This window comes from Pectobacterium polonicum (genome assembly GCF_005497185.1).
GTDB classification, from domain to species: Bacteria; Pseudomonadota; Gammaproteobacteria; order Enterobacterales; family Enterobacteriaceae; genus Pectobacterium; species Pectobacterium polonicum.
Genome location: NZ_RJTN01000029.1, coordinates 1 through 46,353, shown reverse-complemented (window position 1 = coordinate 46,353; position 46,353 = coordinate 1). Strand labels below are relative to the sequence as shown.

The 46,353-nt window shown below is 51.8% G+C and carries 35 protein-coding genes, 2 tRNA genes, 2 rRNA genes, 1 pseudogene and 1 riboswitch; of the genes and pseudogenes, 22 read left to right on the top strand and 18 right to left on the bottom strand.

Translation table 11 applies throughout. The features are described from left to right. The 7 genes from EDI29_RS20675 to aceK all read left to right on the top strand — a co-directional run. A 23S ribosomal RNA gene (locus EDI29_RS20675) occupies positions 1–1,731 on the top strand; the annotation flags it as partial. A gap of 133 nt (positions 1,732–1,864) precedes the next feature. Then, a 5S ribosomal RNA gene (rrf, locus tag EDI29_RS20670) occupies positions 1,865–1,980 on the top strand. A 122-nt stretch (positions 1,981–2,102) separates the two neighbouring features. Next, positions 2,103–2,474 (top strand): YjaA family stress response protein, encoded by a 372-nt coding sequence (locus EDI29_RS20665; RefSeq protein ID WP_137742388.1) that lies wholly within the window; start codon positions 2,103–2,105, stop codon positions 2,472–2,474. 137 nt (positions 2,475–2,611) lie between these two features. Beyond that, positions 2,612–3,541 (top strand): homoserine O-acetyltransferase MetA, encoded by a 930-nt coding sequence (gene metA, locus EDI29_RS20660; protein WP_107171168.1) that lies wholly within the window; start codon positions 2,612–2,614, stop codon positions 3,539–3,541. 285 nt (positions 3,542–3,826) lie between these two features. Then, positions 3,827–5,425, top strand: coding sequence for a malate synthase A (gene aceB / locus EDI29_RS20655; RefSeq protein WP_137742387.1), 1,599 nt, complete (start codon positions 3,827–3,829; stop codon positions 5,423–5,425). Between the two features lie 31 nt (positions 5,426–5,456). Then, positions 5,457–6,764 (top strand): isocitrate lyase, encoded by a 1,308-nt coding sequence (gene aceA / locus EDI29_RS20650; protein ID WP_137742386.1) that lies wholly within the window; start codon positions 5,457–5,459, stop codon positions 6,762–6,764. Positions 6,765–6,812: 48 nt separating this feature from the next. Continuing rightward, the gene (gene aceK, locus EDI29_RS20645; protein WP_137742390.1) at positions 6,813–8,582 is read left to right on the top strand and encodes a bifunctional isocitrate dehydrogenase kinase/phosphatase; all 1,770 of its coding nucleotides are present in this window, start codon (positions 6,813–6,815) and stop codon (positions 8,580–8,582) included. Here aceK and EDI29_RS20640 read toward each other — a convergent pair. The 4 genes from EDI29_RS20640 to iclR all read right to left on the bottom strand — a co-directional run bounded on the left by EDI29_RS20640 (position 8,575) and on the right by iclR (position 11,755). After that, the gene (locus tag EDI29_RS20640) at positions 8,575–9,504 is read right to left on the bottom strand and encodes a phosphatidate cytidylyltransferase (RefSeq protein WP_137742385.1); all 930 of its coding nucleotides are present in this window, start codon (positions 9,502–9,504) and stop codon (positions 8,575–8,577) included. The two genes, aceK and EDI29_RS20640, sit on opposite strands and share 8 nt — an antisense overlap. Further along, positions 9,504–10,163, bottom strand: a complete 660-nt coding sequence (locus EDI29_RS20635; RefSeq protein ID WP_137742384.1) for a lysophospholipid acyltransferase family protein — start codon at positions 10,161–10,163, stop codon at positions 9,504–9,506. Before EDI29_RS20635 ends, EDI29_RS20640 begins: the two co-directional genes overlap by 1 nt. A gap of 4 nt (positions 10,164–10,167) precedes the next feature. Then, on the bottom strand, positions 10,168–10,824 hold the full coding sequence (locus EDI29_RS20630; RefSeq protein ID WP_137742383.1) for a CDP-alcohol phosphatidyltransferase family protein: 657 nt from the start codon (positions 10,822–10,824) through the stop codon (positions 10,168–10,170). Between the two features lie 97 nt (positions 10,825–10,921). After that, positions 10,922–11,755: a glyoxylate bypass operon transcriptional repressor IclR gene (iclR, locus tag EDI29_RS20625; RefSeq protein WP_137742382.1), complete on the bottom strand. Its 834-nt coding sequence runs from the start codon at positions 11,753–11,755 to the stop codon at positions 10,922–10,924. A 316-nt stretch (positions 11,756–12,071) separates the two neighbouring features. Here iclR and metH point away from each other — a divergent pair, with 316 nt between their 5' ends. Beyond that, positions 12,072–15,755 carry a methionine synthase gene (gene metH / locus EDI29_RS20620; protein ID WP_137742381.1) on the top strand — a complete coding sequence of 1,228 codons (3,684 nt, stop codon included), beginning with the start codon at positions 12,072–12,074 and terminating at the stop codon, positions 15,753–15,755. Between the two features lie 364 nt (positions 15,756–16,119). Here metH and EDI29_RS20615 read toward each other — a convergent pair whose 3' ends face one another. Beyond that, positions 16,120–16,638 carry a hypothetical protein gene (locus EDI29_RS20615; RefSeq protein WP_137742380.1) on the bottom strand — a complete coding sequence of 173 codons (519 nt, stop codon included), beginning with the start codon at positions 16,636–16,638 and terminating at the stop codon, positions 16,120–16,122. 432 nt (positions 16,639–17,070) lie between these two features. Between EDI29_RS20615 and EDI29_RS20610 the strand changes: the two are divergent. Continuing rightward, a pseudogene (locus EDI29_RS20610) lies at positions 17,071–17,268 on the top strand (vitamin B12 dependent-methionine synthase activation domain-containing protein); the annotation flags it as partial. A 137-nt stretch (positions 17,269–17,405) separates the two neighbouring features. Here the strand turns inward: EDI29_RS20610 and EDI29_RS22830 are convergent. After that, positions 17,406–17,582 (bottom strand): hypothetical protein, encoded by a 177-nt coding sequence (locus EDI29_RS22830; protein ID WP_167494544.1) that lies wholly within the window; start codon positions 17,580–17,582, stop codon positions 17,406–17,408. Positions 17,583–17,812: 230 nt separating this feature from the next. On the opposite strand from EDI29_RS22830, the gene EDI29_RS20600 reads away from it, so the two are divergent. From EDI29_RS20600 to EDI29_RS20590, 3 genes are all read left to right on the top strand, one after another. Beyond that, positions 17,813–18,769, top strand: coding sequence for a helix-turn-helix transcriptional regulator (locus EDI29_RS20600; RefSeq protein WP_137742378.1), 957 nt, complete (start codon positions 17,813–17,815; stop codon positions 18,767–18,769). A gap of 193 nt (positions 18,770–18,962) precedes the next feature. Further along, positions 18,963–21,059: a ferrioxamine B receptor FoxA gene (gene foxA / locus EDI29_RS20595; protein WP_137742377.1), complete on the top strand. Its 2,097-nt coding sequence runs from the start codon at positions 18,963–18,965 to the stop codon at positions 21,057–21,059. A 639-nt stretch (positions 21,060–21,698) separates the two neighbouring features. Then, positions 21,699–22,544, top strand: a complete 846-nt coding sequence (locus tag EDI29_RS20590) for an intradiol ring-cleavage dioxygenase (RefSeq protein WP_137742376.1) — start codon at positions 21,699–21,701, stop codon at positions 22,542–22,544. A gap of 181 nt (positions 22,545–22,725) precedes the next feature. Here EDI29_RS20590 and EDI29_RS20585 read toward each other — a convergent pair whose 3' ends face one another. Then, positions 22,726–24,180, bottom strand: a complete 1,455-nt coding sequence (locus EDI29_RS20585; RefSeq protein ID WP_137742375.1) for a DASS family sodium-coupled anion symporter — start codon at positions 24,178–24,180, stop codon at positions 22,726–22,728. Between the two features lie 306 nt (positions 24,181–24,486). On the opposite strand from EDI29_RS20585, the gene EDI29_RS20580 reads away from it, so the two are divergent. Next, the gene (locus tag EDI29_RS20580; RefSeq protein ID WP_137742374.1) at positions 24,487–26,133 is read left to right on the top strand and encodes a Na/Pi cotransporter family protein; all 1,647 of its coding nucleotides are present in this window, start codon (positions 24,487–24,489) and stop codon (positions 26,131–26,133) included. A gap of 424 nt (positions 26,134–26,557) precedes the next feature. On the opposite strand, the gene lysC is transcribed toward EDI29_RS20580, so the two are convergent. Continuing rightward, positions 26,558–27,934: a lysine-sensitive aspartokinase 3 gene (gene lysC, locus EDI29_RS20575; protein WP_137742373.1), complete on the bottom strand. Its 1,377-nt coding sequence runs from the start codon at positions 27,932–27,934 to the stop codon at positions 26,558–26,560. A gap of 115 nt (positions 27,935–28,049) precedes the next feature. Then, a riboswitch (Lysine riboswitch) is annotated at positions 28,050–28,242 on the bottom strand. 201 nt (positions 28,243–28,443) lie between these two features. Here lysC and pgi point away from each other — a divergent pair. Next, positions 28,444–30,093 (top strand): glucose-6-phosphate isomerase, encoded by a 1,650-nt coding sequence (gene pgi / locus EDI29_RS20570; RefSeq protein ID WP_137742372.1) that lies wholly within the window; start codon positions 28,444–28,446, stop codon positions 30,091–30,093. 42 nt (positions 30,094–30,135) lie between these two features. Continuing rightward, positions 30,136–30,480: a DUF4156 domain-containing protein gene (locus EDI29_RS20565; protein WP_137742371.1), complete on the top strand. Its 345-nt coding sequence runs from the start codon at positions 30,136–30,138 to the stop codon at positions 30,478–30,480. 49 nt (positions 30,481–30,529) lie between these two features. On the opposite strand, the gene epmB is transcribed toward EDI29_RS20565, so the two are convergent. Beyond that, positions 30,530–31,576, bottom strand: coding sequence for an EF-P beta-lysylation protein EpmB (gene epmB / locus EDI29_RS20560; RefSeq protein WP_137742370.1), 1,047 nt, complete (start codon positions 31,574–31,576; stop codon positions 30,530–30,532). Positions 31,577–31,617: 41 nt separating this feature from the next. Here epmB and efp point away from each other — a divergent pair, with 41 nt between their 5' ends. The 3 genes from efp to EDI29_RS20545 all read left to right on the top strand — a co-directional run bounded on the left by efp (position 31,618) and on the right by EDI29_RS20545 (position 32,959). Beyond that, complete coding sequence (gene efp, locus EDI29_RS20555; protein WP_129707145.1) at positions 31,618–32,184, top strand: elongation factor P; 567 nt, start codon at positions 31,618–31,620, stop codon at positions 32,182–32,184. A 178-nt stretch (positions 32,185–32,362) separates the two neighbouring features. Next, entirely contained in the window at positions 32,363–32,494 is a 132-nt protein-coding gene (locus EDI29_RS20550) for an entericidin A/B family lipoprotein (protein ID WP_015841890.1), read from the top strand. Positions 32,495–32,605: 111 nt separating this feature from the next. Next, positions 32,606–32,959, top strand: a complete 354-nt coding sequence (locus tag EDI29_RS20545) for a DMT family protein (RefSeq protein WP_137742369.1) — start codon at positions 32,606–32,608, stop codon at positions 32,957–32,959. A 161-nt stretch (positions 32,960–33,120) separates the two neighbouring features. Here EDI29_RS20545 and EDI29_RS20540 read toward each other — a convergent pair whose 3' ends face one another. From EDI29_RS20540 to frdA, 5 genes are all read right to left on the bottom strand, one after another. Further along, complete coding sequence (locus EDI29_RS20540; protein ID WP_137742368.1) at positions 33,121–33,720, bottom strand: lipocalin family protein; 600 nt, start codon at positions 33,718–33,720, stop codon at positions 33,121–33,123. Between the two features lie 122 nt (positions 33,721–33,842). Continuing rightward, a complete protein-coding gene (gene frdD, locus EDI29_RS20535; protein WP_014701584.1) occupies positions 33,843–34,199 on the bottom strand; it encodes a fumarate reductase subunit FrdD in 357 nt (118 codons plus the stop codon). A gap of 14 nt (positions 34,200–34,213) precedes the next feature. Next, positions 34,214–34,609 (bottom strand): fumarate reductase subunit FrdC, encoded by a 396-nt coding sequence (frdC, locus tag EDI29_RS20530; RefSeq protein WP_137742389.1) that lies wholly within the window; start codon positions 34,607–34,609, stop codon positions 34,214–34,216. 13 nt (positions 34,610–34,622) lie between these two features. After that, on the bottom strand, positions 34,623–35,360 hold the full coding sequence (locus EDI29_RS20525) for a succinate dehydrogenase/fumarate reductase iron-sulfur subunit (RefSeq protein WP_137742367.1): 738 nt from the start codon (positions 35,358–35,360) through the stop codon (positions 34,623–34,625). Continuing rightward, positions 35,353–37,149 carry a fumarate reductase (quinol) flavoprotein subunit gene (gene frdA, locus EDI29_RS20520; RefSeq protein WP_137742366.1) on the bottom strand — a complete coding sequence of 599 codons (1,797 nt, stop codon included), beginning with the start codon at positions 37,147–37,149 and terminating at the stop codon, positions 35,353–35,355. Before frdA ends, EDI29_RS20525 begins: the two co-directional genes overlap by 8 nt. A 474-nt stretch (positions 37,150–37,623) precedes the next feature. On the opposite strand from frdA, the gene epmA reads away from it, so the two are divergent. Then, the gene (gene epmA, locus EDI29_RS20515) at positions 37,624–38,601 is read left to right on the top strand and encodes an elongation factor P--(R)-beta-lysine ligase (protein WP_137742365.1); all 978 of its coding nucleotides are present in this window, start codon (positions 37,624–37,626) and stop codon (positions 38,599–38,601) included. Between the two features lie 51 nt (positions 38,602–38,652). Here epmA and mscM read toward each other — a convergent pair whose 3' ends face one another. From mscM to rsgA, 3 genes are all read right to left on the bottom strand, one after another. After that, entirely contained in the window at positions 38,653–41,976 is a 3,324-nt protein-coding gene (gene mscM, locus EDI29_RS20510) for a miniconductance mechanosensitive channel MscM (protein WP_137742364.1), read from the bottom strand. A 54-nt stretch (positions 41,977–42,030) separates the two neighbouring features. Continuing rightward, complete coding sequence (gene asd, locus EDI29_RS20505) at positions 42,031–42,987, bottom strand: archaetidylserine decarboxylase (RefSeq protein ID WP_137742363.1); 957 nt, start codon at positions 42,985–42,987, stop codon at positions 42,031–42,033. Between the two features lie 144 nt (positions 42,988–43,131). After that, positions 43,132–44,181 carry a small ribosomal subunit biogenesis GTPase RsgA gene (gene rsgA / locus EDI29_RS20500; protein WP_137742362.1) on the bottom strand — a complete coding sequence of 350 codons (1,050 nt, stop codon included), beginning with the start codon at positions 44,179–44,181 and terminating at the stop codon, positions 43,132–43,134. A 183-nt stretch (positions 44,182–44,364) separates the two neighbouring features. On the opposite strand from rsgA, the gene orn reads away from it, so the two are divergent. From orn to EDI29_RS20485, 3 genes are all read left to right on the top strand, one after another. Next, a complete protein-coding gene (gene orn / locus EDI29_RS20495; RefSeq protein ID WP_137742361.1) occupies positions 44,365–44,907 on the top strand; it encodes an oligoribonuclease in 543 nt (180 codons plus the stop codon). A gap of 193 nt (positions 44,908–45,100) precedes the next feature. Beyond that, positions 45,101–45,176, top strand: a tRNA-Gly gene (locus EDI29_RS20490). A 76-nt stretch (positions 45,177–45,252) separates the two neighbouring features. After that, positions 45,253–45,328: transfer RNA gene (locus EDI29_RS20485), tRNA-Gly, on the top strand. Positions 45,329–45,883: 555 nt separating this feature from the next. Here EDI29_RS20485 and EDI29_RS20480 read toward each other — a convergent pair. Then, on the bottom strand, positions 45,884–46,353 hold a 470-nt coding region (locus EDI29_RS20480), incomplete at its 5' end, for an MFS transporter (protein WP_206664372.1).

Here is a 46,353-nt window from a genome sequence, read left to right as displayed (position 1 = left end):
GTTGTTGGGTAGGGGAGCGTTCTGTAAGCCGTTGAAGGTGGCCTGTGAGGGTTGCTGGAGGTATCAGAAGTGCGAATGCTGACATAAGTAACGATAATGCGGGTGAAAAACCCGCACGCCGGAAGACCAAGGGTTCCTGTCCAACGTTAATCGGGGCAGGGTGAGTCGACCCCTAAGGCGAGGCTGAAAAGCGTAGTCGATGGGAAACAGGTTAATATTCCTGTACTCGGTGTTACTGCGAAGGGGGGACGGAGAAAGCTAGGTTATCCGGGCGACGGTTGTCCCGGTTTAAGCGTGAAGGTGGGTGACTTAGGTAAATCCGGGTCATCGTTAACACTGAGGCGTGATGACGAGTCACTACGGTGATGAAGTAACCAATGCTACGCTTCCAGGAAAAGCCTCTAAGCTCCAGGTAACATCAAATCGTACCCCAAACCGACACAGGTGGTCAGGTAGAGAATACTCAGGCGCTTGAGAGAACTCGGGTGAAGGAACTAGGCAAAATGGTGCCGTAACTTCGGGAGAAGGCACGCTGGCGCGTAGGTGAAGTCCCTTGCGGATGGAGCTGAAGCCAGTCGCAGATACCAGCTGGCTGCAACTGTTTAATAAAAACACAGCACTGTGCAAACACGAAAGTGGACGTATACGGTGTGACGCCTGCCCGGTGCCGGAAGGTTAATTGATGGGGTCAGCCGCAAGGCGAAGCTCTTGATCGAAGCCCCGGTAAACGGCGGCCGTAACTATAACGGTCCTAAGGTAGCGAAATTCCTTGTCGGGTAAGTTCCGACCTGCACGAATGGCGTAATGATGGCCAGGCTGTCTCCACCCGAGACTCAGTGAAATTGAACTCGCTGTGAAGATGCAGTGTACCCGCGGCAAGACGGAAAGACCCCGTGAACCTTTACTATAGCTTGACACTGAACCTTGAGCCTTGATGTGTAGGATAGGTGGGAGGCTTTGAAGCGTGGACGCCAGTCTGCGTGGAGCCAACCTTGAAATACCACCCTTTAATGTTTGATGTTCTAACGTAGGCCCGTAATCCGGGTTGCGGACAGTGTCTGGTGGGTAGTTTGACTGGGGCGGTCTCCTCCCAAAGCGTAACGGAGGAGCACGAAGGTTAGCTAATCCTGGTCGGACATCAGGAGGTTAGTGCAAAGGCATAAGCTAGCTTGACTGCGAGAGTGACAGCTCGAGCAGGTGCGAAAGCAGGTCTTAGTGATCCGGTGGTTCTGAATGGAAGGGCCATCGCTCAACGGATAAAAGGTACTCCGGGGATAACAGGCTGATACCGCCCAAGAGTTCATATCGACGGCGGTGTTTGGCACCTCGATGTCGGCTCATCACATCCTGGGGCTGAAGTAGGTCCCAAGGGTATGGCTGTTCGCCATTTAAAGTGGTACGCGAGCTGGGTTTAGAACGTCGTGAGACAGTTCGGTCCCTATCTGCCGTGGGCGTTGGAAGATTGAGAGGGGTTGCTCCTAGTACGAGAGGACCGGAGTGAACGCACCACTGGTGTACGGGTTGTGATGCCAATTGCATTGCCCGGTAGCTAAGTGCGGAAGAGATAACCGCTGAAAGCATCTAAGCGGGAAACTTGCCTCGAGATGAGTCTTCCCTGGACACTAGATGTCCCTGAAGGGCCGTTGAAGACGACGACGTAGATAGGCTGGGTGTGTAAGCGTAGCGATACGTTGAGCTAACCAGTACTAATGACCCGAGAGGCTTAACCTTACAACACCGAAGGTGTTTTGAGTGATGATGACTCATAGAGACATGTTTTGATATTTAGCTTGTTCAAAGATTGGTTCTGATGGTTGTGCGAGAGCGTGAGCGAAGCATGACGGTTGGAATGAAACAGAATTTGCCTGGCGGCGATAGCGCGGTGGTCCCACCTGACCCCATGCCGAACTCAGAAGTGAAACGCCGTAGCGCCGATGGTAGTGTGGGGCTTCCCCATGTGAGAGTAGGGAACTGCCAGGCATCAAATAAGTGGAAAGCCCCTGTCGCAAGACAGGGGCTTTTTGCTATGGCCTTATCTATAATCGATTTCCTCACTGTTTGCACATAGAGATCCACTAGGAATAAGAAATATAGGGAAATAAATGACGATCTTATATATCCAGATTCGTAAGAACAAAATGGTTGTGCGTAATCCTGAAACACACCAAGAGCTAGGTGATTCCAGTCAGGTTTTCAGTAATACACGTCTACTGGTTGCTGATTTTTTTCGTGCAGAGAAGGTGCTTAAAGATTTAGCCCGAAAATTAATAAAACGTAGCTGGTTTAAATTTGGTCAGGATGTACTTGTCATTCATGCGCTTGAAATGAATGAAGGTGGACTGTCTCAGGTTGAACAACGTATTCTTCAGGAAATAACCGTTTCCACTTCACCAAGAGCCCGGCTAGTTATGATCGAAAATGCTCGAGCATTAACCGATGAGGAAGTTATTGAACAAGCAAGGAAAAATGGATAAAGCGCATAACGTTTTTTTAGGCACAGTGAAACATTTTCACCTTATGCGTTGAGCACTCGACATTAGTGCAAAAACTCGCTATCTTCGGGCATCTGGATGTCTAAACGTTTAAACGTATGCTTTGAGGATATAAGGTTATGCCAATTCGGGTTCCTGATGAGTTACCAGCCGTTAATTTTTTGCGTAATGAGAACGTCTTTGTCATGACGTCCTCGCGTGCTAAAACGCAGGAAATTCGTCCACTCAAAGTGCTGGTTCTGAACCTGATGCCTAAAAAGATCGAGACTGAAAACCAGTTTCTACGCCTGTTATCCAATTCTCCCTTACAGATCGATATCCAACTGCTGCGTATCGATAGCCGAGAATCAAAGAATACGCCAACTGAGCATTTGAATAATTTCTACTGCAATTTTGACGATATTCAGGACGAAAATTTTGATGGTTTGATTGTTACTGGTGCCCCGCTGGGATTAGTCGATTTCTGCGATGTTGTGTATTGGCCGCAGATCGCACGTGTCATCGAGTGGGCAAAAGAACATGTCACGTCCACATTATTCGTGTGCTGGGCTGTACAGGCGGCTCTCAATATCCTCTACGGCATTCCGAAGATGACCCGAAAGGAAAAGCTCTCTGGTGTTTACTTGCATCAGACGTTACAACCCCACGCTTTGCTGACCCGCGGCTTTGACGAAACGTTCCTGGCTCCACATTCGCGCTATGCAGATTTTCCGGCTGATGTGATTCGGCAGCACACGGACTTGGATATTCTGGTTGAGTCGGAGCAGGCCGGCGCTTACCTGTTTGCCAGTAAAGATAAACGTCTGGCGTTCGTTACCGGGCATCCTGAGTATGATGTTCTGACGCTGGCAGGAGAGTTTTTCCGTGATAGCGATGCCGGATTAGATCCAGCGGTTCCGGTTAACTATTTTCCGGATGATAATCCCGAATTGGCACCGAAAGCGAGCTGGCGCAGCCACGGACATCTGCTTTTTGTTAACTGGCTAAATTACTATGTTTACCAGATTACGCCTTACGATTTGCGCAAAATGAATCCTACGCTCGACTAGTTCTCATCTTGATCTTTTTCTCTGAGGCACCGTTAAAGGTGCCTTTCTTTTTTGTGCTGAACCATTCCATTTCTGCTTGTTAGTGAAAGCTATTTCTTTTTATTCTTAATCTTAATTTTCAATTTTATCATGTGCTTGTATTTGTTTTTCCATAAAAATGGAAATTGTTTTTGATTTTTGTTTTTATTGCATTACGCTTAATTCTGTCGGCTAAGAAATGTACATGCTGTTTTGCCGACCTGGCGGTTGTTGATGAATGAAGCGGAATCTGAAAAGGAACCACGAATGATGCAGCAGACGATAAACAGAGAATTGGCATTTAGTCAGCGCGTTGGCGAGAGTGAGAAACACATTCTTACTGAAGAGGCGGTTGATTTCTTAGCGGAGCTGGTCGCGCATTTTACGCCAGCTCGTAATCAATTACTCGCCGAACGGCAGGTACAACAGCGTAGTATCGATCAGGGTAAGTTACCGGATTTTATTTCAGAAACGGCTTCCATTCGCGAAAAGGCATGGACAATACGCGGAATTCCCGATGACCTTCAGGATCGCCGCGTTGAAATTACTGGCCCAGTTGAGCGCAAGATGGTGATCAACGCATTGAATGCCAATGTGAAGGTTTTCATGGCGGACTTTGAGGATTCGCTATCACCGGGATGGGAAAAGGTGATTGATGGGCAAATCAACTTACGCGATGCCGTACGCGGTACGATTTCCTACATCAATGAAACAGGAAAAATCTACCAGCTGAAACCCAACCCTGCCGTATTGATTTGTCGGGTACGCGGGCTGCATTTGCCTGAAAAACACGTGTCCTGGCAGGGGGAAGCGATTCCCGGTAGCCTGTTTGATTTCGCGCTGTATTTTTTCCACAACTACCAGGAATTGCTCAAGAAAGGTAGCGGCCCCTATTTCTATTTGCCAAAGACACAGTCATGGCAGGAAGCGGCCTGGTGGAACGATGTCTTCTGCTATACGGAAGATCGTTTTGACCTTCCGCGTGGGACGATCAAAGCAACGGTATTGATTGAAACACTGCCCGCCGTTTTCCAGATGGACGAGATCCTCTACCACCTACGTGACCATATCGTTGGGCTGAACTGCGGCCGCTGGGATTATATCTTCAGCTATATCAAAACATTAAAGAACCACAGCGACCGCGTTTTACCCGATCGCCAGTCGGTGACGATGGAAAAACCTTTCCTCAGTGCTTACTCGCGGTTGTTAATCAAAACCTGTCATCGGCGGGGAGCATTCGCCATGGGCGGAATGGCGGCGTTCATTCCGAGTAAGGATGCTGAACGCAATAATTGGGTGTTGGATAAGGTACGTAAAGACAAAGAGCTGGAAGCTCATAATGGTCACGATGGCACCTGGGTGGCTCATCCGGGGCTGGCCGATGCGGTGATGGAGGTGTTCGATCGGGCGTTAGGTGAGCGCAAAAATCAGCTCGATATCAGCCGTGAACACGATGCGTCCATTCGCGCAGAGGAACTGCTGGAACCCTGTCCGGGAGAGCGTACGGAAGTGGGGATGCGTGCGAATATCCGCGTTGCGGTGCAGTACATCGAAGCGTGGATATCCGGTAATGGCTGCGTCCCGATTTATGGGCTGATGGAGGACGCCGCGACGGCAGAAATTTCCCGTACCTCAATCTGGCAGTGGATTCGCCACGGTAAGGCGTTGAGCGATGGCCGTGTGATCACTAAAGCGCTGTTCCGCCAGATGCTGGCCGAAGAGATGTTTGTGATTCAGGAGGAATTAGGTGATGCCCGTTTTAGCGGAGGGCGCTTTGATGAGGCCAGCCGACTGATGGAACAGATCACCACACAAGATGAGCTGATCGACTTCCTGACGCTACCCGGCTACGCATTGCTTGATTAATCCTGACTGATAATAAAAAGGAACCTCTGCTATGACGACCTCTCGTACCCAACAAGTCCAGCATATCGAAAAAGAGTGGAAAACCGCTCGCTGGGACGGTATTACGCGCCCCTACAGCGCAGAAGATGTGATTAATCTACGTGGATCGGTGAACCCGGAATGCACGCTCGCGCAGCTCGGCGCGGCGAGGTTATGGAACTTGCTGCATGGCGATTCTCGCAAAGGCTATGTTAACTGCCTGGGCGCGCTGACGGGTGGGCAGGCTTTACAGCAGGCGAAAGCGGGTATCGAAGCGATTTATCTTTCCGGCTGGCAGGTGGCGGCAGATGCCAATCTGGCGTCCAGCATGTATCCCGATCAGTCGCTCTACCCAGCAAACTCGGTACCTGCGGTGATTGAACGCATCAATAACACCTTTCGGCGTGCCGATCAGATTCAGTGGGCGAATCGCATTGAGCCCGGCGACAAGCGCTATACCGATTATTTCCTACCGATTGTGGCGGATGCGGAGGCCGGATTTGGCGGCGTGCTTAACGCATTTGAGCTGATGAAATCGATGATTGAAGCGGGCGCGGCGGCGGTTCACTTTGAAGATCAACTGGCATCGGCGAAGAAATGTGGCCATATGGGCGGTAAAGTACTGGTGCCGACTCAGGAAGCCGTTCAGAAGCTGGTGGCAGCGCGTCTGGCTGCGGATGTTTTGGGGGTGCCCACCTTGCTGGTTGCGCGAACCGATGCGGATGCCGCGGACTTACTGACCTCCGACTGCGATGAGTATGACCGTAATTTCATCACTGGAGAACGTACGGTGGAAGGTTTTTACCGTACGCGTGCCGGGATCGAGCAGGCGATCAGCCGGGGTCTGGCGTATGCGCCTTATGCCGATTTGGTGTGGTGCGAAACGTCAACGCCGGATCTATCGCTGGCGCGCCGTTTTGCCGAGGCTATCCATGCGAAATTCCCCGGTAAGCTGCTGGCGTACAACTGTTCGCCTTCCTTTAACTGGAAGAAGAATCTGGATGACGGCACGATTGCACGTTTTCAGGATGAGCTCTCGGCGATGGGTTACAAATATCAATTTATTACGCTGGCTGGCATCCACAGCATGTGGTTCAACATGTTTGACCTGGCGCATGCCTATGCACAGGGAGAGGGGATGAGACACTACGTAGAAAAAGTACAACAGCCTGAATTTGAAGCGATTAAAGACGGTTATACCTTCTCATCGCATCAGCAGGAGGTCGGTACTGGCTACTTTGATAAAGTGACGAACATCATTCAGGGGGGCGAGTCTTCAGTGACGGCGCTGACGGGATCGACGGAAGAGCAGCAGTTCTGATCCTGCCCGGTCAGCGTTCGGCTGTCCGGGTTCCATCTGGAGATCATGATGACGCGTGACTTTGAAAAGCTGGTGGCGCAAACGATCCTGCAAGGGTTTGATGCGCAATATGGACGTTTTCTCGAAGTGACGGCGGGGGCGCAGCAGCGCTTTGAACAGGCTGACTGGCCCGCCGTACAGCAGGCAATGAAACAGCGTATTCACTTATACGATCACCACGTTGGTCTGGTGGTCGAACAGTTGCGCTGTATTACCGGTATTCGCTGCGATGATGCGGATTTTTTGGCTCGTGTGAAGCATATCTACACCCGTTTATTGCCGGATTATCCGCGTTTTGAGATTGCAGAGAGTTTCTTTAATTCCGTCTACTGTCGGCTGTTTAACCATCGGGAACTGGCACCTGACAAACTGTTTGTTTTCAGTTCTCAGCCTGAACAGCGCTTTCGTGAGATCCCCCGGCCTATCGCCAAGACGTTTGTGCCCGCTGACGGCTGGCAGAGCATGTTGGAAAAGCTGCTGGGTGACGTGCCGCTGCGTTTGCCGTGGGAAGATTTGCCGCGTGATATTGGTTATATCACGGCGTATTTACAGCGCACTTTCTCAACGGAGCAGCTTGTGCACGCGACGTTACAGGTGGCGAATGAGTTGTTTTATCGTAACAAAGCGGCCTGGCTGGTGGGCAAACTGTCGCTCCCTGACGGTGTTTTTCCGTTTCTGCTGCCGATTCACCACAACGAACGCGGTGCGTTATTTATTGATACCTGCTTAACCAGTCAGGCTGATGCCAGCATTGTGTTCGGTTTCGCCCGCTCTTACTTCATGGTGTATGCCCCGCTGCCGTCGGCGCTGGTGGCCTGGCTGCGTGACATTTTACCGGGGAAGACGACAGCGGAGCTTTATCTGGCCATTGGCTGCCAGAAGCACAGTAAAACCGAGTATTACCGCGAATATCTGCACTATATTGCGGCATCAGAAGAGCAGTTTATTATCGCCCCCGGCGTGAAAGGTATGGTGATGCTGGTGTTTACGCTGCCTTCCTTCGATCGCGTATTTAAGGTCATCAAAGATCGTTTTGCGCCGCAGAAAGAAGTGAGCGCGGAGCGGGTCATGGCGTGCTATCAACTGGTGAAAGAGCACGATCGCGTTGGGCGCATGGCGGATACGCAGGAATATGAAAACTTCGTCATTGATAAGCATCGTATCTGCCCAGAGTTGCTGGATGAGCTGTGGCGGGAGGTACCGGAAAAACTGGAGGATCTGGGCGACCAACTGGTGATCCGACATTTGTATATGGAACGCCGGATGACGCCGCTGAACCTCTATTTGGAACAGGCAAACGCACAGCAACTGCACGATGTGATCGAAGAGTACGGCAATGCTATCAAACAGCTGGCTGCGGCGAATATTTTCCCCGGCGACATGCTATTCAAGAATTTTGGCGTTACGCGCCATGGGCGAGTCGTCTTTTATGACTACGATGAGATCTGCTACATGACAGAGGTTAACTTCCGCAAGATTCCGCCGCCACGTCACCCAGAGGATGAACTGGCCGCAGAGCCGTGGTACAGCGTCGCGCCGAATGATGTGTTTCCCGAAGAGTTTCCGCATTTCCTGTGTAGCGACCACCACATTCGTAAGCTGTTTGAGGAAATGCACGGGGACCTGTTTTGTGCAGATTACTGGCGAGCACTACAGCAGCGCATCAGGGACGGGTACATTGAGGATGTTTACGCTTACCGACGGAGGAAGCGTTTTAGTCAACGGAGCGGGCATCAGCCGTCAGAGTATCCGACGGCTGATGTCGTATTGATTAGGTGAAGAAGTAACGCACAATATGGAAAAACACGGGAGCGGCAAAACAGAGGGAATCAATGCGGTCCATCATCCCGCCGTGTCCTTCCAGCATGGTGCCGAAATCTTTTACGCCGCGATCGCGTTTAATGCCAGACATGCAAAGTCCACCGGCAAAGCCAAGGAGTGCAATCACGAAGGCGATGAGAAAAGCCTGCCAGGGGGAAAATGGTGTGATCCACCATAACCCCATTCCCACCAGACTGGCGGTCAAAATACCGCCGACAAACCCTTCCACCGTTTTGTTCGGGCTGAGTTTAGGGACGATGGGGCGTTTTCCCCAGAGTTTACCGAAAACGTATTGCAGTACGTCTGATAGCTGCACCACGATCATGAGAAACAGCAGTAACTTGATATTTTGGTGCTCATAACCTGTGATATCCAACATCAGCAGTGCTGGAGCGTAGCTGACACAGTAGACGGCGATCATCAGGCTCCATTGAATCTTGGCCGCACGCTCAAGAAAATGTACCGTATCCCCCGCTAATGCCAGACGTGCGGGGACGAAGAGAAATGCGTATACCGGTATCAGAATAATGAAAACGCCGTACCACTGGATGCCAACCAATAAGTATTGAAGCGGCAGGATGATGAAGAAGCACCAGAACAGCGCCTCATGATCGCTCCGTCGGGTCGGCATCAATGTGATGCATTCCCGCAGTGCGTAAAATGACATCAGGGCAAATAGGATCGTCGAACCGATCGGGCCAATCATCATGGCGAATACAGAAATAATACACATGAGCCACCAGGCTCGAATGCGGGCATTGAGGTTCATGATGGTGGCGTTTTGCTGACGTTTGGCTAATAGGTAACCGACCAGGCTGGCAAAAGTCAGTAATCCGAACAGGCCGCTCAGCAACCATTGCATTTCGTTATCCCAGGCCATCACGCTGATAACTCCTCAAGTGCTTGCTTAGCGCGTTCAAGAAAATCTTGTTTTGACTCCATCTCGGTCACACCCTGTATCGGTTCACCGAATGTGGCATGGCAGATGATAGGAACGACCAAACGTGATCCCTTTGGCATGACACGGTTAAGATTCTCTAGCCAGACAGGGATCAGTTCTATGTCTGGATACTGTTTTGATAAGTGGTAAAGCCCGCTTTTAAAGCGATTCAACTGGTCGCCATTTCCCCGAGTCCCTTCGGGAAATAGAATCAGTGACTGGTTCTCGCTTAACGTTGTTTTTAGCGGTTGTAGCGGATCTTGTGGCAACCGCTCTGTATGCTCTTCTTCTGTTTTTTTATTGCGCCGCTCGACCAGAACCGCCTGAAAAATACGCAGAGCCAGATAGCGGCGTAACGGTTTTTTCAGCCAGTAATCGGCAGCCGCGACGGGATGGACGATGGTTCGAAGTTGGGGGGGCAAGCTGGCCCAAATCACCAGCCCATCAAGGTGGCTACTATGGTTGGCATAATAAATTTTGGCACGAGCCAGATCGGGTTCACTTCGCCAATGTGCGCGAATGCCAGTGAGGAGCCGACAAATCGTGACCAGAAGTGAACTGACAATTTTTTTATCCAGCCCAGAGAAAACGTTAACCATAAGATTATCCCTGAATATGCAGTGCACTCATAATCTGTCGAGTGCGATTAATACAGGTGACGACCGAACCAAGCAGAATCACTGCGAGAGCGGCGATAAAAAGCCATTGCCCATAAGTCGGTACGATCAGGGCGAGCAAGGAAACCAGGGTGAGAATAGCCATACGATGTTGTTTTGCCATTGGCCCGCTAAACCGTTGTGGCAAACCACAGCTTCCACCTAACAAACGAATGTAGGCTGTTAGTACCGCCATCACGGTCGCAGCCCAGGCAAGCGTGGGCGCAAAAGGCCACACTGTAATGCCGTAACCCACCCCCATGAGGATCAGAGAATCTGAAATCCGATCGGGTAGATCGTTATAAACAGCACCGACCGGACTGCGCAGTTTACCTTCAACGGCCACCATGCCATCAAGCAGGTTGCACAGCAGGCGACCCTGAATGCCGATAGCTCCAACGAGCAGAAGTAGTCGAGTCGTGGTGTCGTGTTCGGTACGGAAAGCGAAAATAAAGCTGATACTGGCGATGAAAGCAAAAAAAATGCTGAAAAGGGAAATGGTGTTAGGGGTAAAGCCCCTCGATTGCAGTGCTCGGGCCAAATAGCTGGCCCAACGTGTTTGTCGAGCCTTGATGGGGCGGCGATCCTTGATATCTTGTTCCATGATGCACATTATCCATTGGTGAAACGTATAACCATACTGTAAGTGGATGTAAGAATAAGGGTATTGCAGAGAGCTGCACACTCTTTTATATCCAGTATCACGGTATGCCACTGTATTCCTGCATGACCTGCTTAGCGGCTTTGATCACCAGCGCACCGAGTTCTGTGACACGGTCGTCCGTGATGCGCGACACGGGGCCAGAGATGGAAATGGCGGCGAAGGCTTCGTGATGTTCATCCAGAATACAGGCTGCGATACAGCGTAGCCCCAGCGCGTGCTCTTCGTCATCGAACGAATAGCCCTGTTTGCGAATCAGCGACAGGTTTTCTTTCAGGGCTTGTGGCGAGCTGAAGGTATGTGGCGTGTAGCCGTGCAGCCCTTTTTTGTGCAGCAACTGCGTGACCTGAGCATCAGGTAAATGCGCCAAAAACGCTTTCCCAGCCCCCGAAGCATGCATCGGCAATTTACCGCCGATAGGCGCGGACATGCGCATCAGCGCCGTACATTGCACTTGATCGATGATGATCGCCTGACTATCGGTCTGATCGAGCACGGCCAGATTGACGGTTTCGCCTGAGTCTTCCATTAGCTTGCGTAGTATCGGATGCACGATCGCCAGCAGGTTGCGGCTTTGCAGAAAGCTACTGCCGACGATAAACGCGTGCGAAGCAATCGTCCACAGCCCCAGATCGCCAACCTGACGCACAAAGCCCTGTTGCTGCATGGTGGTGAGCAGGCGGTGGGTCGTAGAATTCGGTAAACCGGCCTGCTGAGCCAGATCGGTTAGCGCTACGCTGCCATTTGCTTTGGCGATATATTCAAGCAGCGTCAGGCCACGGGTCAGCGACTGAACCTGCCCGGTTGGTTGCGCGGTGGTGCCCGTACTGGCTCTGGGTTTCTTCCCGCGTTTGGCTGGCTCTGGTGGCGTCATGGCGTCGATTCCTTTTTAGGGTTATGGAATTGATTTTCGTTTTTTTACCACAGAATGCAACTCTTCTTTCTCTACGCTTTTTATCGGCAAATGATCTGAAAAAGTCTCATGCTACACGGCGTTAGCGTGCTCATAACTTATGCTAGGATATACCCGTCATACTCCAAGCTACATGTGCGTTGGCCTCCCTTACTCACCCCAGTCACTTACTGATGTAAGCTCCTGGGGATTCGTGCGGTTGCCGCCTTCATGCAACTCGGATTATTTTGGGTATAGACACTACATATCGTATTTATTGGCCGGGAATGGGGTTCGCGTGAGTAATCGGGTAGACGAATTGCGGCGTCAGTTGGCGCAACGCATTATGGTGCTGGATGGTGGTATGGGCACCATGATTCAGGGTTATCGCCTTCAGGAAGCAGATTATCGCGGCGAGCGCTTTGCCGACTGGCCGAGCGATGTGAAGGGAAATAACGATCTGCTGGTGCTGACCAGGCCGCAGGTGATTAGTGAAATTCACGATGCCTATCTGGAAGCCGGTGCCGACATTCTCGAAACCAACACCTTCAACGCCACCACTATTGCGATGGCGGACTATGATATGGAAGCGCTGTCGGCGGAAATTAATACCGTCGCCGCCCAGCTGGCGCGTGCCAGCGCGGATAAATGGACGGCGTTAACGCCGGATAAGCCGCGCTATGTTGCTGGCGTTCTCGGTCCGACGAACCGCACGGCGTCGATCTCCCCCGACGTTAACGATCCGGCTTTTCGTAACGTCAGTTTTGATCAACTGGTAGAGGCGTACCGAGAATCGACTCGCGCACTGATCGCAGGTGGCGTCGATCTGATCATGATCGAAACCATTTTCGACACGTTGAATGCTAAAGCAGCGAGTTTCGCCGTCGAAAGTGAATTTGAAGCGTTAGGGGTCGTGCTGCCCGTGATGATTTCCGGCACGATCACGGATGCGTCAGGGCGTACGTTATCTGGCCAAACCACGGAAGCCTTTTACAACTCTCTGCGTCATTCCCGCCCACTTTCCTTCGGTCTGAACTGTGCATTAGGGCCGGATGAACTGCGTCAGTATGTCGCCGAGCTATCGCGTATTTCAGAATGCTATGTGAGCGCACACCCGAATGCGGGGCTACCTAACGCCTTCGGGGAATACGATCTCGATCCAGCGGATATGGCGAAACATATCGGTGAATGGGCGCGATCGGGTTTTCTGAATATCGTCGGCGGCTGTTGTGGATCGACGCCTGCACACATTGCGGCGATGGCGAAAGTAGTGGAAGGCGTGCCGCCGCGCAAGCTGCCGGAGATCCCAGTGGCCTGCCGTTTATCCGGCCTCGAACCGCTGATTATCGATGCTAATACCCTGTTTGTTAACGTCGGGGAGCGGACAAACGTTACCGGCTCTGCGCGTTTTAAACGTCTGATCAAAGAAGAGAAATATAACGAAGCGCTGGATGTCGCCCGCCAGCAGGTGGAAAGCGGTGCGCAGATTATCGACATCAACATGGATGAAGGCATGCTGGATGCGGAGGCGGCGATGATCCGCTTCCTGAATCTGATTGCCGGTGAACCTGATATTGCCCGTGTGCCGATTATGATCGACTCCTCAAAATGGGATGTGGTTGAGAAAGGGCTTAAATGCATTCAGGGCAAAGGGATTGTTAACTCGATCTCCATGAAGGAAGGCGTTGAGGCCTTTATTCATCACGCTAAGCTGGTGCGGCGCTACGGCGCCGCCGTGGTGGTGATGGCTTTTGATGAAGTCGGACAGGCGGATACCCGCGCCCGCAAAATTGAAATTTGTAGCCGGGCTTATCGCATACTGACGGAAGAAGTCGGCTTCCCGCCGGAAGACATTATTTTCGACCCGAATATTTTCGCGGTGGCAACGGGGATCGACGAGCACAACAACTACGCGGTGGATTTCATCGAAGCCTGTGCGGACATCAAGGCGCAACTGCCGCACGCGATGATCTCTGGCGGCGTGTCCAACGTGTCGTTCTCATTCCGCGGTAACGATCTGGTCCGTGAGGCGATCCACGCCGTCTTCCTGTATTACGCGATCCGCAATGGGATGGACATGGGGATCGTGAACGCTAGTCAGTTGGCGATCTATGACGATCTTCCTGTTGAGTTGCGCGATGCGGTTGAAGACGTGATCCTTAACCGTCGCAGCGATGCCACCGAGCGTATGCTCGATCTGGCAGAAAAGTATCGCGGCAGCAAAACAGAAGATGAAGGCAGTAAAACACAGGCGGAGTGGCGCGGCTGGGACGTGAAGAAACGTCTGGAGTACTCGCTGGTTAAAGGCATTACCGAGTTTATCGAGCTGGATACGGAAGAAGCGCGCCAGCAGGCGACGCGGCCGATCGAGGTGATCGAAGGCCCACTGATGGACGGCATGAACGTGGTCGGCGATCTGTTTGGTGCAGGCAAAATGTTTCTGCCGCAGGTCGTGAAATCCGCCCGTGTGATGAAGCAGGCCGTGGCCTACCTCGAACCTTATATTGAAGCCAGTAAAGACAAAGGCTCGTCTGCGGGGAAAATCCTGCTGGCGACGGTAAAAGGTGACGTCCACGATATCGGCAAGAATATCGTCGGTGTGGTGCTGCAATGTAACAACTACGAAATTATCGATCTGGGTGTGATGGTACCGACGGATAAAATCCTGAAGACTGCGCGTGAAGAGAATGTCGATATCATCGGGCTGTCCGGGCTGATTACGCCGTCGCTGGATGAAATGGTTAACGTAGCGAAAGAGATGGAGCGTCAGGGCTTTACGCTGCCGCTGTTGATTGGCGGCGCGACGACCTCTAAAGCGCATACCGCTGTGAAGATTGAGCAGAACTATAGCGGCCCGACCGTCTACGTGCAGAATGCCTCGCGCTCTGTTGGTGTGGTGTCTGCCCTGCTGTCCAGTACGCAGTATGACGACTTTGTTGCGCGCACTCGTAAAGAGTATGAAACCGTGCGCATTCAGCACGCGCGTAAAAAACCGCGAACGCCGCCCGTGACGCTGGAAGCAGCTCGCGCTAACGCCTCCGATTTAGATTGGGAAAACTACACGCCGCCGGTTGCGCATCGTCTGGGCATTCAGGAAGTGACGGCCAGCATTGAAACGCTGCGCAACTACATCGACTGGACGCCGTTCTTTATGACCTGGTCGCTGGCGGGGAAATATCCTCGCATTCTGGAAGATGAGGTGGTGGGTGAAGAGGCCAAGCGCCTGTTTGCCGATGCCAACGTGATGCTGGACGACTTATCCGCACGCGGTGCGCTGAATCCGCGTGGTGTGGTTGGCCTTTTTCCGGCGAACCGCGTGGGTGATGATGTGGTGATTTATGCCGATGAACGGCGTGAAACGGTGCTGTCAGTTAGCCACCATCTGCGTCAACAGACGGAAAAAACCGACTTCCCGAACTACTGCCTGTCTGATTTTGTGGCACCGAAATCCAGCGGTAAACCGGATTATCTGGGAGCCTTTGCCGTGACCGGCGGGCTGGAAGAGGATACGTTGGCCGATCTGTGGGAAGCTCAACACGATGATTACAACAAGATCATGGTGAAGGCGATCTCTGACCGTCTGGCGGAAGCCTTTGCAGAATACCTGCATGAGCGTGTGCGTAAGGTGTACTGGGGCTATGCGCCGAATGAGAACCTCAGTAATGAGCTGCTGATCCGTGAGAATTATCAGGGGATTCGCCCTGCACCAGGCTATCCGGCTTGTCCTGACCACACGGAGAAAGTACAAATCTGGCAGTTGCTGGATGTGGAAAAACATACTGGCATGAAACTCACTGAATCCTATGCCATGTGGCCGGGCGCGTCGGTATCCGGCTGGTATTTCAGCCACCCCGACAGCAAATACTTCGCCGTCGCGCAAATCCAGCACGATCAGGTCGAGGATTACGCGGTGCGTAAAGGTATGGATGTAAGCGAGCTTGAGCGCTGGTTAGCGCCAAATCTGGGCTATGATGCGGATTAGGTTACGAGGGCAGGTCTGTGCGATTTGCCTTTGCAACCTAACTATCCAAAGGGGGAGCAATGCAACTACTGCGAGAAAGGTTGAATAAGCAAAATAAATAGTTCCCCCAGTTGAGAAAGGGGGAATGGAGAGAAATAGCAAGTGTGCGTCAAATCGCTCTGCTAATTCAGCTCTGTTCCCCCCACACACAATCCAAGTGTGAAAGTGCTGTCATATCATTGCACCTTAGCGGCGGTAATAATTAAAGCCGTTACTGGCATAGGTAAATAATTTGTAGGAGCGACAAACCTGTCAGAGGCGGATTTTAACACTGCTTGTAGCAACTCCTTCGGGGAATATATACGTAATTGATTACTCAGAAACGTTATGCTTCCTGGTTAGGCCAGTTGATCTTATTCAGAAAATAGTCCGGTTGCTGGCTCATATGGGTCTGTATTTTCAAATAGATATCTGAAGATGGTGTTCCTTTCGCTTTTTCTTCATTATATATTTGAGTTGTCGCAGCTAAAACGCTCTGATCCCATTCTGCAAACATAGCCGTAGACTCTGGCGTTACTTTTTCGCCTGTATAAGCGTTAAACACATCAGGGTAATGCTCAATAGAGACTAGTTCCTCAGATTGCCGAGGGGTGGCATATAAATCCTTTATATAAGAATCAACTTCATTTTGATCGGCGCTACTGCGCAGTTGCTGATATTTATTCAACACTGCTTCAGATAATTTAGTCTGTTGTTGTACTTGAGGTGAGAATGATACTTTCGTGCTAGACTCAGATTTGACTAAATTAGCAACAGTAAATTCATCACGAGCATGTATATCCTGTTTTTTTTCAGTGGCTTTTAAAGAAACTATTCCAGATGTTATATCGATTTTTGATAGCATTTTTTAGACCTATTCGTAATATAACCGCGTTAAACCATAAGGAAATTGGCTGAATAAGTATTCATTCTGGCCATTGGTGCACTCGTATAGTCACGATTAACTGTCTGTGCATTTCCTGCAAGGAGGCAAGTACAGCACTAGCGGTAATCTCTTTTTTAATCCGTTATGAAGAATGTAGGTGTTTTTATATCATATTATTATTTTTAATTAAAATAACATCAGTTTTTGACAAATAAGTAAAAACAAAAATAAAAAAACAAAGGGAAAGAAAAATGATGAAAAAAGAATTTTATATTGAAATTTTAGATAATAAACAGAAAAGTGCTATCCATTCATAATGGTTTTACGTTTAAATTATGTTTTTAATAAACAATTAAATTGATAATTATTTAACGTTAACGGATAGATTGTTAATCTATTTATCCCCATTGCATGAAACTCACTGAATCCTATGCCATGTGGCCGGGCGCGTCGGTATCCGGCTGGTATTTCAGCCACCCTGACAGCAAATACTTCGCCGTCGCGCAAATCCAGCACGATCAGGTCGAGGATTACGCGGTGCGTAAAGGTATGGATGTAAGCGAGCTTGAGCGCTGGTTAGCGCCAAATCTGGGCTATGATGCGGATTAAGGTGCCAGTAAAAGAAATAATATCTGTGGGTTAACAAGTGTTGGTTTTCAACTGGCGTTAAAATTCTGCTGAGGTGGGCGTGGCCGCCGGGTGAGCCGCATGGACGCGGCGAAAGTCAGTGCCGCGTCTGGAACGCGTCACTGGCGGCCCGGAGTGCGGGCACGAACGCCGAAGGCATCGCGTAGCGGCAGAATTCCCGCCAAAAAGCCTGGGTTCTCAGGGCGGCGGCGACTGAGCGCCCTGAGTCGGGCGTGGTGCTGATGGCACAGAGAAATACTCGGCTTATCACGCACGAAACATATGCTTTTTTGCATAGTTGTCGTGGTTTCGTGGTTAAACCCATGCAATATCTTCCCATTGGTGATCCTGTGTTACGCGAACACCATTTCAATGAGAATAGTTATCAGTCTTATTGATGCGCTCGCTACGCAATGATAAGGTGAATAACGATTTCTGTAGCACATACGTCGCTGCGTCATGCGTAGTTCCATTAATCTCAGGCCTGATTCTGGGCGTTAAACAGGATGAGGGTATCTTCCCGCCCATGCTAAAACGACTCTTCTCCATAGAGGATTTCTTCGACATCGGTGAACGCTACGGGATTGATTACCACTTCCCGCAGTTGTCGTCTTGCCGCGATCGCATGAAAGAAAAGCGCATCGTGGTTCAGGGCGATGTCGAAGAGATGACGCTGTCCTCCGGTATTTGCCTCACGAACTCCAATGTTCGCGTGTTGCAGCCTTACGAATCGACGTCTTTGCACTGCTGTCCGTTTTATACGCTGGTGGTGCTGGAAGGATGTGTCGCGCTGCGCCTGAATGGTAAAGAGTTTGTTGTGCGCTCTGGCATGGCATTCAGTACTCAACTGGGCGATCGGTTAGTCATGAACGCGAGCCACCTTGCTGACCATCATCTTCGTACCGTGTCTTTGGGGATTTTTCCCGCGACTTCCGCTTTGGAGCCGCAGTTGGGCTTGTTGTTGAACGAGTGGGAACAGAGCGGTAATCCGACATTTTTATGGCAGGTTCCCGGCTATTTGTTGTCTGGTTTGCAGCATGCGCTGGAAAATACCCTGCCTGGTTTATCGCGCCAGCTGATGTTGGAAGGCGTGATGCTACAGTTGCTAGGGCAAGGTCTGTCATTCGGGCAACGTGGTGGAGAACGGCGTATGTTGTCCCCGCCCGGCGAACAGGATCGATTGGAGAACGTTCGGCGACGTCTGGCGCAACAGCCTGAAAAAGAGTACACCCTCGATGAGCTGGCGCAACTGGCCGCGATGAGCAGCAGTAGCCTGCGTACCAAATTTCGTCAGGCATATGGTCATTCAGTCTTTGACTACCTGCGCGACTGCCGATTGGAACTGTCCCGCCGCTATTTGGCGCAGGGATACAGCGTTCAGCAAGCCGCCTGGATGTCGGGATACCAGCACGCGACTAACTTCGCCACGGCTTTCCGGCGACGTTACGGTATTGCGCCGAGCGATGCACGCATACCCAGCTAGCCCTTCCTTATCTTAATCAATGCATTGCTTCTTGCTTACGCCAGGTATTGGCACTCTGCCACCTGTCCGGCGTCTTTCCGCAGAGTTCCCATTTTGTCATTGCGCATACGTAAACCGTCACTGCGCATAGCTATCGGCAGACCAATAACGGTAATAATTCTTATTTACAATAATAAAGTCTGTGGAGATTCCCATGTTCAGAAAAACGCGGCTGGCGCTGTTGGTTGGCTGTTTCACCAGTGGATTGACGGTGTCGGCATTCGCACAGGAGACGCTATCCTCTGGCGATACATTAGTCGTTACGTCTCAAACGCAACGCGGTGCCACCAAGCTGGAAACGCCTGATATTGAGACTCCTCAGGCCGTTTCTATCATTACGCGCGATCAGATTCAGGAACAAGGTGCGACCAGCGTTCGGCAGGCGGTCGGTTATACGCCGGGTGTATTTAACAACCAGATTGGTGCCTCTAACCGCTTTGACTACATGGTGTTACGCGGCTTTTCCGACGGCAGTCTTGATAATGTTTATCTCGATGGCTTGAAGATGATGGGAGATACCAATTCCCATAGCTCGCTGGTTATCGATCCCTGGTTCCTCGATAGCATTGAAGTCGTCAGAGGCCCGGCGTCTGTACTCTACGGACGTTCTTCACCGGGCGGGATTGTGGCGCTGAATTCGCGCCAGCCGTCGTTCGATCGCAGCGGGCAGATTAAACTGTTTGCCGGTAATAATGCGCAGCGTGGTGCGGCGTTTGACGTGACCGGCCCGCTGGATGACGACGAGCGTTTTGCCTTCCGTCTGGGCGGAATGGTGCGTGAGGCGGATACGCAATTTGGGCCGCTGAAAGAAGAACGTTACGCGATTGCGCCTAGCCTGCTGTGGCGGATTTCCGAAAAAACTCGTCTGGAATTTATGGCTTACCTGCAACGCGATCCTGAGGGCGGTAGCCATTCGGGTTTACCGTATGACGGTACCGTGGTCGAGCACAACGGACGGAAAATCTCGAACACCTTCTATGAAGGGGAAGAGAATTATGAGAAATACGACCGTAAGCAAAATATGGTGGGGTACAACTTTGAGCACGGTTTTGATAGCGGCTGGGCAGTGCGCCAAAAGCTGCGTTATCTGCGTACCAAAGTGCATTTGGATCAGGTTTACGCTTATGGCTGGACGCAGCCAAGCGCCGATACCCTAACCCGCTACTACTCCGGTTCCCGTGAGTCGCTGTCGGCGTTGACGTTAGATAACCAACTTGATGGCAGCGTGGATACCGGGGCCGTGAACCATCGCCTGCTGGTGGGGATCGACTATCAGCAGCGTAATAATCATGTGGACTGGCCTTCTGGTTCCTTCCCGGCCATCGACGCGTTTAACCCTGTTTATGGTGCCGGGCCAACAGGCATGTCCGGCACGCTAGAAAAACACAAGCTGCAACAGACGGGGATCTACGTTCAGGATCAAATGAGCTGGGAACGCTGGCGCTTGACGTTGGGCGGCCGCCACGATCGGGTTAAAGTCACTCACGTTAACCATACCAACGGCACACATAGTGAACTTGATAAAAACAACTTTAGCTCACGTGCGGCCTTGCTCTACCTGTTTGATAACGGTTTTGCACCGTATGTCAGCTATTCTACGGCCTTTACGCCGACCAGCTTCGCTGATGATAACGGTAACGTGCTGGAGCCGATGAAAGGTAAACAGTGGGAAGCTGGGATGAAGTATCAGCCGGAAGGCTCTCAGGATCAGTACAGTCTGTCGGTCTTCCGTATTAATCAGAAGAATGTCGCGACAAAAGTTCAGCCTAATGACCCTTACCGTTCCGTTGGCGAGATCGAATCGGAAGGCGTCGAACTGGAGGCCGTGAGCCACATTACCGACAATCTGCGTCTGCAAGCGGCTTATACTTATACGGACATTCGCTATAAGAAAAGCAGCGTTGCTGAGCAAGGAAAACGTGCGGTGTATGCCCCACGCAATCAGGCCAGCGCCTGGGCCAGCTATGATGTTAAAAGCGGTCCGCTGGACGGCCTGACGATTGGTTCTGGCGTGCGTTACGTGAACGGTGTGACCTCCGATCGTGCCAATACTCACACGTTGCCTTCCTATACGTTGGTGGATATGGCTGTGGGATACGATCTCTCGAAGGTGGGTCTGAAAGGGCTGAGTGCACAGCTTAACGTCAATAATCTGACTGATAAACGCTACGTAGCGGCCTGTAACTCGCTGGAGTTCTGTTACTTCGGTGCAGAGCGCAGCGTGGTCGGCAGCGTTTCTTATTCGTTCTGATACCTTCCCCGTCCTGCCTTAACGGGCAGGGCGGTAGGTTGTATTAAGATTCACATCAATAGATCGTCCACACTCTCGCAATATCTGAAGACATTAAATCATCACCTTTCTGCTAGCGAGTAGAGATAATATTCTGCTACTTCTTACCTCTTTCAGCTATTTTCCTCAAACACATTAAATAATGTTCTGATTCATTGAATGAAATGCATAATAGTGAATTTATATTTTCTATATTTATATTTTTAGACGTAATTAATGCCATTAAATTTGCGTTCATTTTTGGCAATAAGTGGTATTTATCTCAGGTGGACTGGACATTTCCATGACTAAAAACAATACTGTTTTGGTGTTTTTTATTTTGCGATTTTTTACGTAATACCTATAAGTTAATAGGTAATGTATTCTTCATGTGATAATTAGTGGTGGAGGTTTTTTAAGTCGTATTACTCTATGAAAATAATTTCAATCCTTATTATTTTAAATTCTATACCCTACATAATTCGAGTTGCAGGAAGGCGGCAAGAGAAGGAATCCCGATGAGCTTACTCAGGTAAGTGATTCGGGTGAGTGAACGCAGCCAACGCACCTGCGGCTTGAAGTATTACAGGTATATTTACATAATGCATGTGAGGTATAGCAATGGACTTGAATAATAAAAATAGACGATTTTTCTTTATTAGCTCTGCGAAAAAAATGATAGGAACCGTCGGGTTATTATCATTAGCGAATATCCCTTTCACGGTGAGAGCGAATGACGTCGTGGATAAGCCAAAGGCCGTCGGGATAAAGACATGTCCTCTCACAACTGAGCAAATCGTGGGGCCTTACTTTGTTGACTACAAAATACTACGACGCGATATTACCGAATCCCAACCGGGAATTCCGCTGCTGCTGAAGATAAAAGTGATTGATGGTGTGACGTGTGAACCCGTGGATAACATCTTGGTTGATATCTGGCATTGTAACGCGCGGGGTAAATATTCGGGGTGGAGTTTCATTAGCCCTGATAAAGAAGCATCAACCGATGATGTAGGGACGGTTAATCGAACGGACAGTACCAGCTTTTTCCGAGGTATACAGCCAACAGATCAGAATGGGGTTGTGAGATTCACGACGATATTCCCTGGGTTCTATGCTGGCAGAGCGACACATATTCACGTAGCGATAAGGCGGCCGAGTAAAAATCCTCTGGAAAAAGAACACTTTGCTTTTGTTGGGCAGTTATATTTCCCAGAGGATCTTTGTCGCGTGGTTTATAATAATGAGCCCTATAGCCCAAGGGATATTACCCGAGTCACCAATGATAAAGATGACTATTTTACCAAGATGAATGGCGTGCAATCGCTCCTTACGGTCAATAAAGTCAATGAAGGCGATTTTAATGACGGGTTTACGGGCGAAATTATTTTATCTATTGATAAAAATGCGACCTCAACCTATCTCACTCAGCGTGACTTATATAAATACACCGTTTCTCAAGATTAACGTCAATATACCCCAAATAATTCGAGTTGCAGGAAGGCGGCAAGAGAGGGAGTCCCGATGAGCTTACTCAGGTAAGTGATTCGGGTGAGTGAACGCAGCCAACGCACCTGCGGCTTGAAGTATTACGGGTATATCCGGGGCAGATGCACTGCCCCGTTTTTCTATTCGACTTACTGCGATATTAATACAGCCCAATCACTTTCCACCACAATAGACCTGCGCTCATGAAGATCGCCTGATTCACCAGACTGACGACAAAGCCAGTCCGCCACCAGACGGCGGTGGGTACGTAGCCCGCGCCGAACAGGATCGGACCGCGTGCGTGGGTATATTGCGTTAGTGAGCAGTACAGACTACTGGTAAACGCCAGCATGAACGCCATCGGTACTGCTGGAATGTTCAGGTTGATCCCGACACCGAGGAATACCGCAAAAAGGGCGGCGATCTGTGCATTGCCGCTGGCGAAGAAATAGTGGGTGTAGAAATAGGCCGCATTCAACAACAACAGCACCAAGACCCAGCTTGTTCCCTGCATCAAGTGGCCGATATTGCTGCCGATGAGATCGCCGAACCAGTTGGTGAAGCCGAGCTTTTTCAACTGATTCGCCATCATCAGCAGGGCGGCGAACCAAATCAGCGTATCCCAGGCGCCTTTCTCGCTTTTCACGTCTTCCCAGCTCAATACGCCGGTTAACAGCAGGAAGGACAGCCCGACGAAGGAGGCGGTCGTGGCATCTACGCCTAAGCGATCGCCAAAAATCCACAGCACCAGCAGCAGAATAACGGTGAATGCCATCAGCCACTCGCCACGGCTCATATTTCCCATCTTTGCCAATTCTGCGACGGCCAGTTTTGGCGCGTCCGGCGTATGGCGAATTTCTGGCTTGGTTAGCCAGTAGACGAGCAGCGGGACAACCGCCAGAGAGATCAAACAAGGGACGAGTGCGGCGAGGAACCAACTTCCCCAGGTAATGGTAACGCCTGCGTTGGCGGCCAGTTTCACTGCTAGCAGATTACCGGTGTAGGCGGTCATAAACATGGCTGCTGTCACGTCGTTAACGTTACCGATGCAGGTAATCAGGAAGGTGCCAATCTTACTGCGCGAGGCATCTTCCGGTTTGGAGTCGAAGCTGCGCGACAGCGAATCGGCAATCGGATAAATAATCCCGCCGCAGCGTGCAGTGTTGCTTGGCATCGCGGGGGAAAGCACCAGATCGGCAAAAGCCAGCCCGTAAGCCAGACCCAGCGTGCGTTTTCCCAACATGCGGATCATCTGCAAGGCGATGCGACGACCCAGCCCTGTTTTGATAAAGCCGCGTGCGATCATGAAGGCGACAACAATCAGCCAGATCAGCGAGCTGTTCAGATCGCTGAGTGCCGTTTGTATCGCGCCGCTGGCCGTTGTATCCCCCGCGGCATACGTCAGCGCAAAGAGCGTGATACTGATAATACCGATGGCCCCAATCGGGAGAACATTCGCGACAATACTCACGATCGTGGCCACGAAAATGACGGCGGAGTGCCAGGCTGCGGGGCTTAGGCCGGTTGGGGGCTCCATGTGCCAAAAAAAAGCGGCGATGGCGAGAATAATGATTAGCGGGAGCCAGTTCAGTCCATATGAGGTTTTCGTCTTCATCCATTTTCCTTACTCAAGAGCAGCAAGATTATGCAGAGTTATAACCCATAAGAGTTATAGGGATAAAAAGAGCATAGCGTTAACCGGGGAAGGCGTGAGGCAAAATTATCGGCTTATTGATTTGGATTCTGTTTTTTAAATATTGTCAGTTAATTAATTTTTATCAGTCCTTGATCGTTGGGCGATTTTGCTTTGACGCGGGCTGCCTCGCAGTACGGTCTGCCAACATCTGGTAAGATGGTCGTTCATTACGTCATCAACACGTTTTATTTCATCAACACACGTTTAGCTGGAGGCGCGGACTTTTTGTTAACACTGCTGAATCTCCTTTCTGCGATTGCGTTACTGGTATGGGGCACTCACATTGTCCGTACCGGTATCATGCGGGTTTATGGCACCCAGTTACGGCGGGTTCTCAGCGATAGCGTTGAGAAAAAACCGTTGGCTTTTATGGCTGGCATCGGCGTCACTGCGCTGGTGCAGAGCAGCAATGCGACCGCGTTGCTGACAACCTCTTTTGTCTCACAGGGGCTGGTGGCATTAACGCCTGCGCTGGTGATTATTCTCGGGGCGGATGTCGGTACGGCACTGATGGTGCGAATTCTGACGTTCGATCTCTCCTGGCTTTCTCCGCTGCTGATTTTTCTGGGCGTGATATTTTTCCTCAGCCGTAAGCAGACGCGGGTGGGGCAGGTTGGTCGCGTGGCGATTGGGCTTGGGCTGATTCTGCTGGCGCTGGAAATGATCGTCTTGGCCGCAGCGCCGATCACGCAGGCATCGGGCGTGAAGGTGCTGTTTTCGTCATTGACGGGCGACGTTATGCTGGATGCGTTGGCTGGCGCGCTGTTCGCGGTGATTACCTATTCCAGCCTGGCGGCGGTGCTGTTGACGGCAACGTTAACGGCAAGCGGTGTGATCTCGCTGGAAGTGGCGATGTGTTTGGTCATCGGTGCCAATCTGGGTAGCGGATTACTGACGATGATGAGCACCTCGACGCAGAATGCGGCGGGGCGACGCGTGGCGCTCGGCAGTATGCTGTTCAAGATGTTCGGTTGTCTGGTTATGCTACCGCTGGTTGAGCCGCTCTCGCGTTGGCTGGCGCGTATTCCGCTAAGTGCTGAAGAGCTGGTGATTTACTTCCACCTGTTCTACAACCTGATTCGTTGCCTGCTGCTGATTCCGCTTACTGGCGTGGTGGCTCGCCTGTCCTGCGCGATGATTGCTGACTCACCTCAGGTCGATCTCCAAATGAAGCCTCGTCATCTGGATACCAGTTCGCTGGATACGCCAGCATTAGCGTTGGCCAATGCTGCACGGGAAACGCTGCGGATTGGTGATGTGCTGGAGCAGATGCTGCGCTTATACCGCGAAGTCTTGCAGGGCGACCATATGCAGCGGCGGGAGATTCGTCGGCTTGATGATGATGTCGATATCCTTTACACCGCGATTAAGCTTTATCTGGCGCAGATTCAGAAAGACGGGTTGGATGAGCGGGATTCTCAGCGCTGGGCAGAAGTCATCGAAGTGGCGCTGAATCTGGAACAGGCGGGCGATATTATCGAACGCATGGCTGATGACATTGGCAATCATTCATCTGGTGTACGTATGGCGTTTTCCTCACAGGGGTTGGAGGAGTTGAACCACCTGCATGACCAACTGCTGGCAAACCTGCGCTTGGGACTGTCAGTTTTCCTGTCGGAAGATGTCACTAGCGCTAAACGTCTGCGCCGTGCCAAGCACCGTTTCCGTATTATGAACCGCCGCTATGCACATGCGCATGTCGATCGTTTACATCAGCACAACGTACAGAGTCTGGAAACCAGTTCGCTTCATTTGAGTTTGCTTGGCGACATGAACCGACTGAATTCACTGTTCTGCGCAGTAGCGTATAACGTCTTGATTGTGCAGCAGGATGGGGATGAAGAGCGGGAAGAATCACCGCTGACGTTGTGATTCCCTTTGTGGAAATTTTTATTCAGATTAAGATGCGGTTTCGTGCGCGATAATGCCGCTATTTTCATGCTACGTCGTAGCACGCGCCCGACATGGGGCGGCTCAAACGCCGCTCGCCCCATGACCCTCAGGCTTTTGGCGCAAATTATGCCGCTGACGCGGTTCCATCGGTGTTCCTGACCGCTAGTCGAGCCGCCAGTGACGCGTTTACTAGCCCCATAAATGGGGCTCACCCTTCGGGCCAGCACAAGTGCTGTTCAAAAACGTCTTTGACGTTTTTGTCCTACGCGGCACTGGCTTTCGCGACGTCCTGTCGCTCACTCGGCGGTCAAGCCCACCGCTGCATAATTTTTTACGCCGGATAACGGCAAAACCCACGATGCCTCTGTATTTGTGACTAAGAGACTGCGCGCTGATGGAGAATTTACTCGAACAGGCTGCGGTGCAGTGTCTGTACCACACGCTCGGCGTCGTCGCCAGGGACCAGGAAGCACAGATTGTTGCTGCTGGCACCGTAGCAGATCAGGCGAATGCGGAAAGGTTCCAGCACGCCAAACACTTCTTTCCCCACGCCACAGGCCTGAGACAGCTTGTTGCCGATCAGCGCGACCAGTGACAGGTTCTCTTCAACTTCGACTCGACACAGCGATGACAGCTCGGTCAGTAAGGCACTGGACAGCAGGCTGTCGCCCGTTGAGGTGGAGCCGGTGGTATCAAGCGTTAAGGCCACGTTGACTTCTGATGTCGTGATCAGGTCAACGGAGATGTTGTGACGCGCCAAAATACTGAACACTTCTGCCAGAAAGCCGCGAGTGTGCAGCATGTTGAGGCTGTGCAGTGTGAGCAACGTTTGCTTACGGCGCAGCGCCAGCGCGCGGAACAGCGGCGGATTTTCTGTTTTATTGCACACCAGCGTCCCGCCTGCGGCTGGGTCTTTGCTGGAGCCGACGAAGACTGGGATATCGCTACGCACCGCAGGCAGCAGCGTGGCTGGGTGCAGGACTTTTGCACCAAATGTCGCCATTTCGGCGGCTTCTTCAAACATGATTTGGTCGATGCGTTTTGCCGTCGGCACTACGCGCGGATCGGTGGTGTAGATGCCGGGAACATCGGTCCAGATATCGATCCGGCTGACGTTGAGCGCTTCGCCCAGCAGTGCCGCCGTATAATCGCTACCGCCACGACCCAACGTGGTTGTGCGACCTTTTGCTTCACTACCGATAAAGCCCTGAGTAATCACCAAACCTTGTTCAAGGCGTGGCTGTAACTGGCTGCGAGTCAGTTCGCCCAGTACGTCACAATCTGGCTGCGCGCGGCCAAAATGATCGTCGGTACGCATGATTTTACGCACATCAAACCACTCAGCCACCACATCGCGCTGACGCAGGATCTCAACAAACAATAGGGTAGACATCAGTTCGCCGTGGCTGACCAGCTCATCGGTCAGGGCGTTGGACGTCGCGAGTGCTGCTGCCTCAGACAGTGTGGTCACGCTGTCCAGCATGCGATCAATCTCATCGCGAATCACGCTCTGATTGGTCAGCTTGTCGATGATGGCGTATTGGATCTGGCGGATCTTCGCCAGATGTTCAGCGCGCGTTTCCGGCGTCTGGCCTTCCGCAAGCGCGACCAGTAAATTGGTGATACCCGCCGATGCCGATAGCACGACAACGCGTACATTTGGATTAGATAACACTACATCGGCGCTGCGATTCATGGCATCAAAGTCCGCCACGCTGGTGCCGCCAAATTTGGCAATAACGGTAGAGTTCGTGTTCGCGGATACTTCAGTTACAGACATGTCAAAAAACCTCGTGTCAGGGGTAGGCTGTTTTCAGTAAACAGCATTCCATTAATCAGCCTTGGCACAGGGGGAGAGCGGTAAGTAGGGGGCAGGCGTAGAAAATCGCTACGATACACCCAGAAGCGCTCCACCTTGCTAAACGTCCATCAGGACGAATCTGGTGACAACCCAGAGGATTCAGCCTCTGTAGTCGATAGGAGGAAAGCCGTATTTCTCCCTATCTCGGCGTCGCTCCCCCTCAGATATCATCAGCGGATTACGGTTCCTCCGATATCTTACCTGGGCGACGCGCCTCTTCTGGCTTGCACACCGAGTGTGCAAGTACGGTGTTACAAATAACGGGTTATGCGGTTTCTGTCAATAAACAATCTGTCAGTAAACGACAAGTTGTCAGTAAACCACAGGGCATAAACCGCTTTTAGCAAGAAAAGGGATCTCAATCGGGATTTTAAGGGATACAATCGATTCAGTCACTTTGAACTCATGCTTAGAGAGAAAGTCGCATTATGAAAAATATCAATCCAAGCCAAACTGCTGCCTGGCAGGCATTACAAACCCATTTTGACGCAATGAAAGACGTGCAAATCAGCGAGCTGTTTGCACAGGATAGCGATCGCTTTGCACATTTCTCCGCGACGTTCGACGATCAGATGCTGGTGGATTACTCCAAAAACCGCATCACAGCAGAAACCATGGAAAAACTGCACGCGCTGGCGCGGGAAACTGACCTGTCTGCGGCGATTCAGTCCATGTTTGCCGGCGAGAAAATTAACCGCACGGAAGATCGCGCCGTTCTGCACGTTGCTCTGCGTAACCGTAGCAATACACCGATTCTGGTGGATGGCAAAGATGTGATGCCGGAAGTCAATGCAGTGCTGGCGAAGATGAAAGATTTCAGCGAGCGTGTGATTGGCGGTGAGTGGAAGGGGTATACCGGAAAAACGATCACCGACGTGGTCAACATCGGTATTGGTGGCTCCGATCTGGGTCCGTTCATGGTAACGGAAGCGTTGAAGCCTTATAAGAACCACCTCAACATGCATTTTGTCTCCAACGTTGACGGCACGCATATTGCTGAAACGTTGAAGCCGCTGAACCCGGAAACCACGCTGTTTCTTGTTGCTTCTAAAACCTTCACCACGCAGGAAACCATGACCAACGCGCACAGTGCGCGTGACTGGTTCCTGAAAACGGCACAGGACGAGAAACATGTAGCCAAGCACTTTGCTGCGTTGTCCACCAACGCGAAAGCCGTCGGCGAATTTGGTATCGATACCAACAACATGTTCGAATTCTGGGATTGGGTTGGCGGACGTTACTCCCTGTGGTCAGCGATTGGGCTGTCGATCATCCTTTCTCTGGGTTTTGAGAACTTTGAGAAACTGCTCAGCGGCGCGCACGCGATGGACAAGCACTTTGCTTCCACGCCTGCGGAGAAAAACCTGCCTGTGTTGCTGGCGCTGATCGGCATTTGGTACAACAATTTCTTCGGTGCTGAAACTGAGGCGATTCTGCCGTATGACCAATACATGCACCGCTTTGCCGCCTATTTCCAACAGGGGAATATGGAATCTAACGGGAAATCAGCCGATCGCAACGGCAACCCTGTGGATTACCAGACTGGGCCGATTATCTGGGGTGAGCCGGGCACAAACGGCCAACATGCGTTCTACCAGTTAATTCATCAGGGTACCAAACTGGTTCCGTGTGATTTCATTGCACCGGCTGTTAGCCATAACCCATTGAGCGATCACCACAGCAAGCTACTGTCGAACTTCTTTGCACAGACGGAAGCGTTGGCGTTTGGTAAGAGCCGTGACGTAGTGGAAGCGGAATTTGCGGCGGCAGGTAAAAGTGCAAAAGATGTGGAACACGTCGCGCCATTTAAGGTATTTGAGGGCAACCGTCCGACCAACTCGATCCTGCTGCGTGAAATCACCCCGTACAGTCTGGGGGCGCTGATCGCACTGTATGAGCATAAGATCTTTACGCAAGGCGCGATCCTGAACATCTTCACGTTCGATCAGTGGGGCGTGGAATTAGGTAAACAACTGGCGAACCGTATTCTGCCAGAGCTGGAAAATGATAATACGATCGACAGTCATGACAGCTCTACCAACGGGTTGATCAACCGCTTCAAGGCGTGGCGTAACTAATCGGGCCTGTGCCCTTGGTTTTTGAATCGCAAGGAGGAAGATATGCAGGTTCGTATGTTGTTGGGGCTATCAGTGGCAGTCTTGCTGGCAGGGTGCAGCAGTACCAGCCAACTCAGCGCCGCTGGGCAGTCCGTGACGTTCACGGATACCAAGCCAGGAAGCGAATGTCAGCTATTGGGGCAAGTTAGCGGTAGCCAGTCGAACTGGCTGGCGGGCAACCATGGCGACGGTAGTGCTATGCGCGGTGCGGCAAACGACCTGCGTAATAAAGCGGCGGCGTTGGGCGGCAATACTATCTATGGTGCCACCAGTCCGAGTGAAACCTTCTGGTCAAGCTTTGCGCCGCTGGACAGCAAGATGAACGGCAGCGTTTACAAGTGTCCTTAAGCTAAAAAGAAACCCGGTGAGAGCATGGCTCTCACCGGGTTTACTACCGTCATTGCTCGGCGTCGTCCTGATGCTGCTTCATGCCTAAATCCAGCGGTGTTTTACTGGCTTCCCCACCGATTTCCCGTGCCAGACGCGGCACCAGATAGCCGGACACCTTTTTCATTAGCGCTTTGACTAAGGCGCGCGCCTCGTTGTCATCCACCAGAAAATGGGCGGCACCCTGTACCTTATCCAGCACGTGTAGGTAATAAGGGAGAATTCCCGCGTCAAATAATGCATTACTGAGCCGAGCCAGCGTCTCAGGGCTATCATTTACCCCGCGCAGCAGCACGCTTTGATTGAGCAACGTCACGCCTGCACGACGTAAACGCGCCATACTTTGTGTTAAATCAGGATCGATTTCCTGCGGATGGTTAATATGCGTCACCAGCAGCACCTGAAGCGAACTGCGTGCTAGACGATCGCACAGCGCATCGGTAATACGGGCGGGGATCACCACAGGCAAACGGCTGTGAATACGCAGGCGTTTCACGTGTGGGATGTGTTCCAGTTCGGTGATTAGCCAGTCCAGCTCGTGATCCTTGGCCATCAGCGGGTCGCCGCCGGAAAAAATGATTTCATCCAGCTCAGGGTGTTGGCGGATATAATCCAGCGCCTGATGCCAGTTTGCCTTATTGCCCTGATTATCCTGATACGGGAAATGGCGGCGGAAGCAGTAGCGGCAGTTTACGGCACAGCCGCCTTTAACCAGCAGCAGGGCACGGTTGTGGTATTTGTGTAGTAGCCCAGGGACGACGCTGTGTTGCTCATCAAGCGGATCGTGGGTGAAACCTGGCGTGACAATAAACTCTTCACGAGCAGTTAATACCTGGAGCAGCAGCGGGTCGTCAGGATTCCCTTTTTGCATCCGTGCGGCGAATGCGCGCGGTACACGCAGCGCAAAAAGCCTGCGTGCATCATTGCCTTGCCGAAGTTTTACGTGATCGTTCAGTGCCAAAAATTGCAGTAATTCATCGGGATCGGTAATTACGTCTGCAAGTTGCTGCAACCAATCTTCTCTGGAAGGTATATTTAGGGTTACAATGTGTGCCATTTTTTTGGCTTCGTACCAGTGTTAAATTGTAGAGGGCCTTTATGGCGACTTATTCTAGCAACGATTTCCGTTCCGGTCTTAAAATCATGTTCGAAGGCGAACCGTATGCCATCGAATCCAGTGAATTTGTGAAGCCGGGTAAAGGCCAGGCTTTTGCTCGTGTAAAAATGCGTCGCCTGTTGACGGGCTCTCGCGTTGAAAAAACCTTCAAGTCTACCGACTCAGCAGAAGGTGCAGACGTAGTAGATACCAACATGAACTACCTGTATAACGACGGTGAGTTCTACCACTTCATGCACCCTGAGACATTTGAACAGCATCAGGTTGAAGGGAAGACCGTTGGTGATTCTGCAAAATGGCTACAGGATAATGCAGAATGTATCGTTACGCTGTGGGATGGTCGTCCGATCACCGTTCTGCCACCGAATTTCATCGAAGCTGAAATCACCGATACCGATCCGGGCCTGAAAGGCGATACCGCAGGAACAGGTGGTAAGCCAGCGACGCTGAGCACTGGCGCAGTGGTTAAAGTGCCATTGTTCGTACAGATCGGCGAAGTTGTCAGAGTTGATACGCGTTCTGGTGAGTACGTTTCACGCGTTAAGTAACTAATGCGAAAAAGGCCGCCTTCTGTGAGGGCGGCCTTTTGCTTTACTCCTCATTTCAGTCTTCCTTTTTTATTCCCCAGCCTTATAAAGTCTTCCACAACAATCAAAATTGGCTACGCTTAAAAAGCAGTCACTTTCGTACCGTTGAAATCCTACTCTCATAAAGAAGGAATCGAGTATGTTGAAGAAAGCATGTGTTGCCATTTTCTCTCTGGTTATTCTCTCTGCGGTGGTGGGGTGTAATACCACCCGAGGCGTTGGGCAAGATGTGGAAGCGGGCGGGAAGGCCATTCAGCGCAGCGCCCAATGATAACGTAAGAAATAAATCGTAATAACTTTTCCGAGTGGAAGAAAATGCCGTAATGGTGTTTTCTTCCCCACGGCGAGATAATGTGAAAGTGGATCACTCGGAGAAGTAATAATGTCGCCTCTTTTCATTACTGTCGGCATGCTGACGCTGAGCAATATATTTATGACGTTCGCCTGGTATGGCCATTTACGCTATTTCAGCGGCCGAACCTGGATAATTGCTGCGTTGATCAGCTGGGGTATCGCATTATTCGAATACCTCTTACAGGTGCCTGCAAATAGGATTGGTTATCAGGTCGCCTCTGCGGGTCAATTGAAAATATTGCAGGAAGCGATCAGCCTTTCCGTATTTATCCCTTTCTCCATGTTCATTTTAAAAGAACCTTTCCGCACCGACTATATTTGGGCGGGGTTATGTCTGCTAGGCGCCGTTTTCTTTATGTTTCGCGATAAAATCATGGGATAGATAGTTTATACCCCAAATAATTCGAGTTGCAGGAAGGCGGCAAGAGAGGGAGTCCCGATGAGCTTACTCAGGTAAGTGATTCGGGTGAGTGAACGCAGCCAACGCACCTGCGGCTTGAAGTATTACGGGTATATCTGCGTATTACGGCCAATATGCCCCGATTACTGATTGACCCAGATCAGCGCCTCTGTCGGGAAGCCGTAGCGTTTGGCCGTGGCGACCAGTTTGTCGCGCGTCGCAGTATCCAATGTTGGCGTGCGCGAGAGAATCCACAGATAGTCACGGTTCGGCCCGCAAATCAGGGCGTAGCGGTAGTCGTCATCCAATTCAATAATGTTGTAACCGCCATAGAACGGCCCGAAGAACGACACTTTTAGCGCTCCGCGCTGGGGCGATCCCGTGAAATACGCCTTTCCGATACTTTCTTTCCATTCCTGTTTTTCGACGTTAAAGCCGCGATTGATCACCTTGATGCCGCCGTCATCCCGCGGGCTATAGGTTGCCGTTACACGCTCCAGATTGCGCTCAAAGCGGTGGTCGAGACGGGCGATTTCATACCATGTGCCGAGGTAGCGATTAACGTCAAAATTTTCCACGACGGTGACGTTATCGGGCGGCGTCACGCTACAAGCAACAGAAAAGAGTGCCACCAGTGCGGCAATGCACGTTTTCCCACATCGTCTGATTTTGAAGAGCAGGCTTTTGAATAACGTGGTGTTAAGGCTAATCGTGTTAAAGCGAATAGCGTTAAAGGGCATCATATTGACGTCTCATCATTTTCATCTTTGTTCCAGTGTAGACGATGGACGTAGTCTCGCGGGGAAATAAAACGGCCTGCGTTACACAGGCCGTTAAGTACGATGTTACATTTGCAGCGTTACACCTACAGCGTGACGACACCGATGACGGTAACGACAGTCAGGATTGCTGCCAGACCGTAGAATACCCATTTCCCGGCAGGAACGTGGATTTTCAGGTCGTGCATTGCGTGGTGGATGCGGTGCAGGCCACACCAGAGCGGCAGCACAATCATCAGCAGTAAAAATACGCGACCGATAAAGCTCTGGCTGAATGTGGCGATGCGCTCATAGGTTAGCGCGTCTGGGAACAACCCCAGAGGCAGCATCACACCGACCAGCAGGATGATTACCGGAGCGAAGAACGCGCTCCACATCCCACCAGCACCGAACAACCCCCAAAAAGGAGGCTCGTCAGAACGTTTTGGCGTTGGATTAATCACATTATTTCTCCTGTTCAGAATAGTAAGGCGATCGCCAGAACGGCTACGGTTACCACCACGGTGACAGCCCAAAGCCCTTTAATGATTGGCTCTGGCCCCATTTTTTCGTCTTTAATGACGATGATGCTGGCCTTCGGTGCCAGCTCAAACCAGGTTTTGGTATGCAGCGCAGCAGCCAGCAGAGCCACGATATTGATCAGCAATACCAGCGGGTTTTGCAGGAAGCTGACGAAGTGTGCCCAGCCTTCGGGTCCGTTTTTCAGTGCGAAGACGCCGCACATTAGTACGATGCTAAACCAGACAGCAGGGACGGCAGTCCCTTCACGCAACATATAAAAGCGGTAGAACCCCAACTTTTTCCACCAGGTTGGCGACATATCGCGAACATACGCTTTACGTTTAGTTGTCATCATTGTCCCTCCCTTATTGTGGTTTCAGCATCGCGATCATGAAGTCTTTCGCGCTTTCGACTTTGCCTTGCTGGATAGCCGCGGCAGGGTCGACGTGCTTCGGACACACTTCTGAGCAGTAGCCCACAAACGTACAGGTCCAGACGCCGTTATTCCCGTTCAATTGCGTCATGCGTTCTTTCTTGCCGTGATCGCGGTTATCCAGGTTATAACGGTGCGCCAGCGTAATTGCAGCCGGACCGATGAACTCCGGGTTCAGGCCGAACTGCGGGCAGGCCGCATAACACAGACCGCAGTTAATACAGCCAGAGAACTGGTGATATTTTGCCATCTGCGCTGGAGTCTGTTTATTCGGGCCGTCAGCGGGTTTACGGTCGTTGCCGATGATATACGGCTTGATGGCTTCCAGACTCTCGATGAAGTGAGTCATGTCGACCACCAGATCGCGCTCGATAGGGAAGTTGCCCAGCGCTTCGACCTTCAGACCATTCGTGTATTCACGTAGGAAAGTTTTACAGGCTAACTTAGGGACGTTATTCACCATCATGCCGCAGGAGCCGCAGATTGCCATACGGCAGGACCAGCGGTAAGAGAGGTCCGGTGCCAGGTTATCCTTGATATAACCCAGCGCATCCAGCAGGGACGTTTGCGTGTTGTACGGGACATCGAACGTCTCAAAATAGGGTTCGCGATCCTGTTCAGGGTTGTAGCGCATGACGTCCATTTTCAGGGTTTTGATCATCTCAGCCATTCGCCTGCTCCTTCTTGCTGCCTTCCTGTGCATCACCTTCTGCACCGTATACGCGTTTAGCTGGCGGCAGTTTGGTAATCTTCACATCGCTGTACTCCAAACGAGGTGCACCTTCTGGGTTATAGAACGCCAGCGTATGCTTCAGGAAGTTGACGTCATCACGTTCGGTACATCCGTCATCCAGACGCTGGTGCGCGCCACGGGATTCTTTACGGTTGATTGCCGAGTGCGCCATACATTCCGCAACATCCAGGCTGTGGCCCAGTTCAACGGTGTACAGCAGATCGGTGTTGAACACGCTGGAACGGTCAGTGATTTTCACGCGTTTAAAGCGCTCTTTCAGCTCCGCCATCTTATCGACAGTTTTTTGCATCAGGTCGGTGGTGCGGTAAATACCACAGCCTTCCTCCATCGACATGCCCATTTCGTCGCGGATTTTCGCCCAGCTTTCGGTGCCTTCTTGATTCATCAGATCGTGTAGACGCTGTTCGATGTCGCGTGTTTGTGCGTCCAGCACTGTACCGTTGGCTGGTGCTGCCGCCTGTGCACGTTGTACGGCATGTTCACCTGCGACGCGACCAAAGACCACCAGTTCGGCCAGTGAGTTGGAGCCTAGACGGTTCGCCCCGTGCAGACCAACAGAAGAGCATTCGCCGACGGCAAACAGCCCTTTGATGCGGGTTTCGCAGTTCTGATCGGTTTCAATGCCGCCCATCGTATAGTGCGCAGTAGGACGGATAGGAATCGGTTCCTTCACGGGATCGACGCCAACATAGGCTTTTGCCAGTTCGCAGATGAACGGCAGACGCTCCTTGAGTTTTTTCTCGCCGAGGTGGCGCAGATCGAGGTAAACCACATCGCCCAACGGGGTTGAGACAGTGCGGCCTGCGCGCCATTCGTGCCAGAATGCCTGCGATACTTTATCGCGCGGCCCCAGCTCCATGTATTTGTTTTTCGGCTGGCCGAGCGGTGTTTCCGGGCCCATGCCGTAGTCTTGCAGATAACGGTAGCCGTCTTTGTTGACCATGATACCGCCTTCACCACGACAGCCTTCGGTCATCAGAATACCGGAACCGGGCAAACCGGTCGGGTGATACTGCACGAATTCCATATCACGTAGCGGGACACCGTGGCGGAACGCCATGCCCATGCCATCGCCGGTGACGATGCCGCCGTTGGTGTTGTAACGGTACACGCGACCTGCGCCGCCTGTCGCCAGTACCACGGCGTTAGCGCGGATCTGAATCAGCGAACCTTCCATCATGTTGATAGCTACGAGGCCGCGTGCCTGGCCGTCGTCGACCAGAACGTCGAGGACGAAGTGCTCATCGAAACGTTGGATTTGTGGATATTTAAGGGAGGTTTGGAACAGCGTATGCAGCATGTGGAAGCCGGTTTTATCGGCGGCAAACCAGGTGCGTTCAATCTTCATTCCGCCAAAGCGGCGAACGTTGACAGAACCATCCGGCTTACGGCTCCAGGGGCAGCCCCACTGTTCCAGTTGAATCATCTCTTCCGGGCAGTGTTTGACGAAGTGCTCAACAACGTCCTGTTCACACAGCCAGTCGCCACCGGATACGGTGTCGTTAAAGTGATAATCGAAGCTATCGTGTTCCTGAGTCACCGCAGCTGACCCACCTTCTGCTGCCACGGTATGGCTACGCATTGGGTAGACTTTTGAGATCAGCGCTATTTTCAGTTGGGGATTGGCTTCTGCGGCAGCAATTGCTGCTCGTAGGCCAGCACCCCCGGCCCCGATAATGGCCAAATCAGCGTTAAAGGTTTGCAATGCATTCCTCCAGTTACTTAAGTTAATTAAGTTAAAATAAAAAAATAATATCTATTCATTTCTGTCTTTATATCCGAGCTTAATATCAAACCCGCTTAAAATTGTGTGATAGACCTATAAAGAATAGATAAACCTATAATTTTTGTGTGGGAATAATTATACCGAATTATAGGTAGACGAAATTTGATGTGATCCTGCATTTTGTGGTTTTTTCAGCGCGTTCCGTATTTATTGATAAAAACGTGATCGAAAGGCTTATTTACGGGGAAATAATGCTTTTATTTCTTTAATAACCCTTTTGAAGGGGATATAGAAAAATGATTCACTAGATATAATTTACGGTGGCTACCTTCATCGCCCCTCCCGAAGGGAAGAATATGCATTGCTAAAAACCCGCGGTGGCACTTTTTCTGCTGGAAATTTGGGCTGATGCGGGTAGACTGCATCCCCTATTTTGACTTTGGAGTAAGAACCATGAGCGAGACGACAAGTTGGCAACCTAGTGCTTCTGTCGCTAATTTGTTGAAAAGAGCGTCGATAGTTGCCGCTGTCCGACGTTTCTTCACCGATCGTGGGGTGCTCGAAGTTGAAACGCCAGCGATGAGCCAGGCTACGGTAACGGATGTTTTCTTATATCCATTCCAAACCCGTTTCGTTGGCCCCGGTGCGGCGGATGGTATGACGCTGTATTTGATGACCAGCCCGGAATACCACATGAAACGTCTGCTGGCTGCCGGTAGCGGGCCGATCTTTCAACTGTGCCGCAGTTTCCGCAACGAAGAATCAGGCCGACACCACAATCCTGAATTCACCATGCTGGAATGGTATCGCCCTCATTATGATATGTATCGCCTGATGAATGAGGTCGATGATCTGTTGCAGCAGGTGCTGGACTGTGAAAGTGCAGAAATGCTCTCTTATCAGCAGGCATTTTTACGCCATCTGGAGATTGATCCCCTCTCTGTTGATAAAGCGCAGCTGCGTGAAGCAGCAGAAAAACTTGGGTTGGGTGATATCGCCTGCCGCGAAGACGATCGCGATTCGCTGGTGCAGATGCTGTTTACTTTCGGCGTTGAGCCGCACATCGGGCGTGACAAACCGGCGTTCGTCTACCATTTCCCAGCCACGCAAGCCTCGTTGGCCGAGATCAGTTCGGAGGATCATCGCGTCGCCGAGCGTTTTGAAGTCTATTTTAAAGGGATTGAGCTGGCGAACGGCTTTCGTGAATTAACCGATGCCGATGAGCAGCGTCAGCGTTTCGAGCAGGATAACCGCAAGCGTGCCGCGCGTGGTTTGCCGCAACAGCCGATGGATGAAAACCTGCTGGCAGCGCTGAAACATGGTTTACCAGAGTGTTCCGGTGTGGCGCTGGGTGTAGATCGTTTGATCATGCTGACACTGAAGGCTGAAAGCCTGAGTGACGTGATTGCGTTCTCCGTCGAGCGCGCATAGCAGACTTGTAGCAGGGCGGTGCCAGATCTGGCAGCCGCCCGTTTTCCTTTCTTATAAGCTACCCGGCGTCCGCTGCCGTGGCGTTAGCGTTTTCCCACTGCGTGACAGATTGTCCATTTTCACCTGGAATGGTGGGAAAGGAAGCTCCAGATTGTGCTTACGGTAGTTCTCCAGAATCAACTGATGCAGTTCGTGTCGTAGTGGCATACGGTGCCCCATTTCGGCGGCGAACACGCGCAGTTCGAAAATCTGAATTCCCTGTTGTAGATCGACGAGGAAGGCTTCAGGCTCTGGCGTATCCAGAATCAGCGAACAACGCTTCACCGCATCCATCAGCAGTTCTGTGACTTCCTGACTATTCGCGTGTGCCGGCGCAGGCACTGTCAGTACGACACGCGTGACTGAATCCGACAGCGACCAGTTGATAAACTGCTCGGTGATAAACGCCTTGTTCGGTACGATGATCTCTTTGCGATCCCAGTCAGAAATGGTGGTGGCACGGGTATTAATCCGCATGACGCTACCCGTGAGATCGCGGATCGTGACCGTATCGCCGATACGAATCGGTTTCTCAAACAGGATGATCAGGCCGGAGATAAAGTTAGCGAAGATCTCCTGCAAGCCGAACCCGAGTCCTACCCCCAGTGCGGCAACCAGCCATTGCAGTTTCGACCATTCGATCCCGATAAGCGAGAACCCCATCAGACAGCCGATCAGCATCAGAATATATTTGCTGATGGTGGTAATGGCGTAGCCGCTGCCTGGCGACAGATCCAGGTGTTGCAGGATCGCCAGCTCCAATAGGGCAGGCAGGTTGCGCACCAGCTGCGCGGTAATAATGAAGATCAGAATAGCGATGAGCACCGATCCCAACGTAATCGCCTGCACGCTCTCCACGCCTTTAACCGTGCTGGAAACATCCCACAGGCTGATGTTCTCCAGAAACGCGAAGGCCGAATGAATTTCTGACCACAGGGCGATTACGGAAACCAGTGCGATCAGCGTCAGAATGGATCGCACCAGCTGCAAGGATTTAGCGCTGATGGCGTCCAGATCGACGACGGGTTCTTCCACCGCTTCCGAGCTGCTTTCATGGGACGAGGTAGGCTGAGTATCTTCTTCGCCTTTGGCGCGCTGTGCCAGAATCTCCGAGCGCCGCTGTTTGGCACGATCGAAAGCAATACGGCGCCGCTGAATCAGCATCCAACGGCGAATAATGTGGTAAACCACCAATAGGAAGAACCAGATCGAGACGGAGGTTTCCAGTCGCGCTAACAGCGCCTGTGCGGTCGCCAGATAGCCGATGCAGGAGGCCAGGGCGGCAACGAGCGGCACACCGATCAGGATGTTCCACATCGCCCGGTTAACGGAGTTTTCCCCCGACCCCTCTTTATCCAGATACAACGGAATACCCGCGCGTTTTAATCCCGTGGTGACCAAACTCAACGCCATACAGAGCAGGATGAAGCAGAGCCGCCCCAGCGTGCTGGAAAACTCGCGATCGTTGAGTTTATCGAAAGTAATCAGCGCCATAATCAGCGGCACGATAAAGGCGATGGAGAGACGGTAATAGCGCATCGCTCTGGCTACGCGCTCCGGTGACCAGCGGAAGTGGACAATGAACAGCCCTTGTGGATGCGAGAATGAGGCGCTGATCATCACCAGCCACATCAACGGCACTGTGGCGGTGACGCTGTCGCCGATGGCAACGGCAATCGGGTAAGGCCAGGCGTTTTGCAGCCCGTAACCCAATGCAGCCCAGAGCACCGGCAGCGGTAGAGCGGTCAAGATAGACCAGAACACGGTACGTAGCGTCAGCATAAAGTGATCGAGCGTGACCTTGCCGACGCGGCTGCTGGCACGCTCCATAAACGCATGATAGTGACGACGGGAACTGATGCTGAAGCCCACCAGCAGCAGCGCGCCCAGCAGCGGCAGCACGGTTTCCTGACTGGTCACCATCATGACCAGCGCACTACCCAACTGCGTCAGTGTATCCAATGACAGCAGCCGCGTCAGATCCTGCACCAGCTTGAGCGGATAGGCGAACGTCACAGACTCAACATCAGCGACCCAAAACAGATCGCGATGAGCCGCTTCTCGCGTTTCGGTCAAGGCATCCGCCAGTTGGTTATTGGCGACTTTGAGTTTGGTGAGTTCCAATATCTGTGAATCACAGCCGGAGATCAGCGACGTCAGCAGGTCGCGCTGGGTACGCATCTGATCGGTCAGAATACGCTGCTGTGCGCTGGTCAGTGGGTCGCCGTTATCTTGCTTGGCATTATCAAGATCTTGCGGTTTGTTGATCAGATCTTCAAAGTGCAGCCGCTGTACACGTAGCTGCGCCATGTCGCTATCCAGCAACTGGGGCTTGGGCATTTCCGGCAGGCGGGCGATCTGTGCGCGTAACGTTTCTCCCAATATCGGTGAAACACCGAGCCACTGTGCCTGTTCGCGAATGGTGCTCAGCGCCTGACGAACCTGAAGCGTGTGTGTCGCAGCCTGACGCTGCTGAGAGGCGATAAGATCCATCCGCTGCGCTTGTTGATTCAGCGCAACGGAGAGCTCGCGGTTAACCTGTAGCTGCTTGCTGATGACGGCGGGTAAATCACCACTTTGTTCTGCGAGAAGCTCGGTGCGTTCTAATGCCTGCTCGGCTTCACGCTGGCGCAGGTTGTTGAGTCGGCTGCGTAAATCTTGTTGCAGCAGATCCAGTCTATCGTGACGCTTTTTATATAGCTCGACGCGTAACCGGGACAGCTCCTGACGATTGCTGGCTGACAGCTGTGCCAGTTCCAGTTCGTCTACCCGGCTTTTGCGCAGGGCGGATTCGGCCTGAAGTGCTGTGAGCTGCGCTTGCCCCAGTGGAGTCGCGGGCGTACCGAGAGACTGAATGCGGCGTTCCGCCTCGCTTTGCATGCGGCTGGCTTCAGTTTGCTGTTGTGGAAGCTGGCTCAGTGAATCGCCGATTTCACGCAGTCGATCCTGCTCCTGCTGGAGCTGACGGGCTTGTTCCAACAGTTGGCTGCTGGTTTGCAGCAACTGTTGTTCGAGATCGTTACTGGAGAGATTTTCTGAAATCGATGAAGGTTTGCCGTCTTCGGCATTAAGCTGGCGACGCAGCTCTTGAACCAGTTTGGGGAAATCATCAATGACGCGCTGATACTGCGTGGCGCGTTCTTGCGCTTCTTTGCGATCCTGCAAGGTATTCAGCGCAGCCTGGTATTCCTCAACGACTTTCGCCTGATCGGCTGCACCTTTGTTGGCTTCCGCCTGCTGTAGCTGCTGGCGTAATTGCGCCTCATTGGGCGCAGTGGCAGCCAACGCGGCGGTTGATAATAAACATCCCAGAAGAAAAGTCAGAATCAAACGCACGTTAGCTACCTTTTACAAACAACACTCTTATAAGCGACGAAAGTCGGACGTTATTTACGGCGCGTCGGGTTTGTGGCCCGTCTGCACGGTGACGTTTTCTTCCAGTTCGGTGCCTTCCGGGAAGACAACGGGCGCTGGCTCATCCTGACGGACTTCGGCAAACGGTTCACCCATACGGGTCACACTTAGGGTATTCAGGTGTGCGGCAAACTGGAGATTATTGCCTGCGGCAAACAGGTTAATCACGGTTGAACCGAGCTTGAAGCGACCCATTTCCTCGCCTTTCGCCAACACCACTGCGCCTTCTTCACCCGCCTGCGGGTAAGTCCAACGCTTGATGATGCCTTCACGCGGTGGCGTCACCACGCCTGACCACACGGTTTCGATGCTGCCGACAATGGTTGCACCGACCAGAATCTGTGCCACTGGGCCGAATTCAGTATCAAACAGGCAAATGACGCGTTCGTTACGCGCAAACAGATTCGGCACGTTATCGGCCGTCAACAGATTGACGGAGAACAGGTCACCCGGAACATAAATCATCTCGCGCAGCACGCCGTCGCACGGCATGTGGAGGCGGTGATAATCACGCGGCGAAAGATAAATGGTGGCAAACAGGCCGTCGCGGAACAGATCGGCCATCACATAGTTGCCAGCCAGCAGCGCTTCCAGCGTGTAATCATGATGTTTTGCCTGAATCAGCTTGCCGTCGGTAATCGGGCCAAACTGCGATAGCACGCCGTCTGCCGGTTGCACCAGACGGTGTGCATGGGGATCGACAGGACGAATGCCAGGACGAAGAGGGCGAACAAAAAATTCGTTAAACGTGCGATAGGAAGCGGTATCCGGTTGCAGCGCTTCCTGCATGTTGACGTTGTATTGACGGACAAACAGATCGATCACCAGCTTGGTGAGTTTTCCCGCACGCTTATTTGCTCCCCAGCCCGCTAAGCGGGTCAGCCAGATCTTGGGAAGCCAATACTGTAGTTTGATTTTAATATTATCCAGCACAGTGAGCCTCTTGGGTTAATAGTGCGCCATAAAACAAGCTTTCTGGGGAACACGCTTAGTATTGCCGGCAGTAACCCAGAAAGAGAGCAAGCGGATTCACTTGCCCTCAAAGGGGGCGCATTGTAACGACGGTCATGATAAATGTCAGTTATCTGTATCCGAAAAGCCTTTACGCGTTTTTACTTGCGCCATGCTTTCGAGAATCCGGTGATAGTTATCAAAGCGCTCTGTAGCAATATCTCCGCGCTCACGTGCGGCGTTAATGGCGCAGCCCGGATCGTTTTCATGTTTACAATCGCGGAACTTGCATGAGCCGATGTATTCACGTAGCTCAATGAAACCACGCGTAACCTGTTCGGGCTCCAGATGCCACAAACCAAATTCACGCACGCCCGGTGAGTCGATGACGTCGCCACCATGCGGGAAGTGGTAAAGTCGGGAGGCGGTGGTGGTGTGTTGCCCCAATCCTGAGTTATCGGAAACCTCATTCACCAGAATGCGTTCTTCACCCAACGCAAGCAGCGCGTTAAGCAGGCTGGATTTCCCGACGCCTGATTGCCCAGCGAAAATGCTGATGCGGTCGGTTAGCGCGTGCTCCAGTTCAGGAATACCCTGTTGGGTATGGCTGGAAACCATCAACACGCGGTACTTGAGCGCACGGTAAATATCCATCTGTTCATCGACAAATTGACGGGATTTATCATCCAGCAGGTCAATTTTGTTCAGCACGATCAGCGGTTCGATCTCCAGCGTTTCGCAGGCGACCAGATAGCGATCGATAATATTCAGCGACAGTTCGGGCAAGATCGCTGAAACGATCACGATCTGATCGATATTGGCGGCGATCGGTTTAATGCCATCATAATAGTCAGGGCGCGTAAGAACCGAATGACGGGGGTGAACGGCTTCCACGATCCCGCTGATGCCCGCGAGCGATTCATGACCAGGACGCCAGACGACCCGGTCGCCCGTGACCAGCGATGAAATGGTCCGACGAATGTTGCAGCGGTGCACCACGCCATCGGTGGCTTCCACATCGGCGTGCATACCGAATCGGCTAATGATAATACCTTCCTGCGCATCGCCCAGTTGGCTATCTTCCCATTCGACTTTGCTTTCCGTTTTTTTCAGGCGACGCTGGTGGTTTGCGCTAACCCGACGCTGCTGACCTTTCGACAGTTTCTTTTTGCTCACTGAGCCTCACTTAAGACGATTTATCGTTCGCGACCGCGGGTTGTCGCTCGCCGCGTTTGAACGGACTATAATACACCCTATTTGATTTTAATTAACTGATACCACTTTGTCGGTATCAGCATCGAGATTGATACTGATATCCTTGTATCGACGACAGGGCACAATGCAACAGGAACTCCCACGATGGTAGATGAAAATAACCTGATCTGGATCGATCTTGAGATGACCGGCCTGAACCCGGATCACGATCGCATCATTGAGATCGCAACGCTGGTGACGGATGCAAATCTGAACGTGTTGGCCGAAGGACCGGTACTGGCGGTGCACCAGCCGGATAGCCAACTGGCACTGATGGATGACTGGAACGTGCGCACGCACGGTGCCAGCGGACTGACCGAACGCGTTAAAGCCAGCACCACGGATGAACGTGCTGCCGAGCTGGAAACGCTGGCATTTTTACAAAAATGGGTGCCTGCGGGTAAATCGCCGATCTGTGGCAATAGTATTGGTCAGGATCGCCGCTTCCTGTTCCGCTATATGCCAGAGCTGGAAGCCTACTTCCACTACCGTTATCTGGATGTCAGCACGCTCAAAGAGCTGGCACGACGCTGGAAGCCGGAAATCCTGACGGGCTTTAAGAAGCAGGGTTCGCATCAGGCGATGGACGATATTCGTGAATCGCTGGCAGAGCTGGTCTATTACCGTGAAAATTTTCTGCAACTGTAGGTGAAGCGAGACGGCAAGGCATAGCAGTGCCACGATCTGCTGATATTTACGCCATGATGTCGTTTTTATCAGCAGTCAGACGATTTTTCATTTTCGGGGGCTTGCGGTTAAACGGATTTCTCGTATAATGCGCACCCCATACCGATGAAGAATTTCAATTAAAGAACTTCAACATCGTATGCAGATTTCCCGGGCGGGAATAGCTCAGTTGGTAGAGCACGACCTTGCCAAGGTCGGGGTCGCGAGTTCGAGTCTCGTTTCCCGCTCCAAGTTTTATCACTGTTTGTCACCATACAAACCGTGTGCAGTAATCAGACGTAACGCCTGTTATTGTCTGTCCGATATGCGGGAATAGCTCAGTTGGTAGAGCACGACCTTGCCAAGGTCGGGGTCGCGAGTTCGAGTCTCGTTTCCCGCTCCAATTTGTGATCTGTAGATTGTTATTGAAATCTGCAAGTCGTTGAAAAAAGGACCTTAGGGTCCTTTTTTCGTTCCGGCGAAAGCTACTGAAATCCGCCCACATACACGCTTTTTTAGTCTATTTTGTAGTCCATAAAAAACGGGTGTGTGGAGTTCCGTATTCTTTCTGGGGCGGGTGATGGGTCGAGGATCTAGCCTAATTCTTCAAGTTAGGGGCTGGAACTTGGCACTATCAGACATGGCCGTTCGCCAAGCCAACAGGCAAGACCTATTGTTATGGTCAAGTTTCTGTGGACACCGGAGTAGGGGATGTCAGGTAGTGGCTTTCTCATAACCGGCTGGAGACAACTATTGGCTTGATTATTCGGCCTCGTACTGGGCCAGCCAGCAGCGCGCAGTGCTGTCGACCAGGCCATGGTCGTGGCAAACCAGACCAACGTTCAGGCTTTGCACTTGGTCATCTGCGCCACCCGGAGCTGGAAGGCAGCATCAAAGGTTTGTCATATCTTGCGGGGGCTCTCGGTAGGATCATCTCCTACCAAAATGACCACAAGTATTAGACCGGAACAGTCCGCTTGCTCATCAGAAAGATGATGAGCCAGAGAATCAGTCCTAGTATCGAGGTTACAGCCCCAATGGGGCCGAGGAAGTTGTAACCAAGCCCTCCATTGATAGCCATTCCTCCCAACCAAGGGCCAAGTGCGTTTGAGGCATTAAGTGCAGCTTGATTGGATGCGGCTGATAACACCTGAGCATCACCAGCAATGTTCATAAAATGCGCTTGCATCGCAACAGGCATGGCCATCATCGTGCCCACCGCCACGGTTGCGACAGCAACACCCTCCAGGGACGTTGCTGCAAAGGGGAAAATCAACGACACTACAATCGACCACAGAAGAATGAGACCAATACCCTTGAATTTCATTCTATCCGCTATTCTCCCTCCTCCGATCATGCCAACAATTGAACCGATGCCGAACAGCACGACCATCCAAGGCATCCATGACTCGGAGACTCCGGTGACGT

What these genes read in the sequence shown, in the direction of transcription:
- EDI29_RS20665 (WP_137742388.1), top strand. Translation starts at nt 2,103, where the DNA reads ATGACGATCTTATATATCCAGATTCGTAAGAACAAAATGGTTGTGCGT.
- pgi (WP_137742372.1), top strand. Translation starts at nt 28,444, where the DNA reads ATGAAAAATATCAATCCAAGCCAAACTGCTGCCTGGCAGGCATTACAA.
- EDI29_RS20590 (WP_137742376.1), top strand. Translation starts at nt 21,699, where the DNA reads ATGGACTTGAATAATAAAAATAGACGATTTTTCTTTATTAGCTCTGCG.
- frdC (WP_137742389.1), bottom strand. Translation starts at nt 34,609, where the DNA reads ATGACAACTAAACGTAAAGCGTATGTTCGCGATATGTCGCCAACCTGG.
- orn (WP_137742361.1), top strand. Translation starts at nt 44,365, where the DNA reads ATGGTAGATGAAAATAACCTGATCTGGATCGATCTTGAGATGACCGGC.
- epmB (WP_137742370.1), bottom strand. Translation starts at nt 31,576, where the DNA reads ATGGCACACATTGTAACCCTAAATATACCTTCCAGAGAAGATTGGTTG.
- EDI29_RS20630 (WP_137742383.1), bottom strand. Translation starts at nt 10,824, where the DNA reads ATGGAACAAGATATCAAGGATCGCCGCCCCATCAAGGCTCGACAAACA.
- EDI29_RS20600 (WP_137742378.1), top strand. Translation starts at nt 17,813, where the DNA reads ATGCTAAAACGACTCTTCTCCATAGAGGATTTCTTCGACATCGGTGAA.
- EDI29_RS20565 (WP_137742371.1), top strand. Translation starts at nt 30,136, where the DNA reads ATGCAGGTTCGTATGTTGTTGGGGCTATCAGTGGCAGTCTTGCTGGCA.
- iclR (WP_137742382.1), bottom strand. Translation starts at nt 11,755, where the DNA reads ATGACGCCACCAGAGCCAGCCAAACGCGGGAAGAAACCCAGAGCCAGT.
- EDI29_RS20640 (WP_137742385.1), bottom strand. Translation starts at nt 9,504, where the DNA reads ATGGCCTGGGATAACGAAATGCAATGGTTGCTGAGCGGCCTGTTCGGA.
- efp (WP_129707145.1), top strand. Translation starts at nt 31,618, where the DNA reads ATGGCGACTTATTCTAGCAACGATTTCCGTTCCGGTCTTAAAATCATG.
- EDI29_RS20550 (WP_015841890.1), top strand. Translation starts at nt 32,363, where the DNA reads ATGTTGAAGAAAGCATGTGTTGCCATTTTCTCTCTGGTTATTCTCTCT.
- lysC (WP_137742373.1), bottom strand. Translation starts at nt 27,934, where the DNA reads ATGTCTGTAACTGAAGTATCCGCGAACACGAACTCTACCGTTATTGCC.
- aceK (WP_137742390.1), top strand. Translation starts at nt 6,813, where the DNA reads ATGACGCGTGACTTTGAAAAGCTGGTGGCGCAAACGATCCTGCAAGGG.
- metA (WP_107171168.1), top strand. Translation starts at nt 2,612, where the DNA reads ATGCCAATTCGGGTTCCTGATGAGTTACCAGCCGTTAATTTTTTGCGT.
- aceB (WP_137742387.1), top strand. Translation starts at nt 3,827, where the DNA reads ATGATGCAGCAGACGATAAACAGAGAATTGGCATTTAGTCAGCGCGTT.
- EDI29_RS20635 (WP_137742384.1), bottom strand. Translation starts at nt 10,163, where the DNA reads ATGGTTAACGTTTTCTCTGGGCTGGATAAAAAAATTGTCAGTTCACTT.
- aceA (WP_137742386.1), top strand. Translation starts at nt 5,457, where the DNA reads ATGACGACCTCTCGTACCCAACAAGTCCAGCATATCGAAAAAGAGTGG.
- epmA (WP_137742365.1), top strand. Translation starts at nt 37,624, where the DNA reads ATGAGCGAGACGACAAGTTGGCAACCTAGTGCTTCTGTCGCTAATTTG.
- EDI29_RS20585 (WP_137742375.1), bottom strand. Translation starts at nt 24,180, where the DNA reads ATGAAGACGAAAACCTCATATGGACTGAACTGGCTCCCGCTAATCATT.
- EDI29_RS20540 (WP_137742368.1), bottom strand. Translation starts at nt 33,720, where the DNA reads ATGATGCCCTTTAACGCTATTCGCTTTAACACGATTAGCCTTAACACC.
- EDI29_RS20615 (WP_137742380.1), bottom strand. Translation starts at nt 16,638, where the DNA reads ATGCTATCAAAAATCGATATAACATCTGGAATAGTTTCTTTAAAAGCC.
- EDI29_RS22830 (WP_167494544.1), bottom strand. Translation starts at nt 17,582, where the DNA reads ATGCAAAAAAGCATATGTTTCGTGCGTGATAAGCCGAGTATTTCTCTG.
- EDI29_RS20525 (WP_137742367.1), bottom strand. Translation starts at nt 35,360, where the DNA reads ATGGCTGAGATGATCAAAACCCTGAAAATGGACGTCATGCGCTACAAC.
- EDI29_RS20545 (WP_137742369.1), top strand. Translation starts at nt 32,606, where the DNA reads ATGTCGCCTCTTTTCATTACTGTCGGCATGCTGACGCTGAGCAATATA.
- foxA (WP_137742377.1), top strand. Translation starts at nt 18,963, where the DNA reads ATGTTCAGAAAAACGCGGCTGGCGCTGTTGGTTGGCTGTTTCACCAGT.